The 57,671-nt window shown below is 34.6% G+C and carries 54 protein-coding genes and 1 riboswitch (2 of these 55 running past the window's edge); of the genes, 19 read left to right on the top strand and 35 right to left on the bottom strand.

Annotated elements, in window-relative coordinates:
- Positions 1 to 877 carry the 3' portion of a Gfo/Idh/MocA family protein gene (locus F5ESL0230_RS07610; protein WP_122022262.1) on the top strand. 92 nt of this gene lie to the left of the window's left edge, so only the last 877 of its 969 coding nucleotides appear in the window; its start codon lies off the left edge, out of view; the stop codon is at positions 875 to 877.
- A gap of 97 nt (positions 878 to 974) precedes the next feature.
- Here the strand turns inward: F5ESL0230_RS07610 and F5ESL0230_RS07615 are convergent, their stop codons facing one another.
- From F5ESL0230_RS07615 to F5ESL0230_RS07645, 7 genes are all read right to left on the bottom strand, one after another.
- On the bottom strand, positions 975 to 2,093 hold the full coding sequence (locus F5ESL0230_RS07615) for an SLAP domain-containing protein (RefSeq protein WP_122022263.1): 1,119 nt from the start codon (positions 2,091 to 2,093) through the stop codon (positions 975 to 977).
- 39 nt (positions 2,094 to 2,132) lie between these two features.
- Positions 2,133 to 3,359, bottom strand: a complete 1,227-nt coding sequence (locus tag F5ESL0230_RS07620; protein ID WP_122022264.1) for a glucosaminidase domain-containing protein — start codon at positions 3,357 to 3,359, stop codon at positions 2,133 to 2,135.
- A 107-nt stretch (positions 3,360 to 3,466) separates the two neighbouring features.
- A complete protein-coding gene (locus F5ESL0230_RS07625; RefSeq protein ID WP_158593076.1) occupies positions 3,467 to 3,976 on the bottom strand; it encodes a hypothetical protein in 510 nt (169 codons plus the stop codon).
- A 209-nt stretch (positions 3,977 to 4,185) separates the two neighbouring features.
- Positions 4,186 to 5,025: a hypothetical protein gene (locus tag F5ESL0230_RS07630; protein WP_122022266.1), complete on the bottom strand. Its 840-nt coding sequence runs from the start codon at positions 5,023 to 5,025 to the stop codon at positions 4,186 to 4,188.
- Positions 5,026 to 5,160: 135 nt separating this feature from the next.
- Positions 5,161 to 6,930 (bottom strand): SLAP domain-containing protein, encoded by a 1,770-nt coding sequence (locus F5ESL0230_RS07635; RefSeq protein WP_122022267.1) that lies wholly within the window; start codon positions 6,928 to 6,930, stop codon positions 5,161 to 5,163.
- 526 nt (positions 6,931 to 7,456) lie between these two features.
- Positions 7,457 to 7,720: a DUF2922 domain-containing protein gene (locus F5ESL0230_RS07640; protein ID WP_233551666.1), complete on the bottom strand. Its 264-nt coding sequence runs from the start codon at positions 7,718 to 7,720 to the stop codon at positions 7,457 to 7,459.
- 9 nt (positions 7,721 to 7,729) lie between these two features.
- Positions 7,730 to 7,951: a DUF1659 domain-containing protein gene (locus tag F5ESL0230_RS07645; protein ID WP_122022268.1), complete on the bottom strand. Its 222-nt coding sequence runs from the start codon at positions 7,949 to 7,951 to the stop codon at positions 7,730 to 7,732.
- 208 nt (positions 7,952 to 8,159) lie between these two features.
- On the opposite strand from F5ESL0230_RS07645, the gene F5ESL0230_RS07650 reads away from it, so the two are divergent.
- From F5ESL0230_RS07650 to F5ESL0230_RS07660, 3 genes are all read left to right on the top strand, one after another.
- Complete coding sequence (locus F5ESL0230_RS07650) at positions 8,160 to 9,065, top strand: hypothetical protein (protein WP_122022269.1); 906 nt, start codon at positions 8,160 to 8,162, stop codon at positions 9,063 to 9,065.
- A gap of 207 nt (positions 9,066 to 9,272) precedes the next feature.
- Positions 9,273 to 9,725, top strand: a complete 453-nt coding sequence (locus F5ESL0230_RS07655) for a hypothetical protein (RefSeq protein WP_199692504.1) — start codon at positions 9,273 to 9,275, stop codon at positions 9,723 to 9,725.
- Positions 9,726 to 9,842: 117 nt separating this feature from the next.
- Complete coding sequence (locus F5ESL0230_RS07660) at positions 9,843 to 11,879, top strand: KUP/HAK/KT family potassium transporter (RefSeq protein ID WP_122022270.1); 2,037 nt, start codon at positions 9,843 to 9,845, stop codon at positions 11,877 to 11,879.
- Positions 11,880 to 11,952: 73 nt separating this feature from the next.
- On the opposite strand, the gene F5ESL0230_RS07665 is transcribed toward F5ESL0230_RS07660, so the two are convergent.
- From F5ESL0230_RS07665 to F5ESL0230_RS07720, 13 genes are all read right to left on the bottom strand, one after another.
- Entirely contained in the window at positions 11,953 to 13,902 is a 1,950-nt protein-coding gene (locus tag F5ESL0230_RS07665; protein ID WP_122022271.1) for a M13 family metallopeptidase, read from the bottom strand.
- 89 nt (positions 13,903 to 13,991) lie between these two features.
- The gene (locus F5ESL0230_RS07670; protein ID WP_122022272.1) at positions 13,992 to 15,209 is read right to left on the bottom strand and encodes an MFS transporter; all 1,218 of its coding nucleotides are present in this window, start codon (positions 15,207 to 15,209) and stop codon (positions 13,992 to 13,994) included.
- A 165-nt stretch (positions 15,210 to 15,374) separates the two neighbouring features.
- Positions 15,375 to 16,649 (bottom strand): carboxylate--amine ligase, encoded by a 1,275-nt coding sequence (locus F5ESL0230_RS07675; RefSeq protein WP_122022273.1) that lies wholly within the window; start codon positions 16,647 to 16,649, stop codon positions 15,375 to 15,377.
- Between the two features lie 20 nt (positions 16,650 to 16,669).
- Positions 16,670 to 18,619: an asparagine synthase (glutamine-hydrolyzing) gene (gene asnB / locus F5ESL0230_RS07680; RefSeq protein ID WP_122022274.1), complete on the bottom strand. Its 1,950-nt coding sequence runs from the start codon at positions 18,617 to 18,619 to the stop codon at positions 16,670 to 16,672.
- 97 nt (positions 18,620 to 18,716) lie between these two features.
- Entirely contained in the window at positions 18,717 to 20,114 is a 1,398-nt protein-coding gene (locus F5ESL0230_RS07685; protein ID WP_122022275.1) for a metallophosphoesterase, read from the bottom strand.
- Positions 20,115 to 20,166: 52 nt separating this feature from the next.
- A complete protein-coding gene (locus F5ESL0230_RS07690) occupies positions 20,167 to 20,652 on the bottom strand; it encodes a hypothetical protein (protein ID WP_122022276.1) in 486 nt (161 codons plus the stop codon).
- 255 nt (positions 20,653 to 20,907) lie between these two features.
- Positions 20,908 to 21,720 carry a phosphonate ABC transporter, permease protein PhnE gene (phnE, locus tag F5ESL0230_RS07695; protein WP_122022277.1) on the bottom strand — a complete coding sequence of 271 codons (813 nt, stop codon included), beginning with the start codon at positions 21,718 to 21,720 and terminating at the stop codon, positions 20,908 to 20,910.
- Positions 21,720 to 22,523, bottom strand: a complete 804-nt coding sequence (gene phnE / locus F5ESL0230_RS07700; protein WP_090092583.1) for a phosphonate ABC transporter, permease protein PhnE — start codon at positions 22,521 to 22,523, stop codon at positions 21,720 to 21,722. The genes phnE (F5ESL0230_RS07695) and phnE (F5ESL0230_RS07700) overlap by 1 nt, the downstream gene beginning before the upstream one ends.
- A complete protein-coding gene (phnC, locus tag F5ESL0230_RS07705; protein ID WP_118896182.1) occupies positions 22,516 to 23,289 on the bottom strand; it encodes a phosphonate ABC transporter ATP-binding protein in 774 nt (257 codons plus the stop codon). The genes phnE (F5ESL0230_RS07700) and phnC overlap by 8 nt, the downstream gene beginning before the upstream one ends.
- 15 nt (positions 23,290 to 23,304) lie before the next feature.
- A complete protein-coding gene (phnD, locus tag F5ESL0230_RS07710) occupies positions 23,305 to 24,240 on the bottom strand; it encodes a phosphate/phosphite/phosphonate ABC transporter substrate-binding protein (protein ID WP_118896183.1) in 936 nt (311 codons plus the stop codon).
- Positions 24,241 to 24,268: 28 nt separating this feature from the next.
- On the bottom strand, positions 24,269 to 24,403 hold the full coding sequence (locus tag F5ESL0230_RS08650) for a hypothetical protein (protein WP_255409286.1): 135 nt from the start codon (positions 24,401 to 24,403) through the stop codon (positions 24,269 to 24,271).
- Positions 24,404 to 24,512: 109 nt separating this feature from the next.
- A complete protein-coding gene (locus F5ESL0230_RS07715) occupies positions 24,513 to 25,439 on the bottom strand; it encodes a phosphate/phosphite/phosphonate ABC transporter substrate-binding protein (protein WP_122022278.1) in 927 nt (308 codons plus the stop codon).
- 289 nt (positions 25,440 to 25,728) lie between these two features.
- The gene (locus F5ESL0230_RS07720) at positions 25,729 to 26,202 is read right to left on the bottom strand and encodes a universal stress protein (protein ID WP_199688778.1); all 474 of its coding nucleotides are present in this window, start codon (positions 26,200 to 26,202) and stop codon (positions 25,729 to 25,731) included.
- A 151-nt stretch (positions 26,203 to 26,353) separates the two neighbouring features.
- On the opposite strand from F5ESL0230_RS07720, the gene F5ESL0230_RS07725 reads away from it, so the two are divergent.
- Together F5ESL0230_RS07725 and F5ESL0230_RS07730 are read left to right on the top strand one after the other, a co-directional pair.
- The gene (locus tag F5ESL0230_RS07725; protein ID WP_122022280.1) at positions 26,354 to 27,154 is read left to right on the top strand and encodes a tyrosine-protein phosphatase; all 801 of its coding nucleotides are present in this window, start codon (positions 26,354 to 26,356) and stop codon (positions 27,152 to 27,154) included.
- Between the two features lie 18 nt (positions 27,155 to 27,172).
- A complete protein-coding gene (locus F5ESL0230_RS07730; protein WP_122022281.1) occupies positions 27,173 to 27,649 on the top strand; it encodes a nucleoside 2-deoxyribosyltransferase in 477 nt (158 codons plus the stop codon).
- Positions 27,650 to 27,703: 54 nt separating this feature from the next.
- Here the strand turns inward: F5ESL0230_RS07730 and nagA are convergent, their stop codons facing one another.
- Positions 27,704 to 28,858: an N-acetylglucosamine-6-phosphate deacetylase gene (nagA, locus tag F5ESL0230_RS07735; protein WP_122022282.1), complete on the bottom strand. Its 1,155-nt coding sequence runs from the start codon at positions 28,856 to 28,858 to the stop codon at positions 27,704 to 27,706.
- A 154-nt stretch (positions 28,859 to 29,012) separates the two neighbouring features.
- Between nagA and F5ESL0230_RS07740 the strand changes: the two genes are divergently transcribed.
- Entirely contained in the window at positions 29,013 to 32,000 is a 2,988-nt protein-coding gene (locus F5ESL0230_RS07740; protein ID WP_122022283.1) for a TIM-barrel domain-containing protein, read from the top strand.
- Positions 32,001 to 32,070: 70 nt separating this feature from the next.
- Here F5ESL0230_RS07740 and F5ESL0230_RS07745 read toward each other — a convergent pair whose 3' ends face one another.
- The 5 genes from F5ESL0230_RS07745 to F5ESL0230_RS07765 all read right to left on the bottom strand — a co-directional run bounded on the left by F5ESL0230_RS07745 (position 32,071) and on the right by F5ESL0230_RS07765 (position 36,924).
- A complete protein-coding gene (locus F5ESL0230_RS07745) occupies positions 32,071 to 32,553 on the bottom strand; it encodes a PTS glucose transporter subunit IIA (protein WP_122022284.1) in 483 nt (160 codons plus the stop codon).
- 1 nt (position 32,554) lies between these two features.
- Positions 32,555 to 32,911: a hypothetical protein gene (locus F5ESL0230_RS07750; RefSeq protein ID WP_143453044.1), complete on the bottom strand. Its 357-nt coding sequence runs from the start codon at positions 32,909 to 32,911 to the stop codon at positions 32,555 to 32,557.
- 133 nt (positions 32,912 to 33,044) lie between these two features.
- Entirely contained in the window at positions 33,045 to 33,836 is a 792-nt protein-coding gene (locus F5ESL0230_RS07755) for a MurR/RpiR family transcriptional regulator (protein WP_090092598.1), read from the bottom strand.
- 87 nt (positions 33,837 to 33,923) lie between these two features.
- Entirely contained in the window at positions 33,924 to 35,558 is a 1,635-nt protein-coding gene (locus tag F5ESL0230_RS07760; protein ID WP_122022286.1) for an alpha-glucoside-specific PTS transporter subunit IIBC, read from the bottom strand.
- Between the two features lie 22 nt (positions 35,559 to 35,580).
- Positions 35,581 to 36,924: a 6-phospho-alpha-glucosidase gene (locus tag F5ESL0230_RS07765; protein ID WP_122022287.1), complete on the bottom strand. Its 1,344-nt coding sequence runs from the start codon at positions 36,922 to 36,924 to the stop codon at positions 35,581 to 35,583.
- A gap of 177 nt (positions 36,925 to 37,101) precedes the next feature.
- Here F5ESL0230_RS07765 and F5ESL0230_RS08655 point away from each other — a divergent pair, with 177 nt between their 5' ends.
- Positions 37,102 to 37,233, top strand: coding sequence for a hypothetical protein (locus F5ESL0230_RS08655; protein WP_255409288.1), 132 nt, complete (start codon positions 37,102 to 37,104; stop codon positions 37,231 to 37,233).
- Between the two features lie 58 nt (positions 37,234 to 37,291).
- On the opposite strand, the gene F5ESL0230_RS07770 is transcribed toward F5ESL0230_RS08655, so the two are convergent.
- Positions 37,292 to 37,897 carry a hypothetical protein gene (locus tag F5ESL0230_RS07770; protein WP_122022288.1) on the bottom strand — a complete coding sequence of 202 codons (606 nt, stop codon included), beginning with the start codon at positions 37,895 to 37,897 and terminating at the stop codon, positions 37,292 to 37,294.
- A gap of 159 nt (positions 37,898 to 38,056) precedes the next feature.
- The gene (locus F5ESL0230_RS07775; protein WP_122022289.1) at positions 38,057 to 38,980 is read right to left on the bottom strand and encodes a cytochrome C5; all 924 of its coding nucleotides are present in this window, start codon (positions 38,978 to 38,980) and stop codon (positions 38,057 to 38,059) included.
- Positions 38,981 to 39,124: 144 nt separating this feature from the next.
- Here F5ESL0230_RS07775 and F5ESL0230_RS07780 point away from each other — a divergent pair, with 144 nt between their 5' ends.
- The gene (locus tag F5ESL0230_RS07780) at positions 39,125 to 40,360 is read left to right on the top strand and encodes an MFS transporter (protein ID WP_122022290.1); all 1,236 of its coding nucleotides are present in this window, start codon (positions 39,125 to 39,127) and stop codon (positions 40,358 to 40,360) included.
- A 204-nt stretch (positions 40,361 to 40,564) separates the two neighbouring features.
- Here F5ESL0230_RS07780 and F5ESL0230_RS07785 read toward each other — a convergent pair whose 3' ends face one another.
- The 4 genes from F5ESL0230_RS07785 to F5ESL0230_RS07800 all read right to left on the bottom strand — a co-directional run bounded on the left by F5ESL0230_RS07785 (position 40,565) and on the right by F5ESL0230_RS07800 (position 45,861).
- Positions 40,565 to 41,389: a histidine phosphatase family protein gene (locus F5ESL0230_RS07785; RefSeq protein ID WP_122022291.1), complete on the bottom strand. Its 825-nt coding sequence runs from the start codon at positions 41,387 to 41,389 to the stop codon at positions 40,565 to 40,567.
- A 26-nt stretch (positions 41,390 to 41,415) separates the two neighbouring features.
- A complete protein-coding gene (locus F5ESL0230_RS07790) occupies positions 41,416 to 42,864 on the bottom strand; it encodes a glycoside hydrolase family 1 protein (RefSeq protein ID WP_122022292.1) in 1,449 nt (482 codons plus the stop codon).
- Positions 42,865 to 42,892: 28 nt separating this feature from the next.
- Entirely contained in the window at positions 42,893 to 44,848 is a 1,956-nt protein-coding gene (locus tag F5ESL0230_RS07795; RefSeq protein ID WP_122022293.1) for a beta-glucoside-specific PTS transporter subunit IIABC, read from the bottom strand.
- Between the two features lie 140 nt (positions 44,849 to 44,988).
- Complete coding sequence (locus tag F5ESL0230_RS07800; RefSeq protein ID WP_090092606.1) at positions 44,989 to 45,861, bottom strand: PRD domain-containing protein; 873 nt, start codon at positions 45,859 to 45,861, stop codon at positions 44,989 to 44,991.
- Between the two features lie 263 nt (positions 45,862 to 46,124).
- Here F5ESL0230_RS07800 and F5ESL0230_RS07805 point away from each other — a divergent pair, with 263 nt between their 5' ends.
- Positions 46,125 to 47,069: a class A sortase gene (locus F5ESL0230_RS07805; protein WP_122022294.1), complete on the top strand. Its 945-nt coding sequence runs from the start codon at positions 46,125 to 46,127 to the stop codon at positions 47,067 to 47,069.
- Between the two features lie 54 nt (positions 47,070 to 47,123).
- Here F5ESL0230_RS07805 and F5ESL0230_RS07810 read toward each other — a convergent pair whose 3' ends face one another.
- Positions 47,124 to 47,897, bottom strand: a complete 774-nt coding sequence (locus F5ESL0230_RS07810) for a tyrosine-protein phosphatase (protein ID WP_122022295.1) — start codon at positions 47,895 to 47,897, stop codon at positions 47,124 to 47,126.
- Between the two features lie 15 nt (positions 47,898 to 47,912).
- Entirely contained in the window at positions 47,913 to 49,430 is a 1,518-nt protein-coding gene (gene glpK / locus F5ESL0230_RS07815; protein WP_122022296.1) for a glycerol kinase GlpK, read from the bottom strand.
- 143 nt (positions 49,431 to 49,573) lie between these two features.
- Between glpK and thiD the strand changes: the two genes are divergently transcribed.
- The 8 genes from thiD (at position 49,574) to F5ESL0230_RS07855 (ending at position 56,576) form a co-directional block, all read left to right on the top strand.
- A complete protein-coding gene (gene thiD, locus F5ESL0230_RS07820; RefSeq protein ID WP_369931604.1) occupies positions 49,574 to 50,386 on the top strand; it encodes a bifunctional hydroxymethylpyrimidine kinase/phosphomethylpyrimidine kinase in 813 nt (270 codons plus the stop codon).
- Positions 50,387 to 50,450: 64 nt separating this feature from the next.
- A complete protein-coding gene (locus tag F5ESL0230_RS07825; protein WP_122022298.1) occupies positions 50,451 to 51,122 on the top strand; it encodes a type 1 glutamine amidotransferase in 672 nt (223 codons plus the stop codon).
- Positions 51,123 to 51,224: 102 nt separating this feature from the next.
- On the top strand, positions 51,225 to 52,199 hold the full coding sequence (locus F5ESL0230_RS07830; protein ID WP_122022299.1) for a LacI family DNA-binding transcriptional regulator: 975 nt from the start codon (positions 51,225 to 51,227) through the stop codon (positions 52,197 to 52,199).
- Between the two features lie 84 nt (positions 52,200 to 52,283).
- On the top strand, positions 52,284 to 52,592 hold the full coding sequence (locus F5ESL0230_RS07835) for a PTS sugar transporter subunit IIB (RefSeq protein WP_122022300.1): 309 nt from the start codon (positions 52,284 to 52,286) through the stop codon (positions 52,590 to 52,592).
- A complete protein-coding gene (locus F5ESL0230_RS07840) occupies positions 52,592 to 53,851 on the top strand; it encodes a PTS sugar transporter subunit IIC (protein ID WP_122022301.1) in 1,260 nt (419 codons plus the stop codon). Before F5ESL0230_RS07835 ends, F5ESL0230_RS07840 begins: the two co-directional genes overlap by 1 nt.
- Entirely contained in the window at positions 53,851 to 54,945 is a 1,095-nt protein-coding gene (locus tag F5ESL0230_RS07845; protein ID WP_122022302.1) for a DUF871 domain-containing protein, read from the top strand. Before F5ESL0230_RS07840 ends, F5ESL0230_RS07845 begins: the two co-directional genes overlap by 1 nt.
- 18 nt (positions 54,946 to 54,963) lie before the next feature.
- Entirely contained in the window at positions 54,964 to 55,296 is a 333-nt protein-coding gene (locus tag F5ESL0230_RS07850; RefSeq protein WP_122022303.1) for a PTS lactose/cellobiose transporter subunit IIA, read from the top strand.
- A gap of 44 nt (positions 55,297 to 55,340) precedes the next feature.
- Positions 55,341 to 56,576, top strand: a complete 1,236-nt coding sequence (locus F5ESL0230_RS07855) for an alpha-L-fucosidase (RefSeq protein WP_122022304.1) — start codon at positions 55,341 to 55,343, stop codon at positions 56,574 to 56,576.
- 10 nt (positions 56,577 to 56,586) lie between these two features.
- On the opposite strand, the gene tenA is transcribed toward F5ESL0230_RS07855, so the two are convergent.
- Positions 56,587 to 57,246, bottom strand: a complete 660-nt coding sequence (gene tenA, locus F5ESL0230_RS07860) for a thiaminase II (protein WP_122022305.1) — start codon at positions 57,244 to 57,246, stop codon at positions 56,587 to 56,589.
- 91 nt (positions 57,247 to 57,337) lie between these two features.
- A riboswitch (TPP riboswitch) is annotated at positions 57,338 to 57,441 on the top strand.
- 71 nt (positions 57,442 to 57,512) lie between these two features.
- Between tenA and thiM the strand changes: the two genes are divergently transcribed.
- Positions 57,513 to 57,671, top strand: the 5' portion of a protein-coding gene (gene thiM / locus F5ESL0230_RS07865) for a hydroxyethylthiazole kinase (RefSeq protein WP_122022306.1). Its footprint extends 630 nt past the window's final position; the window shows 159 of its 789 coding nt (coding positions 1-159); its start codon is at positions 57,513 to 57,515; its stop codon lies off the right edge, out of view.

Raw genomic sequence — 57,671 nt, forward strand, 5'->3', positions numbered from 1 at the left:
AACCACTGAACGCAGCCAACACGTTGCCCAAAGTCTGGCCAAACAATATAACATTAAAGATGTCTTTACAAATAACGAACTTTTATGTAACGATAACAACGTTGACACTGTTTATGTGGCTGTACCAAATTCATTACACTACCAAGTAGTAAAACAAGCTATTTTAGCTGGTAAAAATGTAATTTGTGAAAAGCCTTATGTAGCAACAGTTGCCGAAGCTACTGAACTCAAGCAATTGGCTGACCAGCATAAGGTAATTATTTTAGAGGCAATTACAAATATTCATTTAAAAAATTATCAAGCAATCAAAAAAATAATAAATAAAATTGGACCCATTCACATTATTTGCCTCAATTATACTCAATATTCTAGTCGTTATGATGACTTTTTAGCCAATAAAATTGCGCCTGTTTTCGACCCCACTAAGGGCGGTGGAACCTTAATGGACCTAAATATATATAATATACACCTAGTAGTTGGTCTTTTTGGCAAACCGATTAGTGTGCAATATTATCCAGTTGTGCAAAAAGGTATTGATACTTCAGGTAGCTTAAATTTAGTTTACCCAGATAAGCAGGCCATTCTTATTGCAGCTAAAGACTGCTATACTACACCCCGTTCTTTTATTGAAGGAGAAAAAGGTTCTATTTATTTTGATGGATCAACAGGTGTTATTAACGACTTTACAGTTGAAATGCGTAATGGAGAAACTAACCGCTTACGTTTTAATCAATATTCACACCGTATGGCTAGCGAATTCAATAATTTCAGTAAAATTATTGATCAACATGATCAGCAAATGGCTAACAAATTATATGAGCATAGTACTGCTGTCATTGATGTTTTAGCTAAAGCTAAGGCATCAATTAAAAATTAATTTTTCTACATAAAAAAACAGTCCAAGGAAACAACCTACATCACTAAATAAAACGGTTTTAGCGATTAACTAAAAATTTCCTTTGAACTGTTTTTAATTACTTAAAATTAGTTACTTTCACAAATTGGTTAGCATTAATTGGATAATAAAATTTACCTGCAATATTAATAGGACTACCATAAACTTTGACTGCTTGATCACATTTAAGTTCCGGCTCATTCATAAGCACACCAGCTGTATCATAAATATAAGCATCCTGCTTCAAAGTTCGCTTTGTACCAATAATATTACTTGCATCAACATATTGATTATCATCAATTTTTAAGTATGGCTTACCATTTATAGTCTTAGACCCACTCAAGGTTACTTGCGTTCCAGCTAGCATTAATGGGGCACTAGTTAACTCACCGTTAGCATCGTAAATATAGGAATCGTGCATCAAAGTCTTCGTTCCTGTTGTTTCAGATTCATTTATGCTAGGATTATCAGTTCTATCATTTTTAGGATTAGGACTAGGTTCTGCTCCTTGCAAATTATAGTAATATTTCAGTAAGGCATAAAATTGATCCATTGAATAACCCCACCTAGCAAAGTAATCATCAGGATCAGTATGATTTGTTCCACCTAAAAAACGGGAGACTGCATGATGTGACCAAACTGTACCCTTGCCTGTATTGCAGGCGTTACTTGGTTTAATATTATAACGATGAAGTAGCTTAGCCGCATAAATTGCATCATTATTTACACTTTTAGCAAATTTAGCACGCGTGTTCTCTTGGCATAATTCAATTTGAATATAGCGATTGTTAGCAATTGCTCCTGCACCCCATACACCATAATTTGGCGTCATCATTTGGATTACCTGGCCGTGATCGACAAAGGCATGCACATATGAATACATGTTCTTCCACTCACGATTAAAATAAATTGCCTCATTATAAGCTGATGCACCAGGAGTGGCTGTTTCGTGAATAACAATTCCTTCTGGCTTACCCTTACGGTACTTAATTTTGTTACCATTAGCATAAAACTTATTATAGCGAATATTTTGTGTTTGCAACATTTTATATAAAAAAGTAACATTGCTATAACTATTTTGCTTAGCAATTGAATTTACGGTAGCAGCTTCAACTACTTGATTTTGATTTATTTTAAAAATAGGGATAACTAAACCTACTCCGATAGCAATAGTAGTTATTAGTTTCTTTATCTTCATCTAAAAGTTAGTTCCTCATTTCTTGCTGATAGGGGTTGGTTAATTAAGGCTAAAATCTGCGCGCTTAATGTATTGGTTGACCCCAATACGGTAATATTGCACACCATAAATAGAGACTGCTGCCCCATAAGTGGCCACAGATTTACCTTTTTTCATAATTTCTTGGTTATCACGATTACCATAATTATTATAAACATAGGTATCATGTTTTAAAATTCTCATTGTACCATCAATATTGCCACCGGCAAGGTAATGGTTTTGCCCAATACGGTAATATTTTTTATTATTAATAGTCTTGGTACCATAAGTAGCAATTACCTTGCCGTTACCACTAACCTTAATGGCTTTCATACCTTTAGCTTTGTTACCTTTAGCATCGTAAATGTAAGCTGTATGCATTAAAGTCTTGTTAACTTTCTTTTCATTCTTTGGTGCCTGCGCTGCCGGTGGTAAGGCACTACCCATTTCCAAAACTGAGTCATTTACCCAGCCTTTACCTGAAATATATAGGCGTTGTTTACCATTATAAAAAGTAATGGTCTTAGTAACTGTCACCGCATCACCCTTACTAATCGAATCAGTCTTAGTCGTTACACTGTGATCAGTTGGCCAAGCATAAGTTGCACCTGACTTTTTAACAACATAAGACTTGCTGGTACTAGACACTTGCGGATCATATTGGGTTAAATTGTAAGTTGTAATTCTATTATTTAAGATGGTGTTGTAGTTATTGGCAGTCGCATATGTTCCTGTCAAAGCTTTAGTTGCATCAGTATATGCAGTGGCATTTTCAAGCCAAGCACCCTGATAACGGTCAGGTTGCCAAGAAACACCTTGGCGCAACTTCTTACCATTATCATCAAATGAGTTTTGATAACTAGGATATTTTCTAAATTTAGCAACGATATAATAGCTCTTGCCGTTTTTATCTTCTTCTCGCGTTCTCGCTGCATACGTTTCACCTGGCCAGCTATCATCAGCTTTCATGCCAAATAAATTATTAGCGTTCACTGCTAACCCTGATTGTCCCCAATTAGATTCAACAATTGCTTGTGCAATCATAACTGATGGGTATAAACCATATTTTTTAGCAACTTTTTGTGCTTGTGAAGCTGCAGTATTTAAAAATGTTGCTTCATTACCTTGAGCTGCTGAAACTGGCTTAGTTTGCCAAATAGAATTGGCAATCAGGTTGTTGGTAACCGGTCCAACAGCAGTTGTTGCAAGTACTGCTGCCGAAATACCGGTGATTAGTTTCTTTTTCATAAATCATGTTTCCTCCTTAACTGACACTTTTATTGTATCGAGCAATCTTACTATAAACAATAGATTAGTTTTAATTGTAGTCAAAAAGTAATATTGAATACGTTATATTACAAATCGTAATCTAAAATCAAAATTTTCCGTAAATGGACTAATAGCTGACGTTTAACTCGTTGCAATTGTACTCGATTAATCTGATTCTTTTGTGCAATAGATGTAATTGATTGTCCATTAATTAAATGACTATAAAATAACATTCTTTCAGTATTGTTCAGCTTAGGAAGCTCTTGTACTAACGCCAAGTTGAGCTCAGGACTACTAAATTGTCTATTTGTTATTAATAATTTCAAAATATGTTCAAGATTTTGGTTACGCTTTTCTTTACGTAATAAATCGATTGTATGCCAAACTACTTTTCGAAAACTCAAGCGGTTCAATTCCCTTGTCAACTTTCCATGCAGTTCAATCATTCCAGCATAAGTGATAATTCCTTCTTGAAATAAATCTTCATAACCTTGATAAGTTCGGCTAACATGTACATATTTCAAAGCATCTCGGACTAATTTTTGATTATGCCAAGCCAGCAAAAATGCCTGCTCACTAATCTTCATTTGTGACATTCCTTTCAATATATTGTCACAAGCGCTTGTGCATCATCAGATTAGCAAGTTTAAATTAATTCTGAAAACCATAATTAACCTGAGCTAAAATGCCATTAGCTTAATTAACCTTATTTTCTAGTATTATTAATATTTTACGCGGGCTTTTAACTGTAGGCGACCAAAATCCGGTTAAAAAACAGCTAAACCGAATTGGTTTAGCTGTTACTTTAATATAACGTATCTGGTCGTTTGCTTAAATAATATACTGTCTTATTTGCCTCAATTAAATAAGGCATTTCAAATTCGTCAGCTAAATAGTGTACATACCTTAGTTGCCTTTTTTGATTAACAGCAGAAATAATACTCTTCAAGGAAAGATCACCTATTGCCTTATGCGGATGAAAATAATCAGATTGATCAATCAACGAGGGCCCACGTTTTTTGGATAAAGTAATCCCAAAATAAATAGCTGCATGCTGTGCTAATAATTTAGAAATTACATGATTAAAAAATAAAGCATTAGATATCTTTTCAAATAAATATTTACTATGCTTATTGAAAATAAAACTGTAACGATGCCCGTTATAGTTAATTGTTTTAAAAATAACGGTTGCTGAACTTAAAAACTCAAATTTACTAATTTGATGTAAGGCTATCCAGTCAACATTGCTACTATTATAGCTTTGGAGGGAAAAGTAGGTTAAATTCCCAGTTGCAATTACATTATGTCCTTTTAAATTAAGTTTATCGGCTAATTCTCGTTGAAATTCTAACCCACCAAGTAAGACTTTTTGTGCAAAAGCAGTGATTAGGGCACTACTACTTTGCTGACAAAGTACAATCCCTTCTTGACAATCAAAAATCACGCTTTTATAAATTCCTAAAAATGGTTGCTGATGAAATTCATAAATTGCAAGTGTATTGGCATTAAGCAAATAAGTGTTAGTCCTAATTAAATATTGCTCTACTGCCTTATCTTTTCCAACTCGTTCCTGTAATAACTGCTTTGACCAAACTTGATAGCGCGGGTTATGTGGTAAGTGACAAGTAGTATGCGTCTTATTCATGATAATACTCCTTTCTAGCACAATAAAATATACATTTATAGTAATACTATCATGAACAACTTTAACTTAAACACCAAAAAACGGAAACGATAATCGTTTCCGCTCTGGTAATTAATTATTTAATTGACTAATTAATTAAAAGTTAGCAACTTTAACGTATTGCTTAGCAGGTCCACCGATACGGTAGTATGACTTACCATTCTTGAACTTGTAAGGGTTACCGTAAGTAGTTACCTTCTCACCCTTACGCAATACACGACGGTCAGCACGCTTGGTGCTAGTCTTGTAAACGTAAGCATTGTGAGTCAAAGTACGTACAGTACCATCAATGTTGTCAGCCATTACGTATTGGTTGTCACCAATCTTGTAAACTAAGCTACCATCAGCAAGCTTAGTAGCTTTACCATAAACGTCAACGTTAGTGTAAGCTGCTAAAGTCTTGTCGCCAACACGCTTGTGGTTAGCATCGTAAATGTAAGCATTGTGCATAACCTTCTTAGTTACCTTGTCGCCAGGTTTAACTGAACCATCAACGTACTTAGTTTCTACGTAAAGGTCTGAATCGGCACTGTTAATGTGAGTGTATGACTTACCATTAACTACAATTGCATCACCAAAAGTAGCAATTTGGTCACCGTTCTTAACAACAGTCTTAGTGTCAGTTACAGTGTTACCAGTAATCTTGTAAACTGGAACATCTACATCTGATTGAACAGTCTTATAAGTAGCACCCTTAGTACCAACAGTTAACATGAAGGTTACCTTAGTAGTCTTCTTGTCAGCGTTAGTAGCAGAAACAGTAACTGGGTACTTACCAGCAACCTTAGTGTTTACCTTGCTGATATCAACAGTTGGTGTCATAGCAGCTGCACCAGTAGTGTTACTTACTTTTGCAGTAAAGGCATCTTCAATAGCCTTCTTGTCAACTACACCATTAACTGGTACATAGTTGAAGCTTGCGCTATCTGGAAGAGCATCAATTGTCTTATTACCAACATAACCAGTACCATTGTAGCTGATTAATGGGAATGAATCATCAGTAGCAGCTTGTGGATTAACAGTAACTACAAAAGTAGCAGTTTTACCATTAGTTGACTTCAAGTTCAAAGTAACTGGGAAAGCAGCTGCTGGCTTATCAAAACTACTATCAGCCTTTACAGTTACACCAGCATTCTTAAGTGCAGCGCGAACATCTGCCTCAACATCAGCAAATGAAGCAGTAGCAGCATTAGCATCAGTAGTGGTGTTAGCAGCTACATACTTAGCGTTAATTGCAGCTACTACAGCAGCTACATTCAATTGAGCACTAGTAAGATCAACTGAGCCAGCATCTACAGCCTTACCATCAGTCTTGTTTTCTCTAACGTAAGGTGCACCAGTCTTAGTTGCATCAGCAAGGTTGAAGCCGTCACTTACAATACCAAAACCAGCAATTGTACCAGTTGCATCAGCATTAACAGTGTAAGTAGTACCATTAGCTGTAATCTTGTATTCCTTATTAGCTGTTAAACCAGTAAGAGTAATAGTAGCAGCAGCATAGTAAGTAGCACCAGTAGCAAGTTGTGTAACTTCAGTACCGGAACCTACTTTACCTTTAGCTGGAGCTGTAGCATCAGCTGTAGCTGTGTAAACCTTAGCTTTTGAAACAGATACTGAAGCACCTGTTGGCAAAGTTGGGGTTGCAAGTGATGCAGTTACTTTAGAAGCTGGATCATTTGCTGCTAAACTAGCAACGTTAGTGATGTTTAACTTGATTGAAGCTTCAGCTGGAGCTGTATTAGTAGTTCCACCTTCAACCGGTACGTTAATATCAGCTGAAACAGTTGATACAACAGAAGTAGCAACTGGGGCTACGGCTAATAATGCAGCAGCAGCAGCGCTAACAATTCTTAAATTTTTCTTCATGTGGTCTTTCCTCCTTGTGTATATACAAAATAGTAATAGGCTATAGGTTCAGTCGTTTTGATCCTACATTGTTACAACACCCTTCGAGTCGAATTCATAAGTTTATAACTCTTATGAGGTAGCTCTCCAACTGAAGAACGCGCATGCGTACAGGCTGTCGAACCTGAAGCATAGCTATTACTTACCACATTCCATATTGTACCTAGCTTTAAACTAAAATGCAAGGTATGGGGTTATTTTACATACTTTTGTAATAAACGGTTTCATTTTTTTCAAAATGACTAAATTTTGCAATATTAATTAAGCCTATGAATTCAGTTTTTTTATCAAATTAAAGTTATAATCGTTATTTTATTTTACTTTTTATTTTACAAAATATTAACAAAATAATTTGAATATATCAAAAAAGTCACGCGTTTTATAGTTTGCGTGACTTTAACGGTGAAATAATTATAGTTTACGCCATAAATGGCGCAGTTTATAACTTATTTTTTGCAGTATCATCAGAATTTGCAGATCTACTTTCCTAATTTCTAGTATGGTCGAACAAACTAGTAACAGTTCGTTCAATATATGAAGCAGACTGAGGAATTTTATACAAATCAACTCCATCCTTACTAAAGCTGTCTGCTTGAGCAATTTGATTCATTGCCCTTTCAACAGTGACTGCAGTTAAATTTTCAATTGCATCCGGTAAAGCAACATTAGTCTTTTTACCAGCACCATTTAAGAATGTTAATTGCAAAATTTTACTTTTTACGGACATGATTTTTGCCTTTCTTCCTATCATTATTAATCTTTAGTCTTGCTCATTTAGCTTAATTGCTTGCTTTTGAATTAAAGTCGCACTGCCTAAGCTATTACCTTGCAAACTGGCAATGGCAGTGCCAAATTGGGCCAATCCCGTTGCTGTTGCTCCCTTTTTAACATGGGGAAAGATACGATTTTTGCCTTTTTTAGAATTACTGTTTTCATCGACAAACGTATATTCTATTGCTTGATCAATTAGTTCAAAATTCATTTTTATCAACCTTCCTTAATTAAAACTGTTTTAAGTAAGCAATCTGCGCGCTAGATCTCTTACACTATTAATAACGAATTAAAAAATCAAAATGTAACATTTTTTTAAAAATTGACTTTCTTTTATTAAAAACAGCCCTTAGGTAGTCAAATCAATCCAAACAAACTATAATTAATATTAATATTAGTAAGGAGGACAAATTCCTATTATGAAAAAAACTACGATTTGGACAATTGTAGCTGCAGTAGTTGTTGTCTTAGGAGGCAGTTTCTTTTTTGTTAAACAAAATTCAACTAATAATCAAGTTGAAGCTTCCTATAATCAAGCAATTACACATGGTAAAAAAGCAGTCGCAAATAAAAATTATGCTGAAGCTAGTAATAAGTTTAAGCAGGCACTAAATATTAAAAAGACCAAACAAGCAGCTGCTTATAAAAGTCAGGCTGATAACATGCTTGTTACAATTAAATATGCCCAAGATGGTAAATATAATCAGGCATTAAAAGCTATCAATCAAGTCATCACTAAAAGTAATGGTTACCCTGTTTTAACCAAACAGGGAGAAAAGTTGAAGTCTCTTGTTGAAGACGTAGAAGATGATTATAAACACGAAATTAAGCCAATTTTTGCAACCGCCTCTCAAGCTGAGGCTGATAAACAATATTTAAAAGCTATTGAACAATACCAAAAAGTTTTAAATTTACCTTACATTGGCGATAAATACTACCAAAAATATAAAAATATCGCTCAAGCAGGAATTAAAAAGGATAAAAAAGCTGCCACTAATGGTAAATCTGCTATTCAGGGTTATGCCGCTATCTCAGGTAATGGATCCAGTTCAAATAACCATGCTAAAAGCAATAATGCCCAAAATAGTATTGGCGCAACTGGCAATGCCGGCAAAACTGGTGAAGGCTCAATGGGCAATCACCAAGTTAACGGTAAAACTGTTGCCAAAAATCAAATCGCCCAATTACGCAAACGTGTTGGTAAGTTAGGTTACGATGCTATGTCATGGAGCCCACAGGACTTAATTGATCTTTACCGTAGCTCTAAGCGAGCTAATCCTAATCTAATTACTAAAAAGGATGTGCAAAAATATCTAAAGCCCTAATTTAACTCCAAAAAATCGCCCTTAACTTGGGCGTTTTTGGTTATCTTGTACTATTGCTAATGGAACTACTCGTTTTACTCATGCATATAGTAAGAAAGACTAACCCTATTAAGCAGCCATCATTAGAATAGTTGCTTTTACTAGCTAAAGTCGGTAAAATTACTATTGACTTTCACGTTTCCTATTTTTATTAAAGGAGTGTCCGCTTTGACTGAAAAAGAAAATAATATCAAAGATACAGATAACGAAAAAGAACAAGATAAAGAAAAAGAATTAAAAGAAGAAGAACTAAAAGTAGTTATGCCTGAAGCAACATGGACTACTATGCCACAGACTGAGTTTACTGAACAGCCTGACTATCTCCAAGTTTTTACTTACTTTTACATTGCTAAATTCAACCAACAAGATTTGGAAATCATGAATTTATATGATACCAATTCTAATATGGTTGACATTAACCATTACCTACTTGATAATATTCATTTTGAACAAAAAGAGCTTATGCGGCATGCTTTACAATACCATGCGCAAAATCTCCAAAACATTGTCGATGAAATTATTCGTCAAGATAATATCAAAGCAGCAGAGATGACTTCATATGACGATTGGAATAATTGGTATGAAAATCGTCGTGATAATATTTCTACTTCTTTGTCATAATTTACTTGTACTATAACTAAAAAAAGAACAAAATATATCCTTAGATGAGAATGTCAAGTTGACATTCTCTTTTACTTAAACAATTTTTATATTAATCTATTGGAGTATAGAATAACTATGGATCGCAAAAAGAAACAGATTTCAGTAGCAGGTCTGCTGATTACGATAGGAATTGTTTACGGTGATATTGGTACTAGTCCGCTATACGTTATGAAATCAATCGTAACTGGCAACGGCGGTATTGCCAATGTTAACCGTGAGCTAATTTTAGGTTCAATTTCTTTGATTTTTTGGACTGTTACCTTATTGACGACTGTCAAGTATGTCATGATTGCTCTCAACGCAACTAATCACGGCGAAGGAGGAATTTTTGCATTATATGCACTTGTTCGTAAAAGAGCTAAGTGGCTAGTAATGCCAGCATTAATTGGCGGTGCAGCATTACTGGCTGACGGCACCTTAACCCCTGCAGTAACAGTAACAACATCAATTGAAGGGCTAAAAAATATGCACTTTGGTTCAAGCATCCCTGTTCCTGATCAAAATTCTGTCATTATCATTACTATCGTAATTTTATTACTATTATTTTCAATTCAAGCTTTTGGTACTAGCATAATTGGTAAGGCATTTGGACCAATTATGTTAATCTGGTTTAGCTTCTTAGGCTTAATTGGCATCCACAATATGATGCAAGATTGGTCTATCCTAGAGGCACTAAATCCTCTTTTAGCTATCAAAGTTTTATTTAGTCCTACTAATAAAGTTGGTATCTTTATCTTAGGTTCAATCTTTTTGGCAACAACTGGCGCAGAGGCCTTATATTCTGATGTAGGTCATGTTGGTCGTGGTAATATTTTAGGTTCTTGGCCATATGTCTTTATTTGCTTAGCGCTAAACTATCTGGGACAAGGCGTTTGGATTTTGCAAAATCCAAACTACCATACAAACGGAACGGAGCTAAATCCCTTCTTTGAGGCGGTACCCGCTAATTTACGTTTATTTGCAATTATCTTAGCAACAATTGCTGCTATTATTGCTTCGCAAGCTTTAATTACCGGATCTTTTACCCTTGTGTCTGAAGCAAGTGGACTTAAATTCTTACCGAGAATGAAAATCAACTACCCTACAACTGAACACGGGCAGATTTATATCCCTGCTGTTAATAAAATGATTTGTGTAGTCACGATTGCAATTGTTATGTTCTTCCGTACCTCAGAGCATATGGAAGCTGCTTATGGTCTATCTATCACGGTTACCATGTTAATGACTACCTTGCTTCTATTTGAATATTTAGGTGCCAAAGACCATCCACTGATTTTACGTCTTTGTTTCCTTATCGTTTTTGGTTTCATCGAAGGTATGTTTTTAATTTCTAGTTTAACTAAGTTCACCCATGGTGGTTATGTTACAGTCTTAATTGCTGGCTTCATTGGAATTATTATGTTTATCTGGTTCTTCGGTAATAAGGTTCGGGACAAACATGAAGGAGCGAACACTTATGTTCGTTTAGATAAATATACTGATATGCTGACTGATCTTAGTCACGATGATGATTATCCAGTCTATGCTACTAACTTAGTCTACATGGCTAAAGTGAAGTACAATAAATTTATTAAACGTGAAATTTTATATTCAATTTTGGATAAAAGGCCAAAAAGAGCGGGAGCCTATTGGTTTGTTTCCGTAAACATTACTAATGAACCATATACAGCAAAATATGCCGTAAATACTTATGACACCAAGAATGTAATTAACGTTCAATTGTATTTAGGTTTTAAAAAGCAAACTAGTGTAAATGTTTATTTACGCCAAGTGGTTCATGATCTAATTAAAGATGGAACAATTGAATCGCAACCACAAGAATATACAACCTCACCTGGTCGAGAGGTAGGTGACTTTTCATTCGTCATTGTCAAAGATGCCGTCAGCCCACTAACTAAATTAAAAGGCTTTGAAAAATGGATTGTTACGGCTCGCGTTTGGTTACAAAATTTGTCCTCTAATCCTGCATCTTGGTTTGGCTTGGAATATACTGATACTGTAGTCGAAAGCGTACCATTAATCTTAGGTCGACCAAGTAGGGATTTACATATTAAACGAGTCGCCTCATGTGATTATTCTCATTTAAAAAATGAAGATGAAGTAATTCAATAGTTAATAATCCTGCATATAAAAAAACACTGATCAAAAATTTTTGATCAGTGTTTTTTGTTACGTTGTTTGCCAATTACCAAATATCTACGCGTTTATCGGGATCTAGCCACATGCCATCTTCAGGTGTTACCGCAAAAACTTTATAAAAGTCATCTTGGCATTGAATTTGTACATTAGCCCGTAACGGACCAGGTGCATGCACGTCGACGGCTGTTTGCGTCTTGATTGATTCAGTTAATTGCTTATTTGCCCAAATACGAGCAAAATTCTCAAATAGTTTCTTTAAATCATCATTTTCATTCTTAGCAGCTTCAACAGCAGCGGTCAAGCCTCCTTGATCAGCAATATTTTCCGAAACAATTTGCTTACCGTTCAATTTCACTGGTCCATATTCAATACCATCAAACAAATCAATTTCTTCTTGTGTTCGCTTTTTGAATTCAGCATAGTCTGCTTCGGTCCACCAATTAGTCATATTACCTAATTCATCAAATTGAGCACCATTATTATCAAAAGCATGTGAAACTTCATGAGCAATAACCGTCCCAATGCCACCAAAATTAGTTGCTCTATCCTGCTTTAAATCATAAAATGGTGCTTGCAAAATGGCTGCTGGAAAAGTCAAATCATTTCTTTGGGGATCATAACAGGCATTAACCAAATTACCCGGCATTGCCCAAACCGTACGATCAACCTTTTGATGTAGTTGCTCAATATTGTACTTTTGTTCTGCAACAGCAAAGGCGCGCTCATTAGAATAAAGGCTACCGCCTTGACTGGCTGGAATCACTTTCAGCCGATTGTAAATTTCTTCTATCTTATCTGGGTACCCAATCTTAAGCTCTAAAGCCTCAAGTTTAATGATTGCCTTTTTCTTAGTTTCAGCAGACAGCCAGCTATTTTGCTGTAAACGATCTTTATAGACATCCAACATCCGCTGAATCATATCTTCAACATCTTTTTTCGCATCAGCGCCAAAGTATTCTTTACCATAATACACACCAACTACTTCACTAAAACTTCCATCAGCGATATGGTAAGCTTGTTTATTGCCCTCAGCCAATTTAGGTTGACCAGATAGGGCTTGACTAAATGGAAAAGCAGCTTCACGAAACTCTTGCGACAAGTCAGAGGCAGCACCATTAATAAAGTTAACAATCATCCAGCCTTTTATTTCAGCGAAGTTATCCTTATTAATAATTTCATTAATATGGTCAAGATAACGTGGCTCTTCGACAATAATCCGCTCGGGTTCTTCACCAATTACTTCTTTAAGATAATGTTGAATCTTAAATTCACTAAATTTATCTTCAAAATCAGCAATCGCCATTGGGTTGTAGGTAGCTGGATAATCAGCCCATTCTTCAGCAGACTTGACTACTTTAGCCAACTTAGCATCAAATTCAATAGCAGCTGCCGCATATTTTTGAGCTTCATCTTCAGCAATACCAGCCATTTGAAGTAACTTAACTGATTGCTGTTGTAAAATTGCCAATAACTTGGGAGCATCTGCGGTTTGATAAGTGGTAGTATCTGGTAAAAATGTACCTGGACCAGCAAAGTATAATACATTAACTTTGGTATTTTTCATGTCAGGCTCCACATCAAAACCAAATGGTAGCGATGCAAAGGTAGTCAAGTCAGGAGCAGTTAAATTAAAATCAGAAAAATCCTTGATACCGGTCAAAATATTCAAATCGGCTTTGATTGGCTCAGCACCTTCTCTGTTACGCTTATCAAAATCACTAGCTAATTGATATAATTTGACTGCCTCTGCTAAATTAGGGATAGCAGGAATTTCTTTTTTGCCAGTAGCAAAGTCTGCAAAATCTTGCATTAAATGTTTCTCAACATTAACATCAATACCATCAAAAGATGCCATTCGCGAGCGATCACTCGGAATCTTTGTCTTTTCAATCCATTCCGAATTAACTGCCAAATAAATATTGTCTTGCGGTCGAGTACCTACTTTAGGCTCAATTACATCACCGCTACCGCCACGAACTGCAAAATTTTTTCTCATGCTAACACTCCTTTTAAATTAAAATTAAAATTTGAATAAATTAATATTGTCATTTTAATTATACAGCTTATCAACAAATATTTAACACATTATTTATATAACTTAATATATTTCCTTAACTTAGCATACAATGGTAAAAGTAATAGTACCATTAAAAATATCCCACCAGCAGCAATAATAAAAAAGGGAATATATCCTGCACGATCAATTATCATTCCCCCAAATAAGGGACCAAAGGCTTGGCCAATTCCCCGCGCTACATTAATCACGCCCTGATACTTTCCCTTACTGCTAAGCGGAGATAACTCATTAACATATGCTGGAACTGCGGGAAACGCCGTTGCTTCACCTAAGGTTAGGACCACCATTGATAAGGCAAAATGAACAAAATCACGGGCAAAAATAAGTGTAGCAAAAGAAATAGCAAACATTAATGTACCAAAAATAATTTGTTGAAATAGGTTTTTAAATAAATAGGGATAACGAGCTAAAATTACTTGTACAATTACGATAATTGCCCCATTAAGCGTCCATAGCAAACTATATAAATGAAATGGTATACCTAATGACACCATGTACACTGAAAGGTTCGATTCCCAATTCATATACATTAACCAAGTGACTGCCAAAGACAATAAAAAACCACACATTAACATCGTATTGTACTTAGGCATTGGTTCAAATTTATTTTTTTCCCCAACTTTTACACTTGTATGCCTTTGCCGGTGAAAATTACTAATTGGTCGATAGTGAATTGCTGCGTTAATACAACCAATTATAAATAAAGATGCCGCTAATAAAAATAAGAATTCAATTGAAAAATCGTACAAATAACCCACTAAAAGCGTACCTGTGACAGTACCTACATTTTGGGCAAAATAAATCAAATTGAACACATATTTTCCTGGATATTTACGCAAACTTGTCGCAATTGAATTAATTAGGGTCCCATCCCAGCCACTAGCAAATCCTGTCAAAACAAGCCAAAACCAATATTCAGGCCAACCATGAAATAAAGCCATCAAAATTAAAATTAAAGCATCAATTCCCAAACCAATTACAATTAGTGGATATGGGTTATATCTATCATAAAGCCAACCTGCGACAATTGATCCTAAGACATTACTGGCACAATTACAAAATAATACAATACCAATTACTGACAAACTAATATGCAATTGTTTATTCAAATAGACTGAAGTTAACGGCCAAACAAAGCTTGACCCAATCCAGGTTACTAATTCGCCTAGTAATAGCCAACGCAATTTGACTTCTGTTTCATTATTTGATCCATGTGAGAGTTTCATTTATTCCGTCCTTCCCAATTAGCATTCCATTTACCAGTTTAACAAGAAGCGTGCAAAAAAACACCCCGACTAATAATCTAAATATTATAAAAATCAAGTTATTGCCTTTGAGACATTATAAAATCATTAAAAAGCTCATCTCTTAAGTGAGATGAGCTTTTAAAATTATTGTTTCTTCTGCTGAATAAAGAACTGTCCTTTATTCACTTGATAATACTTTTGATAACGCCCTATATAATTATGGAACATATATTTAAGTAGTAGCCAACGCTTAAAATTACGATCTTTTTCATAAAAAACCGTAGTACCATAACGTCCTTCATGAATTAATTCTTCAGCTAGACGTTTAGCATTATTATTAGTAGCATACTGCTTAAATACTTTTACCGGAATTCCTAACCATAAAGTATGTTGCGACTTAAGTTTATTACCATAAACTGGCTCTTTTTCCTGCAAACTATCGGTAACATAGTCATCAACGTACCATTTAGCCAAATTATAACCATTTAAAGTAACGTAAAAGCTTGATCGACCTTGCCGCAAATTAATTTCGAAAAACTTATACTTACCATCTCGATTATCATATTTAATATCAAAATTAGCCATCCCGACATAATTTAATTTTTCTAAAAATGATTCAACTTGTTCATATAGTTTTTCATCATATTCAGGCAAAATCGCCATATAATTACCAATTGCCTGCGGAGTAGGATCCTCTAGCAATGGGTGACCTAAGCACATCATTTTAACATGATGATTTTTATCAACATAGGCATTTAAAACACGCATATTAGAATCATCACCCGGAATAAAGTCCTGTAAAATTAAATCTGCTTTGTAGCCATTGCTATAAATTTTACTAATAATATCTTTTAATTCAGCTTCATTATGAATTGTAAAAGCTTTTTTACGTCCTTCAAAATGAACATCAAGCCAAGATACGGGATCTTCTGGCTTTAATTCGATTGGATAATCGAATGGAAGCTTTAAATAATTTTCTGCTTGATAATCAGCTACGGTCACAATCTTAGTCTTAGGATAAGGAAGCCCATATTCTTCGGCAATTTGATAAAAGCCCTCTTTTGAAATTAATTTTTTCAACAGATCATAATCAATATAAGGAACAATGAAAGTTGCTTCAAGTTCTTCCTTGTGTTTAGCTAATAGTTCGGCATAGCCATCACCACAAGCAATTAAGATCACCGGCTCTTGATGATCTTGGTAGATTTTCATCTGGTCACGCATAACTTCAATAAAAGTTGGATCTTCACTAAACCCTTGATGTAGTTCAACGCTTACAATTTTGGAGTAACGAGTTGGCGCCAATTGACTATCAGCTAGTGCTTTAACTTTAATACCATATTCTTCATTGAATGAACGAGCCATACCATAAACGTTAATATCACTACCTAGTAGAATTGGTGTAAAATCCTGTTTCATTTTTTAAAATTTGCTCCTAATTAGACTAACTTGCCTTGTTCAATTAAGTTAGCTACTTCCGGTTGTACATGCTGATAGCGGTTGACTGTCTCATCATAATCAACAAAGAACAATTTGTACCAAACAAGGAAAGTATAAATTGTCCAAATTTGTCGCCGATGCGAACCATCACCCTTGTAATTATCATCAAGTAGCTGCAAAATTTTATCCTGTTCAAAAATATCCTGAACAAAAGCTTCACTAAATAGTTCACGTACCTGTTTATAAAAACGAGGTTCTTGCAGCCATTGTTTAATTGGAGTTGGAAAACCTAGTTTAGGACGTTTAGCCCATTCAGCTGGTAATACCTTTTCAGAAGCCTTCCGCAAGGCATACTTAGTATCGTGCTTATTAACAAGATATTCTGTGGGGATTGAATTAGCCCGTTGCGCTATTTTTTTATCCAAATAAGGTACCCTTAATTCCAAAGAGTGCGCCATGGAAATCTTATCAGCCTTCTGCTCAATGTCATTAAGCATAAAATGATGCAAATCAATATACTGCATCTGACGAACATTATCAAGGTCTTTAACCTTTTTAAAGTCTGTTTGATAGATACCATTAACAGTTAATTTATTACGATAAGATGGTTTCAAAATACTATTAGCATCTTGAGAAGTAAATATCGTTGGATAATCCAAATCATAAATAACCGATTGACCAACATAAAATTCACTTGGTTCCGCTAAGTTAGTATAAAGATGAACTTTCCCTGGAAAATTGGGCATTTTTTTAATTTTATGGGCTAACTTAACTTTAGTCTTCTTAGGTAATTTTTTGCATTGATTTGTAAATGCTTTGATCACATTGTTATGTGTGTGCATACCATAATTAACATAACCTGCAAACAGTTCATCTGCACCTTCACCTGATAATGCTACCGTAACATGCTTACGTGCCATCTTACACAAGTACCATAAAGGGATAATGGATGGATTAGCATCAGGCTCATCCATATGATATTGCATCTCAGCAAAGTCATGCATTGCTTCATCAGCATTTACCTTATCTGAGAAAAATTGCCAACCTTTAATATCAGCTAGTGCCTTAGCCTTAGATGATTCATCATAAGTAGCATCATCAAAAGAAATCGAAAAAACATCATCCGGATTTAAAATACTAGTAATATAGCTGGAATCGACTCCCTCTGACAAAAAGGCACCTACTGGAACATCAGCATTATGATAGAGCTCAACTGTTTCACGTAAATCTTCATCAATCTTATTAACAGTTTCTTCAAAGCTTAAATTATTCGCTTTATATTCCGCATCCCAATATTGATGCATCTTCATTTTGCCAGCTTTATACTCAAACCAATGTCCAGCCGGGAAACGATGAATCCCTTTAAAAAAGGTTTCAGCCAAATCATTGTATTGATTCATCAAATATGGCTTAACTGCTTCAGTATTTAAACGCCGTTTAAAACCTGGAAATTGCAAAAAGCTCTTAATTTCGGAGCCCATAAGTAGCTGACCATTGTCATCACTATAATATAATGGTTTAATGCCAAAAAAGTCACGTGCACCATACATTGTTTGTGTATTATCATCCCAAATAATAAAGGCAAACATGCCTCGTATGCGCTTAAGTAACTCAGCCATTCCCCATTCCTCATAGCCATGAAGTAAAACTTCAGTATCAGCCTTAGTAGTAAAGGTATGACCCTTTTCAATCAATTCTTCTCTTAACGGCTTGAAATTATAAATTTCACCATTAAAAACAATTGCCCGCGTCTTATCTTCATTAAAAATCGGTTGACTTCCACCACGCAAATCAATAATTGATAATCGTCTAAAGCCAAGCGCCACTTTATCATTAGTGTAAAGTCCATCTGAGTCTGGACCACGGTGCTTAATTGCTGCCATCATTTTGCCAATTGCAGCTTGTTTATCGTTTATTTCTGGATTATAAAACGCGACAATTCCGCACATAGTTTATCTTCCCTTATTTCAGTAATTTATTTTTTAGTCTAGTCGCTCTATTATATGCTAAAAATCACATATTTACCAAACTACTTGTGAATTTTTACTAAATATAAAAAAATCGTCTCTTACTTGCAGCACCATAGCCAAATACTTGAATTAAGTGTCGATGTAAATCAATATTCACAACATAACCCGCAAATTCTGTTTGATGATCAATCTGTCGTTTCCAATTTTTATTATACTTAGTAGTTAAAACATGGTTAGGACCCATCAAAGCCGAACAATTAAATAAAATATATTGAATACCATTAATTCGATATTGGTCTTCACGGTGCCGATGTCCACAAAAATAGGCGATAATTCGGGCATTTTTGACATTAGTGAAATCAAAATCATTAGCTAAGCGAAATTCCGCAGGAATACCATAGCTAGAATGCATTCGTCCTTTTTCACCTTGATTAAAGGCTACTAATAATTCATGAAGAGAACGTCCATTATATTTCAAAGCATTAGAAGCTTTACGATTAATTGGATTAGCATGGCTCATAAAAATAATATTTTTATTCGAAGACTGCTCCAAAATTTCAATAATTTCTTCAATTTGATCTTCTCTAACACCTAAGGTAATTTTGGCATCATATTTTTTACGGCCTTGCTCATCCAAATAATAGGGTAAGTCTGAAGTATTAACCGCAATAAAGCGAACATTATCTATATCATAGTAACAAACCCCATGCTGGCGCGAAATATAGTTAATCTCATCTTGTGCGTACATCTGCGGCCACATAATATGTTCGAATTCATTTTCTGGAAACGATGCTTTTAAGTCATGATGCTCATCATATTTATCATTTTCATCATGATTTCCTTTAATCATTATATATGGAATGCAGTTTGACTTAAAAGCATCACGTAATTTAATAAGTTCCCTCTCACCTAAAAATCCGGTATCTGACCCATCAATCCAGTCTCCTAGGTGAACTTTTAAATCTAATAAACCTAAATTATCTAAATAGGAAAACTCACTAACATGGGTTAGCCCATTCCAACCATAAAAATCGATACTGTTGGCATCTTTATAATGGGTATCAGTAATCACACTGACATTTACCGAGTTTTCTCCTTGGCGGACATGCTTTTTTACTCGTTCAACAAATTGTTCTAAATATTCTTCAACCACGTAGCGGCGACCGGTATTCCGATTAGCAAAGGCACGATAGCAGCCTAATTCTTGATTAAAATCACGGACATATTCCGGTTCTAACTTAGTTGTACTTTCTAAACTAAGTGCTTGATGTAAAACACCTTCATCATCTTTATAAACCGTTAATTTATATGGCTGATTATGCGGCGTATATTGTTCCTCATCAACCCGGTATTCTCCTACGGTTAAGTAATCCTGCATCGGATCAAGTGAGACATTTTTATTTTGCGATAGTTTCTGCTCTCTTACACTACTAATCCGATTAACTAATCCTTTAGCATATCTAAAAAATTCCATTATTCTGCCTCAAGCTAAAGAAAAAGCTGGGCATTAGCCACAGCCTTCATTTTTATTTATTATTTGCCAATGCGTATGCTGCTAACCCAATTGACAAAACTGCATCTTTAGACAATACTGTTTGTAATTCTTGAGCTGCTACTGCTTGAACGGCACCAATTACCTTCAAACTATAGCTAACAACATGAAAATCGACTACATTATTATAAAAATCATCTTCGAAAGGATTTTCATGATTATAAGTCAGATTAATCTCATGTTGATCCACAAAACCATCTACATGATTAGTTAAGATGCGATCATGCAGGTCAGTCAAGTTTGCTGATAAATTAATCAAAGTTAATTTATGATCACTCTCGGTTTCATAATACTGTTCTTGTGTCATTGCAAAGTATTCTTTGACTGGCTTATGCAGTACTTGCAAGCTGTCAATTACACGATAAACAGCCTCGGCATCAAAATCTATTTCTTGGTTTAAAATACTTTCTTGGTTCATGGCCAAATCATCGGCCAAAGTCACTATAGCTAACTTTTCCATGATATCCTCCTAAAGTTCATTCTATATTATACCAAAAAAACTACTATTGCACTTTTTCGAAATAAATTTTTACTCTGTTAACAAAGAATTAATAATTAGAATAATGTTTTTAATTAAAACGGACTACAATTTGTTTATTTTTATCTAAAAATATAAATTTTATTAATTTCATCGACAGCACAGCAAAAACTAACGGTAAATATGACATCCCGATAATAAAAAAAGTAATGCAGCTTTACCTGCACTACTTTTTATTTATACTAATTTTTTACGAATCCAACCAGAAATTGCATCAATAACAATTACCATGACAATAATACCGAGTAAAATAATTCCCACTCGATTCCATTGCCGATACTGTAAAGCAATTATTAAAGGATAGCCAATACCACCAGCGCCAACAAGACCAAGAATTGAAGCTGATCTAATTGAAACATCAAACCGGTATAAGGTATTAGAAATCAGGGCAGGCATTAAGTTAGGTAGGATTGAAAACATGATTATATTCATTTTTGATCCACCAGCCGCAGTTACCGCCTCATTGGGACCATCATCTAAATTTTCAATTGCTTCTGAAAACAATTTAGCTAACATTCCCACCGAGTGAAAACCTAAGGCTAAAACACCAGCTGCTGAACCGGGGCCAACCGCTTTAATAAACATTAAAGCCAAAACTATTTCAGGGAATGACCGAATAATTGCTAAAACAATCTTACCTAAACGTGATATGTACCATTTTTTATGCTTTGTATGTGCTGCCCAAAAAGCAAATGGTAAGGAAATAATTGCTGAGATAAAGGTCCCTAAGAATGCAATACAAACAGTTTCCCATAATTGAGAAACTAAATCTTCACCGGTTCCATTATAAATGTAGGACCAATCAGGATTAAAAATACCTGTAAATATTGCACCAGCAATTTGGCCAGCAGTTTCCTTAATACCACCAAAATCAATCCCTGTACAAGACCAAATAATTAAGAAAACTGTAATTATTGCTATAGCCCAATGTAAGATGCGTTTTTTCCATTCAATTGGCTTAGGAGGCAATTTTTTCATAGTAGTATCCATTAGTTCATCAACGCCTCCCGTGATTTAGATGAAATGTAATCAATTAGTACCACAACCAAAATAATTACAATAATAATTGTCCCGGTTTTTGCATAGTCAAAGACTTGAAGTGTTTGTTGCAAATACAAACCAATCCCACCAGCACCGATATAACCAAGGACTGTTGAAGCCCGCACATTGATTTCAAAGGCATATAGGCAATATGAAATGAAGTAAGTGATAACTTGAGGTAAAACTGCAAAAACAATAATTTGCAATTTATTAGCACCTACAGCAGTTAAGGCTTCAATGGGACCTGGGTCAATTGTTTCAATGGCTTCATAAAATAATTTAACCACTATTCCAAACGTACAAATCGCCAATGCCAAGATACCTGCTACCGGACCAATACCCACAATTGCCACAAAAATTGCTCCCAGGAGTAAGTCAGGTATCGTTCTAATAATATTCATAATTACCCTTAGAATACCAGTTACTGTTTTATTCTTAACAATATTACGTGCAATTAATAATGCATAGATAAAGGCTAAGACTGAACCAATTACAGTTCCCAAAACAGCCATCTTAATCGTCTCCAGCAGAAGCGGAATCACTGCGCCAAGATATGCCCAATTCGGATGAAGCATTTGTAAGAAAATATCAGCAAATTGCCCAAAGTTACTAAAAAAAGCACCTAAACTTGTTTTAGTAACACCAGTTGAAATAAACAAACCGCCAATAAAAATAATCACCCAAATTAAGTTCCAGAATTTGAATTTTTTCTTAGGCAATGTCATTAATTTTTCTGGATCAGTGCTATTCATCTTTTTCACCACCACTGTATATTTGGTCAAAGGTGGACTCTGGCGTTTCACTCATTTTGCCATCATAAATGATTTCACCAGCACGTACGCCGATTACTCGCTTACCAAATTCTTTCGCCAATTGCACGCTATGTAAATTAATAATAACTGTCATACCATGCTTTTCATTGAGCATCTTTAAATCTTGCATTACCCGCCGTGAAGTTTGGGGATCAAGTGACGCTGTAGGCTCATCAGCTAAAATAATATCAGGATTCTGAGTTAAAACCCGAGCAATGGCTACACGTTGCTGCTGACCTCCTGAAAGTTCATCAGCTCGGCTATATACTTTATCAGCCAAATCAACCTGTTGCAGAGCATCATATGCCCTTTGTTTATCCTCTTTAGTAAATAGATTTAGGGTACTCTTCCAAGTTGGATAATATGCTACCCGCCCAGTTAAAACATTACGTAAGACACTCGAGCGCTTAACTAAATTAAAGCTTTGAAAAATCATTCCAATATTACGGCGCAACATTCTAAGCTCTTTACCTTTAGCCTTAGTAATTGATTCACCGGCAATTAAAATATCACCGGCACTAATGTCGATTAAGCGGTTGATTGAACGCAGCAAAGTTGATTTTCCTGCACCAGATAAGCCAACAATAACGACAAATTCACCCTTATTAATAGTTAAATTGATATCTTTTAAACCAACAATATCTTTACCATAAATTTTATTTACATTTTTTAATTCAATTATTGGTTTAACTGCAGAATCTGCCATTATATACTTCCTTTTTTATTTTTTAGTTGATTCGATAATCTCTTCATATTTACGAACTGTATTAAAATCGCTGTCTTTACTATTGACATACCCTTCGTGCGTATAAATACTTTCGATAATCTTCTTACCTTTCTTTGATTTACCAATATCAATAAAGGCATTAGCTAACTTTTTCCGAAATGCTTTAGGCATACTTGGAACAACCGAAATTGTGTCATTAGGAATTGGCTTGGTAAAGTAAATTGGCACAACTTGTTTCATAATATTAGGATTATCATCTTTAACGATTGTCCGTGCATCTTCGAAAACAAAAGCTGCATCCGTATCACCGTTTAAAACATTTAAAACAGATTGATCTTGACCTGTAACAGTTACTAATTTGCAACTCTTTCTTACATCGAGCCCTTTTTCCTTTAATTCAGCAATTGGGTATACGTAACCAGCTGAAGAGGTCGGACTTTGAATTGAAATTGATTTCCCTTTTAAATCTTTCCAAGTTTTAATCTTAGAACCCTTTTTAACTAAAATTTCTGCACGATAATAGTTAACTAACTCTTTAGTTGGCCGACCATCAGGTTGCTTAACGCCATATCTTTGAGCTTGCAGTAGAACATCTGCTGCCTTTTGCTTATGTGCTAAAACATATCCATTTGGTGGTAAAAAGCCCACATCAACTTTTTTAGACTTCATTGCTTCAACTACCGTGTTATAGTCCGTTGACATTGAAACATGGACTGGAATGCCTAAGCGGTCAGATAGCATTTTTTCTAGCGGCTTGGCCCTTGATTCTAGTTTAGTTGCCGCTTGACTTGGTACAAACTGAACATTTAAAGATTTAGGTGCAGCATTATCTGTACTCTTACTTTTACTTGAGTTACCTGAACAAGCAGTCGCCATCACAGCTACCAGCATCACCGCAAAACCAGCAAGTATTTTTTTAAATTTATTCATCATGCCCTCCCAGACATAAAAAAAGACTTTAGCTAAGAACACAAACGTGAATCATACTAAGTCTTTTACCAACAATATTATTTAAAAAGCGAACAATAACATCATTTTTAAAGAAACAAAAAAGCTTAACTGCAAAATCTCTAATGGATACTTCATTTTGCATCAGCCTTTGCCCCCTTCTCGATGCTTCGGTAATTATTCTATCAAATGATAACAGAAATACTTTATTTAGCAAAGTAAAATATATAAAAATAGCTCATATAAATTAAAAATTATTTTTTGATTGTGTCCATAATTTTATTATATTGTCTAATGGTATCATAGTCACTATCTTTAGCGTAAACATAGCCTTCATGACTATAGACGCTCTCTATAATTTTCTTACCTGCTTTAGACTTACCAATAGCAATAAACGCTTTAGCTAATTTTTTCCGGAAATTTTTAGGCATACTGGAAATAACTGAAATCGTATCGTTGGGAATTGGTTTGGTGAAGTAAATAGGCACAACTTTAGTCATAATATCAGGTTCATCATGTTTAACAATATTGCGCGCATCCTCAAAAACGAATGCCGCATCCGTATCACCATTTAAAACATTCAATACCCCTTGGTCAGCGCCTTTAACAGAAACAACTTTACAGCTCTTAGTGATATCTAACCCCTTTTGTTTTAATTCAGCGACGGGGAAAACATAACCTGAGTCTGAGGTAATGTCCTGAACAGAAATTGATTTACCTTTAAGATCTTTCCAGGTTTTAATAGCAGAATCTTTTTTAACTAAAATTTCACCACGATAAAAGTTGACTAACTTTTTAGTTGTCACTCCACCGGGTTGCTTTATACCATAGCGAACTGCTTGTAAGAGCAAATCAGCTGCTTTTTGCTTATGTGCCATGATATAAGCATCAGAAGGCAAAAAACCCACATCAACTTTCTTAGACTTCATTGCCTCAACTAGCCCGCTGTAATCAGTTGACATTGAAACATGGACTGGAATACCTAACCGCTTAGAAAGTAGTTTTTCCATTGGCTTTGCCCGCGCTTCTAATTTATTAGCAGCAGAACTAGGAACAAATTGGACATTAAGTGACTTGGGTTCATTACTACTTGAAGACGTCTTTTTATTTGCACACGCCGTTAAACTAACTGCAAATAATAAGGCCATCATCGTTACAAGAAATTGTTTGACTTTTTTCATTTCTATAATACTCCTATATTCCATGTACAAACTGAAACTTTTTGATTAAAATAGCAAATTCAGTTAATCAATTTCAGTTAAATTACGTTCAATACATTTAAATATTATCATTAATATTCGCAAATTTATAGGATAATATTATTAATTTTTTTCTGTACGTTTACGCTATCGCTAAATACGAACATTTAGTTTATGATTTTCGTAAATAAAAAACATACGATTTACTCGTATGTTCCAATTAATTATTGTTTTTATTTTGCTTTAACTATAGTTCGGATTGCTCTTTAAATTACTTAATTGGCTTATTGTTAATATCTGTTCTAACAATTAAGACATCTGCTAATGCATGTTGATTGACGTATTCAGTTACTGAGCCCATCAACATTCTTTCAACAGCGTTTAAACCAGTTGAACTCATAATAATTAAATCGTCATGATGATCTTGAATAAAGTCATAAGAAATAATGGCCTTGGGACTACCATAACGAATGTGATAATCAAGATTGTCAAAACCAAGGCTATCATGAGCCCAATCTTTTAAACTTTTTAAATATTTTTCTGCATCTTGAGTCATTTGATAAATAGTATCACCTGTAATTACAGTATCTTGGATTTCGCCCAAAAATTGTCTAGTATCAATTACATTTAACAGATCAAGATGAGCATCTTCAGTCATTGCTATTTTTACTGCCTTGTCAAAAGCACGTTCGGCTGCTTCAGAACCATCAACCGGCACTAAAATCTGTTCTTTTTTCATAGTCATAATTCACCCTTTATAATGTACAATCGTTAATTTCCTATATTTTAACATATTTTGGGCTTAGCAATTTTTTTGGAATTTCTTAGAATTGTTTGTACTTTAGTTTATTGCTAAAATGATATTGGAACTCAAAGTGTAAAAGGTGGAGAATTTAATGACTAAAAATTTAACAAATCAACTTATCCCAATCAAGAATGGCCGTAATTTTCGCGAACTTGGCGGCTATAAAACCATAGATGGTAAAACCATCAAAAAGCATAAACTACTTAGAACAGCTAATTGGGCGACACTAGATAAGGCTGACCTTCAATTTCTACAAGATTATGGTGCTAAATATATCGTTGATTTTAGAAGTAAAGACGAAGTAAACCAAGAACCTGATCGTGTTCCTGAAGGGGTAACATACAAGTTCGACCCGGTTTTCAGTGAAGATTTAACTAACTCTTCTAAGGGAATTGATGAAATTATTAGTCAAGAAAATGATGATCCTAAAGCCGGCTTTAACCACATGTTTATTGCCTACGATGATATGATTAAAAGTGAATCAGCTCAAAAGGCATATCGTAAGTTTTTTGACATCTTATTGGCTAACACAGAATCCGATAAAAGTGTACTATTTCACTGTACTGCTGGTAAAGACCGGACTGGCTTAGCGGCAATTTTAATTTTATCTGCTTTGAATGTGCCGCTTGAAACCATTAGAGCAGACTATTTATTTACCAACACTGCCACTGAAGATTTCGTTAATAACTTTTTGCAAAAGGCCAAAGACAAGGGTGCCAATGATGTAGCAATTAGTAATTTAAAAGACTTACAAACTGTTTGCCCAGAGTATTTTGATTACGTTATCAATACTATAAATAAAAATTATGGTAGTCTAGAAAACTATTTGCATGATATTATGAGACTAACTGATGATAAAATTGCTCAATTACGCAAAATTTATCTAGATTAAAATGATAAGGAGAGAAAAATGGGTAAAACAAAGACTGTTTATTTTGGCGCAGGCTGGTTTAACGAAAAACAAAATAAGGCATATCAAGAAGCAATGTCAGCTTTAGCACAAAATCCAACAATTGACCTTGAAAACAGTTATGTTCCATTAGACCACCAATATAAAGGTATTAACGTGGCAGAGCATCCCGAATACTTACATGATCGAGAATGGGCAAATGCTACTTATCGGGGTGACTTAACTGGTATTAAAGCAAATGACGTCATGATTGGCGTTTATCTTCCTGATGAAGAAGATGTAGGCCTGGGCATGGAACTGGGCTATGCGATGTCCCAAGGTAAGTATATTGTTTTAGTAATTCCTGATGAAGATTTTGGCAAATCAATTAACTTGATGAGCTGGGGGGTGTGTGATAATGCCATCAAAATTAGCGAGTTAAAAAATTTTGATTTTAACAAACCAACTTTCAATTTTTATGATGGTGGTGTCTACTAAACTAAAACAAAAACCGTTTCACAAGATGTGAAGCGGTTTTTTTATGTCTCAATTTTAAGCCTGATACCGTGACTCTCCTTCTAAGTAAGTTTCACTCAAAGTCATATCTTGATTTAATACTAAAAAATCAGCCGCCTTGTCAGGAGCAATTGAACCACACTTATCTAAAACATGGGCACTTTTAGCAGGTACATAAGCAGCCATCATTACTGCTTCTTCTGGTGTGGCCACATTCCAATCAACAACATTCTTTAAAGCAGTATTAAGTTGCAAAATACTACCAGCTAGGTTATCACCTGTTTTAAGGCGGGCCATCCCAGCTTTAACATAAACTGGTAATTCGCCAAGCATATAATCTCCATCTGGCATCATTCCAGCTTCCATACAATCTGTTATCAAACAAATGTGTTCTGGTCCCTTAGCCTTAATCAAGGCACGGACCATTTCCTTATTCACATGGTGCCCATCACAGATTAATTCGGCAGTTACATTATTTAAGGCCATTGCTGCATTAGAAATGGAAGTATCATGATGAGCCGGATCAGGCATGCCATTAAAAGTATGAGTAAACATTGAAGCCCCTGCCTCAATACCAGCCTTGGCTTGGGTATAATCGGCACTAGAGTGTCCTAAAGCAACAACTACTCCTTCTTTAACAACTGCCCGAATAAATTCTTTGGCACCCTTTCTTTCTGGTGCAAGTGAAATTTTATTTAGTAAGCCTTGCGAATCCTCACGCCACTGCTTAAATTGATCAATATCCGGATCAAGCAAATACTTAGGATTCTCTGCCCCAGCATGCTCGGCAGTAAAATATGGTCCTTCAAAATGGAGCCCTTGAATTTTAGCACCAGTTTCTTCACCTTTATGCTCACCAAACATTCGGCAAATTTCAGTTAAAGTTGTTGCGCTAGCAGTATATGTGGTCGGCAACCAACTAGTTACACCTGATTGTAAAAAACCTTCTGACAGCCGATTAACCCCGGCCCAGTCGCTACGCATTATATCTTCATTAAGAGAGCCATGAACATGTGTGTCAACTAAACCTGGAGCAATCCACTTGCCACTGTAGTCAATAATTTTACCTTGAGGTTTTTCATTTTCAGAATAGTAAAAGCCAAATTTACCATTATCTTGAATTTCTAAATAACCACCATCTTCAGTTACATTTTCAAGAAAAAATTTATCTGCATGGATATAATAAGTCATTATTTTACCTTTCTTTACAAAATTCAGCTTAATATTTTCATCTTCATTTTAGCTTAATAAATTTACCTTTACCAGTTCAATCACAAATACTACAGAAAGTTTCTATTTTTTAGTTATAATAGTAGTAAGAATAGTTAACAGGAAAGCAATAATTATGATACAAAAAACAAGCAAACATCAATTAGGAGCGTTAACTGGTGCTAACAGATGTGAAAACTTTTACGAATTACACTTTGCTACCGGAGAAGTAGCACATTTTTACATTTTAGCAGATGGTATTTTTCGCTTTTTACTTGATCCAGAACAAAACTTCAATGAAAACCGTACAACTTATATTCAATTAAATAATTTTGACGAAAGTGCATTTAAACTTTCACGTGTCCATGCAACCAACGATTCATTAATTATTCATGCAGGTAATTATCAAATTATTTTTGGGCAAAATCCTGTATTAATGAGCATCTTTGATGAAAAACTACATCGCATTCGTATGGCCCAGGCCAAACCACTAGAACTATCAAATGAAGCTACAAGTGAAGCTCTCATTCAGAAAAAAAATGAATTTTATTTTGGTGGCGGCTTACAAAATGGCTATTTTAGTCATAAAGGACGCAAAATTATGATTAAGCATGATCAAATTACTGGAAAAGGCGGCATTCCGCTACAGGTACCATTTTTTTGGTCAAATGCTGGTTACGGTGAGATCCGTAATACTGCCCAAGAAGGTATATATGATTTTGGACAGCAAAATCCCGAACTAACATTGATCAAACATCAAGACGTGATTTTTGATAGTTTTTATATAATGGGCGAAACACCCCACTCTATCTTAAAAAAATACTATTCTTTAACTGGCCAACCCCAGCTATTGCCTAAATATGCGTTGGGCTTGGGACATATTGGCAATTTTATTACCACTCTTTGGCAACCAAGTCAGGCCAAGGAACGCAATGCCAGTCGTTTTGACAATAGTTATTATACTCGTACTAATGACCCCACTGTTGCTTCTGGTAAAGCTTCGCTTAATGGTGAGGAAGACTATCAATTTTCTGCTCGTGGTCTTATTGATCGTTATAAAGCAATGAACTTCAACTTAGCCTGGCTTATCCCCAACCATGGTGTATCAGCTGTTGATTACCAAAGATTTAATTTTTTCAATGATTATGCTATCGACCAAGGAGTTCAACCAGGATTTTGGTATGAGGGCCAGCCTACTTTACCATCTAAAAGTAGCTTTAGCTATGCACGTAATGAAACTGCAATCGGTACCGACCAGGAGCAATTGCAAAGTATTTTACAACCTAAACGTCCATTAATACTGCGGGATGGCGGTTTTATGGGGATGCAAAATAAAGCAGCCTTAATTTTTGGTGATGTTGGTGGAAATTGGGAAAACATCACCACCCAAGTTGCGGGAATGATTGGAGCCAATTTATCAGGTCAACCTTTAGTAGGAGCAGCAATTGACGGTGCTCAAGGTGGCGGAAATGCTCAAATTTATGTTCGTGATTTTCAATGGAAAACCTTTACGCCCTTCTTATTTAATATCGATGATCAAAGTAATTATAGTAAAACACCATTTTCCTATAATAATAAAATAACCAATATAAATCGTGCATATCTAGCATTACATCAACAGTTACAAAGCTATTTATACACGCTAAATGCTCAAGCTCGAACTGGAAATCCTATTATGCAACCATTATTTATGGCATTTCCTGACGAACGAATAAATTATACTGAGCAATTCAACAGCGAATTTATGTTAGGTAATAATTTTTTAATTGCGCCTATCACAAACGGACGCGAAGATGCTAATTGCGATTCACGTAAAGATAATTTATATTTACCCGGCAAACATATAATGTGGATTGATCTACTTACTGGAAAAAAATATGCTGGTAACCGCGTCTATAATAACCTGTCATTTCCCCTATGGCATTTGCCAGTATTTGTGCGTGGGGGGAGTATTTTTGACTTTGGTCACCGTAATTTCTTCTTTTATCCCCAAGGAGAAAGCGAAACTGTCATTTATAATGATGATGATTTAACTGCTTTTAGCGAGCATCATTACGAAACACATATTAAAAGCATAGTTAAAGGTGAAAAGCTGACCATTACAATTGATCCAATTAAAGGCGACTACTCCGCACTAAAAACTGACCAAGAAACCCAATTAACCATAATGTGTGATTCGTATTCTGATCAAGTTACAGTAAAGATCAATGATCAAGTTATACAAATACAGCAATACGGTACAATTGATGCCTTTAATCATGCACGCGAAGGAATCTTTTATAATACTAATTATGCCTTACCAGAATTTGCTCCATATCTGCAACAAGGACAAACTGCTTTTCAAATTAAACTAGCAAATCGGAATATAACCGATGCCAAAATTGAAATTACCATTAATAATTTTTCTTATAATAGCAAAGTCATGGTACCTGCTGTTACTAATGGGCTTCTCCCATCTCCCAAATTACCGTCAGTTGATTCAAATAAAATTTCAGCCCATTCATTTGAACTTACTTGGTCTCGCCCTGGCAATGTTGAAGTTGAAATTAATCATCTTATTTATGAAGGAATTTCCGGTAAAAGTTTCACTTTTCATGAATTGACCCCCAATAATCGTTATATTATCCGTATGCGCTATGTAGCTGGAAATAAGGTATCCGAGTGGTCTGATCTTTTTGGAGTAATTACTAAACACGAAGCAATCGAAAACGCAATTGCTGATATTCTAGTCACTAGCAATTGTGAAAGTAACTCTCATCACCCACTAACTTACTTAACTGATTTAAAATTAGCTAGCGAATGGCAGACTAACCAAATTAGCGTGCAGGATAACCCACTCAAATTAACTTTCACTTTTGATAAAGTAGAAAATTTGAGCCGGATGGTTTTTGTGCCACGCAATATTGATCACAAAGCAAATCCAGTTGATGTTTCCATTTTAGTATCACCAGATGGCAAGAACTTCACCAGTTACATCGATCATTTACAATGGAAAGCAGATAGCAAAAATAAAGTAGTAGGCTTACGTGACGTAACTGCTAAAGCAATAAAACTTGTTATTTATCAATCATCTGGTTCACTAGTTGCTGCACGTGAAATTTTCTTTTATCGCGCTAAAAAATAAATTATTTACATTTAAATAATCAAAAACTGCAAAATATTAATAATATTTTGCAGTTTTTGATTATGATTTTTTAATTATTAAATTCTATTACTTGAATTTCTTGGCCATGTTTCACTGCGCCTGCGTCAACTTCTGAAACAGAATTAATAATGTCCATATTGGTGTAGACAACTATTATAGTGCTATCGTATTGCTTGGTCTTGATCATCTCTAAATCCATCTTCACTAAAAGATCACCTTTTTTAACTAGATTACCTTCATGGACAAATACTTCAAATGGTTCGCCTGCCAAAGCAACAGTCTCTAGTCCTAAATGAATTAAGATTTCTAAACCGTTTGCTACCGTAATACCTATAGCATGCATAGTTGGAAAAATAGTTGTAATAGTCCCTGCAACTGGAGAATATATTTTTCCGTTGTTAGGCTTAATAGCATATCCATCACCTAACATTTTGGTTGAAAAAGCATCATCTTCTACAGCTGTAATTGGAATTAAATCCCCATCACAAACCGCCTCAACAATAAATTTATTTTTTTTAAATAAGTTAAACATTTTAATACCTACTATTTTTTATATCTAAGCAAATAAATAGCACGAAACAAAGGCTAAAAGCTATTAAACAAATTACCGATATATTTTTAATAAGTTTATTCTCTGCTTGATATTTCTCTTTGAAACTACTTATGCGTAACAGACCAAAAATCGCTAAAATCAAACATAAAATATTGCCAACCATTAATTGACTAACAGCTTGACATAACATGAAAAAATGATAGTTTTTAGGATTTGCTATAAGTTCATCTTTTTTCAACCATAAATAATAGCCTAATAAAAAATCTGTAATTGCGATAATTATTTCAATACTAATAATTGGAAATTTAGCTAAAATCACTGGCATATTCTGTTTCATAATAGTTAATTCAAAGAATAAGAAACTTCCGAAACATAGTGGTATTAAAAGTAATGCATCGATATACAAAGTTAAGATTCTTTTTGCATTTAAATTGCTTTTATTTAAAAATATTAAAATATAATTATTTATATTAGATATCATTATTTTCACTTTTTCTATTTTGCCAGATACCAAAATTATTAACTAATAAGTCAATTAATAAATATGCGAGTATAAATGATACATTATTATCTGTACTAAAATTAACAGTTGGATAATAAAAATTATAATTAGCAAGCGAAGCTAATTTATTTTTCTTCAAGTCCGTAAATGACACATAACGCAATTTATTATTAACTAACTCGAATTTCCCTAATTCATCATTTATTTCTTTATTATCACCTGTATAAGAAATAATAAAAAGCATATCACCCTTTTTAGCTATCTTACCTACTCCTTGTAATTCACTCACAGCAGCAGGTAAAACAATGGAAGAAATCCCAAAAATTAATAATTCATGCGAAAGAAAATTTGATAGCATTTGTTGAATCCAACCAGTTGAATATATATATATGTTTTTAGCATTACTCAAATCTGTATAAAAATTTTTTAGGTCAAGCGATTGAAAATATTTCAATAAATTTGCCGTTTCTTTTGTTAAATCTGGACCAAAATTATTCGATATATCTATATTGCTCAATTTTTGTTTATTTTCTATATAAACCTCATTTAGATAAAACTTTAGTTCACTATATCCACTTAATCCTAAATGTTTGCATAATCGAAAAATAGCGGATTTCGAAACAAATAATTTTTCTGCAAGTTCCGAAAGACTTAATGTTTTACATATTTTGGCATTATCTAGAACAAATTGAATTATTCTAATTTCGGAATCATTTAATTTGCTACTATTTTGATAAACTAAAGATTTTAATATTGACATTAGTAAATATACGCTCCATATAAAGTAGTTACTTACATTTTATAACTTGCTTTTTATTTATTAAAGCGCTCTATTGCATTAAATATGCTAATTGTGACTACTATTGTCTTGATTTTTCTTTCGCAATTCTTGCATCGCTTCAAGTACTTGAGCAACATCAAGACCAACAATAACTTGAATTGCCTTACCATGATGAACTACACTGATTGCTTTGGCAGCCTTAAACTGAGCATCAGTTCCTAATTTTTCTGGATCCTTAACGGAAACTCTTAACCTAGTTGCACATGAACTCAACTCTTTAATATTTTCATCCCCACCAAGTAAGTCAAGAAATGCTATTGCTCTATCAATGTAAGGATTACTCTCTGTTTTATTATTATCAAAATTTTGTGATTGTAAATTTTTTCTATTTTGATATTCCTTCTTATTTAGTAGTTGAACTTCTTGATCATCATCTTCACGACCAGGAGTAATATAATTAAATTTTTTAATCATGAATTTGAAAATAAAGAAAGTAATAATTGCAAAAATAATACCAACTATAAATTGAATTAAAAATGTTTGCCAGTGATGGTTCCATAAGGGAATCCAATTTTCAGCAGCCATATCAATTGCACCGCCAGAAAAATTACCAACAACTCCCAAACTAAACATTACTGTATTCATAGTTGCAGCAATAATTGAGTAAATTATCCATAATATTGGAGCTGCAAATAAATAAGTAAAATCAATTGGCTCAGTAATTCCAGCAAAAAATGATGTCAAAGCAGCAGGAATAAGTAATGCTGAGGTTTGTTTTTTCTTACTCTTCTTTGCTGTTGCATAAAACGCTAAACAAATGATTGGAGCAAGAAAAACTTTTTCATTGCCATACAATTGGAAACCCATTGCTGGTGCTAATTGTTTCAAAGGATGAGTACTTAAAGCAAATTGTGATAAATGTTGTAACCAGTATGGTTGCAGTCCACCAGCAACCACTGCCGGACCGTATTGAAATGGAATATACACCAAGTGATGTAGTCCGGTTGGAATTAAAACTCTATTTAAAAAATTGTAAATCCATACTCCAATAACGCCACTCTTCACAATAAATTGCTGTATTCCACCAATTCCTAACTGAACCTTAGGCCAACCCCAACAGGTTAATACGGCTACTGGTATCATGATAAAAAAGCCTAAAATATAAACATATGTCGATCCTTGAAATGTCCCTAACCACTCAGGTAATTTTTTATCAAAATAACGATTGTGAAGCCATATTACAATTCCCGCAACAATTAAAGCTCCAATTATACTGGTATCCAATGTTTTAATTCCCGCTATTTCAGTTAATCCATAATTAGTTGAATTTTCAACAAGTTGAACTTTAGCAAAATTAGGAATACCAAAATTTTTACCCCAGTGAGTTAAAATTGCGCCAATAAAATAATTATAGGTCATGTAAGTGATTACAGATTCCATTGCCGCTCTGCCTTTTGACTTGTTAGCCAGCCCAATTGGGAGTCCAACAACAAAAAGTAGTGCTTCTTGCTTAAAAACTGTCCAGCCGCCTGCTGAAATTGTATCCCAAATAGAATTCCAAGTAGTTCCAGGATTAGCTAGTGATCCTAAGACTTGTTGATTTGTAAATAAACTACCTAGCGCAACAACAATTCCTGCAAAAGAGAATAGAAGCACAGGTACAAACATTGCGGCACCAAATTTTTGAAACTTTTGCATCATAAGTAACTATCCTCCCTAGCAATTACTTAAGTTCTGGCCAATATGGCTTATTAACGGGGATCATATCATCAAGAATCTTTTTTGCCACCAATGCATCAGGAACTGTTTTATTAAGTGCAAAAGCTTGCCACATCTTGGTATATGACTTTTGTTCATAGGCATCAACAACTAGTTTTTCACATGTTTGTTGTTCCATAATCATTCCACGCTCAAATACTCCAGCTTCACCAGTTGCCATTGCTTGAACACCATCAGAACCAAACCAACAAGGCACCTCAACAATTGAATCAGGATCAATATTAGAAATAGCACCATTGTTAGCAATATTAGCAAAAAATTTCTCATGGGTGTTATAAGCTATAGCATGACAAATATCAACAATATAATTTGAATGCTCAACACTTGCTTCCCATAAATTACCTTTTGCTGTACCAGCTTTAACAATTCTTGCACATTCTTCAAAAACCAATTTTTCACGATATTCTCGAATTTCATCAGTTCGTGTATGATTTGGATCTGCATTGGAAACTTCATATTGTGGATAATAGTAATATTGCAAATATGTATTTGGTAATGCTTCAGGATCAAGGGCAAAACAGTCCTTAGCTTTCTTAAAAGTTTCAGCCCAACTTTCCTCTGTATCTTTATCAAATTCACCCCCAATCCAGTAACCATTTTTTGAAAGATGTTCTTTTAATAGTGGAGTCAAATCTTTACCTGTATTTTTATCTCTAACTTCTTTCCACCAACCAAAATGATTAAGTCCGTAGTAATTAACATCAAGATCATGGTAATCATTTAATCCACAAATTTGTGCCATTCTAGTCATAATTGCTACTGGCATATCACAAATGTTAATGACTCTTGAATTTGGTCTAAATCTACGACAAGCCTCTGCAACAATAGCAATTGTATTAGAATAATTAATCATCCAAGCATTAGGTGAATATTTTTCCATCCAATCAATAATCTGTATAATTGCAGGAATTGATCTCAAACCATATGCCATTCCACCGGGTCCTGTTGTTTCTTGACCATTAACTCCATATTTTAATGGTATTTTTTCGTCATGGTCTCTCATTTCATATTTACCTACTCTGATTGACCCCATTACAAAATCAACATCAGTAAATGCCTCTTCTGGATCAGTAGTATATGAAAACTCAATTTCTGGTGCACGCTCTTTCATAATAATTGCACACGCGTCACCAATTTTCTTTTGTCTGTCTGCATCATTATCATAAAACTTCAGTTTTCTTAATGGAAACCTATCCTCATTAGCAATTAAACTTAATACAAAGCCAGGTGTGAAGGTACTTCCTCCACCAGCAATCACAACCGAATAACGTTTATCATTTTTAGACATTTGTTTTCTCCTTTAGTTCATATATCCATATGGAGCGGTATTATTTTTGTAGCTAGCTTACAAGTTTATTTATAACATTTTTTCTACTTTTTGTATGCGCTTTCTTTAAAAGAAGACACGTATTTCATAACTTGAATTATTTGTTTCATTTTAAGAAATATTTTTCAAAATTCTTAATTGGTACTATACTTAACTACAGCTAAGCAAAAGCCATATCTCAAAAAAGATATGGTTTTCCCTTTTATTTATCAATCATCTGGTTCACTAGTTGCTGCACGTGAAATTTTCTTTTATCGCGCTAAAAAATAATATACTAAAAAGTCTAAGTTCTCGAATTTGAGAACTTAGACCTTTTATTTAAGAATTATTATTGTGGTAACTTGTCTAAATTAAAATAAGTCATATCAGTGAATTTTTGCTTACCATATTTTTGAGCTAATTCTAACGTTGTAAAGTACTGATTGACTACTTTACCTGTATAATCTGCTTCAAAGACAACTTTAACGGTTTGCCCATCTATGTTTTCTTCATGCATGGTATAAGCTGTGGCCATCTTGGGAGCATGGTCATCCACTGGTCCAATCACGGTCCACTTTAATCCCCGCATCTTGCGTGTTTTTTCAATTCTCATCACTTTTTCATAATACTTGTCGAACTTACCTGTCATTTGCCAAGGATATTTATTCGTTCCCTTAACTTTGCCAACAACATAGACAACGGCGTAAAGCTTTTTGCCATTAGTCCCAGGTCTTGAAAAAGAATGCTTAGTGATCTTCATTGGTGACATATTTGAAACTTGGGTATACCATGTCCCGCGTAAATTTTGCGGTAAGGTATAGCGTTTGCCAAGGCCGTATTTATTACCTTCTACGGCCGCTTGAATAGTTTGTTCAGGGTGCACAGCAACCGTAGCTACTCCTGCTAAGGACAGCCCCAAGGTCGTAATTAAAGTAATTATTTTTGCTTTTTTCATTTACTTTTCTCCTTTTCTGTAAGCATGACGGTTTCAGTATATGCTACAAATTATACTTCTTAAGATTCTTATTAGCAAACGCTTACAATAAGTATATTTAATTAATACTTAATTGTTTTAAAAAAATAAAACCGCATTCCATAGTGGAAACGGTTTATATCAGTCAAATTTATCTTGTTTAATTATCCGATAAATAGAAATCATTAAAACTAAAATTGAACATAACATTGCAATATATGCCATAGGTCCTATACTGATAGCCGCCATCGCCTGCTCATGCGCTAATCTATTTTCCATCGCATAAGCCACAATCCATTTACGCATTAAATAAGGGGTTAGTAATAAATCCACCGTAGCAATCAATGACGCAACTAAAGTGGCATTACGAGCATGTGGTTCACGAAAAAATTGAGCCAATACACAGAATGCTGGTGCCAACATTAAAAGTAAAACCCATATAATAATTAAACGACCTGCATTACTATTCATCATTTGCGCACTATTAGTGGCATAGCGGTACTTCCCCCATAATTGTCCCCCAGTTAAAGTATTAAGTAAACTTAAGAAATATGACCCTTGTTGTCCATAAATACCCGCACGATTTGATAAAATTCCTTGAATTACTTGTAACCCATCAGTTGAGCCTGCAGTTGAAAAATTAACCGTTACAACTTTTTTCATATAAGTTGCTAAAAACATAATAATTGAGCCACCAAATTGTAGCGAACGTAGCATACTTAATTTTCGTTGCGCTTTTAATTTAAATTCTAAACTCAATACTTGATTGGGATGATGGCTACGCGCAATCACCAACACACCTACTATCACCAATAATAGTAATAAAACTAATAGTAACCATAATTTAGCCATTATAAAGAAAATCGCTAATACTATAACTGTGACTGCTAAATAAGGCCGATCAGAAAATATTTCCCAAAAATTCAATTTGAGATGACGATAGTTAGTACGCGCTTTTTCAGTTTGAGATGTGCGCACCGTTGGGGAAGAACTACCGGCTTTTTCATTATTTGTCATGTATTTTTTACGGTACTCATTTCTAGTAATATGTGACTGCTTACCCATAGAACAATCTTCCTTTCAAAAGTACTATCCTAACACGTTTTAAGTATAATTTTTATGGTTTAGTAAATTCTTATTAAATTTATTGTGCTAGAATAAAAAAGACGATAATTTTTAATAAATTTAAAAAAGAAAGATGAGGGAATTTTGACACAATCGACTAAATTACCAGCTAATTGGCACAAAGCTTTTTATACCTTGTGGTTAGGCTGCTTTATTACCGGCATGGGCTATTCAATGACAATGCCTTTTATCTCATTATTTATTGCTGACTTAGGTCACTACACGAAATTACAAGTTAGCCTTTATTCCGGACTAGCTTTTGCAATGACTTTTATTGCCCAGGCAATAGTTTCACCTTATTGGGGAAATTTAGCTGATCGTAAGGGCCGCAAATTAATGTGTATGCGGGCATCTGGGGTAATGGCTTTAACAATCTCAGCAACCGGTTTTGCACCTAACGCGATCTACATTATTGTAATGCGTTTTATTCAGGGCGCTTTTTCAGGTTATATTAACAATGCAACTGCTTTAATTGCTGGAGAAACCCCACACCAAAAAAGTGGTTGGGTTATGAGCCAGATGATGACCGCTGGAACCGCTGGTAACTTAGTAGGACCCCTTTTAGGTGGTGTTCTCTCAAACTTTTTTGGTAACTGGCTTGGAGGTGCTTGGGGCTATCGAATTCCTTTCTTTATTACAGGATTTTTGATGGTACTAGTTTTCTTAGGATCAACTTTTTTAGTTAAAGAAGATTTTACTCCCGTTTCGCGAGCAGAAATGAAACCAATGAGCGAAATTATGCATACTCTACCGCATGTAAAATTAATTGTTGCTATGTTTGTCACCACTTTACTAGTCCAAGCTGCTAATATGTCAATTGATCCCATCGTTTCGCTTTATGTTAAATCAATGATGCCTAACAGTAAAAATATCGCTTTTGTCGCTGGAATTGTTGCTGCAACTCCTGGTCTTGGTACTCTATTAGCTGCATCTAAAATTGGCCACAAAATGGATGAAATTGGTCCACTTAAGATTTTACGTATTGGGTTAATTGTTGGTGCTATTCTTTTTATTCCTATGGCACTTACACATTCACCTTGGATTTTAGCTGGTTTACGCTTCTTGCTTGGAATCGCCAGTGCAGCCATGCTACCAGCCGCTCAGACAGTTTTAACCTTAAACACACCTGCTGAAAGTTTTGGCCGTATCTTTAGTTATAATCAGTCTTTCCAAGCAGTTGGTTCTGTTTTCGGTTCACTAATGGGTTCTGCAATTTCTGGTGTGTTCAATTATGCAACCGTCTTTTGGACGACCGGACTGATGCTAGCAATTAACTTCGTCTTAATTATCCTATTTAGTCTTAAAAGCAACAATAAATAATATCAACTTAGTGATTAGAAGTTTTGCACTTAAATCCTTATATTGCGCTGAAACCTCTAATAATTAAAAACTTAACTGAATTTCAATTTATTTTATATGTGATTATTAAGATTGATACAAATAATTACTTACTAAAATTATTCAATAAAAAAAAGCGTGATTTTAAATATCACGCTTTTTATTGATAAATAATTAGAGTTAGTATTACTTACTTGCTGCTTTACCAGCATCAAAGTATTTCAAACTGCCGATTTCACCAGCAAGCTTAAACTTGCCATCCTTATAAACTAATTTAGTAACCGCATCATTGGCCATTCCAGTTCCTTGATATTCTGGATAGTTTTGTGTCGATAAGAACAAGTTAATGGACATACCTGAACTAACTACCAAGACATTGCCACCTTTTTTCTGTTGCTTCTTAGCAATCATGGTCAAAACTTCAGTCATACGTTTTTCAACCGTCTCTGAGCTTTCTGCGCGATATTGCGCTGGAAGATTAGTATTCAACTTGTTTTGTTGATCTAAACCATAATAACCATCTTGCATCTTGTTTTGCAACATTTTACCGGTTTTTGCTTGAAAATCTTCAAGGCTAGTATAACCTAAATATTCTGCAATTTCCGGTACATTTTTAGCAATATCTGGTCGACCTTCGTAACTGCCATAATTACACTCACGCAAACGTGAATCTACTTTCAGTTGCACTTTTTTGTTACCAGAATATTTCAAGGCCCCTTTAGCCGTTTTTTCTTGCCGAGATAAGTCGCCCGAATAAGCAGCACTAAACTTAATACCTTTTAAGCCCTTCCCTAGATATTCTGCACCCTTAATGCCGTTTTCAGTTAACGTAAAGTCGCTCCAACCTTGCGCTAAATGCATCACATTAGCAGTAGTTTCTCCATGACGAGTTAAATAAATTGTTACTGGCTTATTGCTTTTACCTTTAGCGCTAACTGGATGTACACTAAATGAAAATGCACTGACTACACTAATTAATAGTACTAAAAAATGGGACAATTTATGTTTCATTTTCTTACTCCTAAATTATAAATTTATTAGCTTAAATCTGCTCCATTAGTGGAGATAACTTGCTTATACCAATCGAATGACTTCTTCTTGAAACGGTTAAACGTTCCTTGACCTTGATCATCTTCATCAACATAGATAAAGCCATAACGCTTGGACATTTCACCTGTTGAAGCACTGACTAAGTCAATACAGCCCCAAGGGGTATAACCCATTACATCAGCACCATCAGCAATTGCTTCAGAAATAGCTTCGATGTGTTCACGCAAATAATCAATGCGGTAATCATCAGCTACATAATGATTTTCATCAGGTTTATCGACTGCTCCTAAACCATTTTCCACAATAAATAATGGCTTTTCATAACGATCAGATAATTGGTTAAGCGCAATTCTTAAACCAGCTGGGTCAATCTGCCAACCCCAGTCGCTTGACTCTAAGAATGGATTCTTAACACCACCCATTAAGTTGCCGTTAGCCGTTTCTTGATTTTCATGTGTTACATCAACAACAGATGACATGTAGTAGCTAAAGCCAATATAATCAACTGGATATTTGGCTAATAATTCTAGTTCCTCGTCAGTGTAGTCAATATCAGATAATTGAACCCCTTGACGGGCTAGCAAACTCTTCGTATATGCTGGGTAATGGCCACGTACTTGCACATCAGCACAGAAGAAATTATTAGCTTGATTAGTTTGCAAAGTAGCCAATTGGTTCTTAGGATTTGAATCGTAGCTATAAGTTGTCGCATAAAGAATCATGCAACCTATTTTCATTTCTGGATCCAATTCATGACCAATTTTAACTGCTTTTGAGCTAGCAACAAATTGATTGTGCCAGGCTTGATAAACGTTCTTCTTATCTAAGGCACCATTACTTACAGTTAAGCCCTGACTCATGATTGGAAAATGAGCTGCACTGTTGATTTCATTAAAAGTCATCCAATATTTAACTTTATCCTGATAACGAGTTAAAACAGTTCGAGCAAAGTTTTCAAAGAAACCAATTAACTTCTTATTCTTCCAGCCACCATATTCTTTAATTAAATGTAGCGGCATTTCATAATGCGAAATAGTAATAACTGGTTCAATATGATTCTTTAAACATTCATCAATTACGGCATCATAAAACTTCAAACCTGCTTCGTTAGGTGTTTCTTCATCCCCATTAGGAAAAATTCGGGACCAGGCAATTGAAAAACGGTAGCACTTAAAGCCCATTTCACCAAACAATTCAATATCTTCTTTAAAATGATGGTAATGATCTATACCAATGTGGTTAGGATAGACTTGCTTTGCATCAATTGAAAAGTCAAAATCTGGTGAAGCGATTATCTTCATTCGATCCTTACCACCAGGTAAAACATCAGCTACGGATAGACCTTTACCGTCTTCTTGATAAGCACCTTCTAATTGGTTAGCTGCAGTAGCACCGCCCCATAAAAAGTCTTTAGGAAAATTATTTGTAGTCATCATATACTTCTTTTACTTCTTTCTTTACTAATTATTTCAAATCTAGTAGTTGATCGCCAAAGGTCACATTACCACTAGTTAGAACTGTAACATCTTGATAGCTATTTGAATTAGTAACAACAATTGGTGTTGTTACCGGATAGCCAGCCTTCTTAATTGCCGCCATATCAAATTCAATCAAAGGTTCACCTGCCTTAACAGCTTGATCCTTCTTAACTAATATTTTAAAACCTTTTCCATCTAATTCAACCGTATCCATTCCAATATGAATCATTACCTCAGCGCCTTTTGCTGATTTAAGACCAATTGCATGTCCGGTTGGGAACACCATTGCTACTTCACAATCAAATGGTGCACAAACTTTACCTTCCTTAGGCTCAATAGCGACTCCTTTACCCATTGAACCACTAGCAAAAACTTCATCCTTAACTTCATTTAACGGCACAATTGTACCTGCTAAAGGCGCAACTAAAGTTTCAGCTTGGTTCATCGCTGTAGCGCTAGTTTTGACAACTGGTTCAGTTTGAGCTGCTGAAGCTGCTAAATCAGTATTGTTTGCAGCTTGACCATCACTTGGAGCATCAACACTATTTTTTCCAAAGAGCATTTGTAATAAGAACCCTAAGACAGTTGCCACAGCCATAGCAATCATTAAGCCGTAAACTGTCCCATCAACACCATTTTTACCAATTGCACCTGGAATTGAGAAGATGCCCATTCCAGCCATGATATAGAGCTTTGTACCAAACATACCAATTAGTCCACCGCCAATACCAGAGGCAATACAACTGATAATAAATGGCTTTTTACGTGGAAGTGTTAGTCCATAAATAGCTGGTTCAGTTACCCCAAAAATACCAGATACAAAAGCTGGAATAGCGATACTACGAGTTTTTTCATTCTTAGTTTGGAAAATCATTGCTAAAACAACACCAGTTTGCGCAAATGAAGCTGCCAGCGATAGACCAACAATTGGATCAAAGCCCATAGCGGCAATGTTAGTCATCATCACCGCAACAAAGCCCCAGTGCACACCAAAGATTACAAAGACTTGCCAGAAAGCACCCATTAAAATACCAGCTAAAATTGGACTAAAGTTGTAAATAGCACTAATAACTGCAGCAATTGCATTACCTGCCCACGTAGCCACTGGTCCAATGACTAAAAAAGTAACCGGTACAGTAATCAAAAGAACAACAAATGGTACTAAGAAAGTTTTAACCACATCAGGAATAATCTTACGCGCAATTTTTTGTACTTTTGAAGCAAACCAAATTGCTAAAATTATTGGGATAACTGATGAAGTATAATTCATCGAAATAACAGGAATTCCAAGGAAAGTCATGTGGACTGGAGCTTGCAAAATTGTGCCCTTGAAAACCGTAAAGAGTGCTGTTTTACTACCAGCCATAGCTACGATAGTTGGGTAACACAAAGCAGCTCCTATTGTCGCTCCTAGATACTCATTAATCCCAAACTTTTTAGCTGCAGAAATACCTAAAATGATTGGCAAGAAGTAGAATAAACTGTCACCAATGGCATTCAAGATCATGTAAGTCCCAGAATTGGCTGTTACTAAGCCAAAAGACAAAAACATTGCATTGAAACCCTTAATCATTCCGGCTGCACAAAGTGGTCCTAAAATAGGGTTAAAGATACCAGAAATCAAATCAATAAAACGATCAGCGATGCTCATGTTACTGTTATCAACATAATCATCACTAACTGCACCGCCATCGCTAAAGCCACCGACTTTAATTAAAGTATCATAAACATCGGCAACATTATTACCAATAACTACCTGGTATTGCCCCCCAGATTTAACTAATGAAAGTACTCCATCAGTCGCTTTCATCTTTTCGTCATTTGCCTTTTTCTCATCTTTCAATTTGAAACGCAAACGTGTCGTACAATGCACCACGCTAGCGACATTATCTTTACCACCAACATTGGCGATAATTTCTCGACTTAATTCTTCGTAAGCCATCTGATCCTCCTAATAAAAACAACAAAATAAAAACCCGCAAACCTAAAGAAGACCCCTTGCATCATTGCAATAGACTTTTCTTTACGTTCTCGGGTTAATGCCTGTAAACAGTAACACACCGTACAAACTAATATTTAAAATTACTCTGATTCCTTAGCTTTACTGTCTCCTTGTCGATGCGTTACCCGCCAAACATGGAGTGTTAAATAAACTTCATCATCAGGTTGTAATTTCCAACCGGCCTGTTTAAGTAAATAAGTGCCAATTTTCAAAACTGTTTCGTATGACTTTTTGTACTTTACCTTCATCAATTCTAATAGAGACTGATCTAATTCACTACCATTATCTTCATCATTAATTTGATAAAGGTGACGCACCATAAACGAACGTAAATGGGTCATAAAGCGATTAAAATTGAAAGACTCCGTATCTAATTGCATACCATATTGATACTCAATTATTTCAACTACGCCACTAATTAGTTTAGTAATTTTGACAGTATCTTGGAGTCTCGTCTGCTTAGAACTGGCATTAATAAAGTGATAAGCAAGATAGGCTACTTCTGATTTAGGAAAAGAAGAGTTAGTTTTTTGTTCAATTAAAGCTAAAGCCTCTTTTGCAACAGTATATTCTTTAGGAAAAAGTTTCCTTATTTCCCAGCTGAGCGTATCCGGACCCAAAGTAAAGCCTTCGTCTGTCCTTTTAAGCATAAAATCAATGTGATCAGCTAAAACTAAATATTGGTAATCAGAAAATTTTACTTTTAATTTGATTGATACTAAATTGATAACATCAGTAGTTAGTGCCAAAGTCCGCGAATCGATATCTTTAACACTATCAATCATTTTAATGTTCTTTTCAACAGCAACAAAACGTCGCGTTATTTTTTGTTCATCAACAAAATCGCCCGGCTTTTTGCCAAAACCAATTCCATTACCAATTACTACCCAATCAACATCAAATTCATCTGACACTAAAGCAGCATTGTTGTTAAAATTTTTAATAAATTTCACTCAGCTTACTCCTACTTCAATAAAAAAACCTATGAGCAGCATGAAAAACTTGTTGTTCATAGGTTAATGCCTGATCGAATCAGTAACACACTTATTTACTTAAAAGATTATACATCATTGTTAAAGCGATTTCAACAATTATTTGTTATTTAAAGTTTTGATTTTTGGCATTGCAATTACTTATAGTCTTGTAGTTTGTCAAAGTATCTATTTTAATATAAAGTACATGCAAAGAAATTTATTTTTTAAAAAAGGATAATTATATGACTAAAAAAAAGCAAAATTATTCAGCTAAAAATAAACTATGGGCCTCCATCCGCTTATTAGTTAGTGGGCTACTATTTTATTCAGGAGTTGCTCTAATCTTTTTTGGTTCTGGTTTAGGAAACTCATACTTGGTTCAATTAAATGCTGAACAGGCCAGTTCCAAGCTAACAGCTAAAAAAGCAGATCAAAATAAACAACATAAAACAACTTATGATGCTAGTAAGACTGAATCAATTACTACTAAGCGTTTACTTACTTCTAGACACAAAAAAGCATATGCCATTGGCCAAATTGCAATACCGGCCGTTAACATCCATACCCCTTTATTTGCAGGCTATGGTAGTCATAATCAAAATTTAGCTTATGGCGTAGTAACTTGTCTACCTGAGCGAATTATGGGGGGACAGAATAATTACGTTCTGGCTGGGCACTATATGGGAACTTATGGTGGAGCTGTTTTAGACAACTTACACCTCGCTAAAGCGGGCGACATAGTCTACGTGACCGACTTACATCATATTTATGCTTATCGTATTCAAAACATATCTTTTACTATTAAACCAACCCAAGTCGAAGTAGAAAATAATGTACAAAAAAAGCGACTACTTACCCTAATTACTTGTTCTGATTTCAATACTTCTAAATATGGTTATGGTGCTCACCGTACAGTGGCTCAAGGAGAACTAATCGGCAAAGCAAAGGCGACTAGCAAGAATCTATTGGCAGCAGAACTTACCGGCAAGCAGGAATCTAAGCAAACAAGAAAAATAACCCTAGTAACTGATAAAGGTCATAAAACAATTGCCCCTCAAAAACAAACTAGCTTAATTACACAGCCTAGTTTTTTTCAAAATACTAGGACATTAAGCACAATTATTATTTGCTTAACAATTCTGTTCTTATTAATCATAATTGCAGCGCTAAGCAAGATTTGGTTTTAATTGCAGTATACTTCACTAATTTATATTAGAAGTTTTTTTATATTAAAACTAACTCTATACTAAATACATTTTTCGTAACTGCTGGTAATCCATGATACTAAAGCCTAATTCTTTTTTGAAAAAGGTAGCAAAGTCACCCCAGCCCTGACGAATGGTTTCGGTAATGCCTTTAATTGCAATTCCTTCCCCCTTAGTTACATTCATCTTAGCGACCATTTGGGAAATCTCATCATTACTGGGCAGCTGACGCGAAACCGCGAAATCGTAAAGCTGGTTAGTTAACAGATAATCGCGGGCAATTGTGTCATCCGCAATTCCCAAAGCCATTAACACTAAGACTGACACCATACCGGTTCGATCTTTACCAGCACTGCAATGATATACTAAGGCTTCCTCTTCGGGTAAGGTTAAAAGTTCAGCAAATACTTTAGCAAACATCGTCTGACTATGTGCATTAAGTAAAGTTTGCTGGTAAATTCGACCCATAAAATTGTTATTTAGACTGGGTAGTTGACCCAAAAACTGAGAATTATAATGTTCCTTTGATTTATCGGCCCCGACTTCAGCATATACAGGGATATCAATCAACTTGACATTTGCCCATAAAATATCTGGCGCAGTATTTTTTTCGTATTGCGAACGCAAATCACAATCAGTAGTAATCCACAATTGGGCTAATTTTTTTTGATCACTTGCGCTTAAAGAGCTGAGCGAATCTGAGCGATAAATTTTATTCCATTTAACTGTTTGTCCATTTTCATTTTGATAGCCACCAATATCTCTAAAATTTAGTGGTCCATCTAATTTAATGATTCGTTTGTGTGCCAACTTACTCACTCTTTCCTACTTGTTCAATGCTTCTTCACCATGAGCAAAAACTTGCGTAGCTTTAACCGCCCTTTTCCATCCTTGATACAAGCGGTTGCGTTCTTCCTCTACCATTTGGCATTCAAAAGTTTTGCCCACAACAAATATATCTTTTAATTCATCAAGATCTTTCCAATATCCTACTGCCAGCCCTGCTAAAAAGGCTGCGCCTAAAGCAGTTGTTTCTAATGTTTGAGCGCGTTCAATTTTAATTCCTAATAAATCAGCTTGAAATTGTAAAAGATAATCATTATTTGATGCGCCTCCATCTACACGTAAAGTTGGAATTTTGATTCCTGAATCTCTCTGCATTGTATCAACTACATCTCTAGTTTGATAGGCTAATGACTGCAGTGTGGCCTTAATAAAATCATTACGATTTGTTCCACGTGTAACCCCAAAAACTGCCCCACGGGCTGCCGAATCCCAATATGGAGCACCTAAGCCAGTAAATGCTGGCACAACATAAACTTCATTTTCAGATTTGGATAACTTAGCTGCTGTTTCAGATTCAGCTGCTGTTTTAACCAATTTCATTGAATCGCGCAACCATTGAATAGCACTCCCTGAAACGAAAATAGAGCCTTCAAGAGCATAGTTAATTTGACCATTAAGTCCATAAGCAATAGTCGTCAATAAATTATTATCCGATTCAGTCGGTTCTTCACCAGTATTCATTACAATGAATGAACCAGTTCCATAAGTGTTTTTTACCATTCCTTTTTTCAAAGCCAATTGACCAAAAAGAGCCGCCTGCTGGTCACCAGCAATACCACAAATTGGTACTTTGCCACCAAAAAAAGTATACGAATTAGTGTAACCATATATTTCAGAATTAGATTTAACCTCTGGCAACATTTTTTTAGGAATATTTAACAATTCAAGTATATCTTCATCCCATTTTAAATCATGGATATTAAATAACATTGTTCTGGAAGCATTCGTATAGTCGGTCACATGAACTGCACCGTCCGTTAATTTCCACAACAACCAACTGTCAATCGTCCCAAAAAGCAAGTCACCCTGTTCCGCTTTTTGCTGTGCACCTGCAACATTATCTAAAATCCAACGAATTTTGGTAGCACTAAAATACGGATCAATAATTAGACCGGTTTTTTTATGGATTAATTTGCTATACCCAGCATTTTTCAATTTTTCAGCCAACTTAGTTGTCTGACGAGATTGCCACACAATTGCATTATAAATTGGTTTACCAGTCTTTTTATCCCAAATTACCGTTGTTTCTCTTTGATTAGTAATGCCAATACCTTTAATCTGTTCTGGACGAATTCCTGAATTAATAATCGCATTAGCAATTGTAGTTTGAACTGCATGCCAGATTTCCTCTGCTTTGTGCTCAACCCAACCTGGTTGTGGAAAATATTGCGGAAATTCCTTTTGTGAAGAAGCAACTTTTCGACCTTGATGGTCAATAATCATTGCCCGCGTTGAGGTTGTTCCTTCATCAATTGCCATAATGTAATTTTTCGCCATAAATTGTCCTTTCTATAAGAAAGCGGTTCATCATAATTTTACTACCCCACCTTGCTTTTACAAGAAATAATTATAGCATTGTCCTTATTTTTTAAGTTATACTGTGAACATAAAACTTTTATTTAAAAGAGGATTACATAATAATGAAAAAAGAAATTATTACTCTGACAATTGCAGGAAATGATAGTGATGGTAGTGCTGGAATGACTGCAGATTTACATTCATTTTATGCCCGAAAAGTATATGGTATGGGGCTTTTAACTGCCGCTGTTGCTGGAAACACCACGGGAATCTATGCCCAAGAAGTAATGCCCATTTCATTTATTCAAAAGCAATTTGATGTTCTAAATGATGACTTTGCAATTTCAGCTCTTAAAACTGGAATGCTGGCTAATAAAGAAATTATTACTTGCGTTGCAGCTAACTTGCGTAAATATGATATGGGTAAGATTGTCATTGATCCTGTTATTATGACTAAACATGGCAATACCCTGCTTGACGATGACGCTTACCAAGCTTTCTTAGATGAACTACTACCACTTGCTGATATCATTACACCTAATTTTTATGAACAACAAAAATTAACAGGGCTTTCTTTGGATTCAAAAGAAGAAGTGCTGATGGGGGCAAAAATGTTACAAGCAATGGGAGCGAAGAATGTTTTAATGAAGGGGCGCCACGATAGTCCTTACCAAACCCAAGTAACCGATCTACTGCTGGCTGCTGACGGTCAGGTTTATGAATTTACTAAACCGTTTATTAATACTGAACGAATTAACGGCACAGGCGATACCCTATCAGCAGTTATTGCTGCTGAACTTGCCAAAAAAATGTCAATTATTGACAGTGTTAAAATTGCTAAAGATTTTACTTATGAAGCAATCGCTCATCCAATTGAAGTTGGCTCAAAATATGGTCCAATTAATCATTTCGCTGCCCAAGAAGATATTGAATAATTATCTTTTGCTCACGCTTTACCTTTAGGATATACTTTAACCAAAGAATAGAGGTAGAGATAAAATGGCAGATAAATCAATTAAAATTGCATACTTATACGAAGACCTAATGAATACCTATGGTGATTCTGGTGATGTCAAAATTATTCGCTATTTACTAAAAAAACAAAATTATACAACTCAAATAGATAATATTTCTTTAAACGATAACTTTGACGCTTTTGACTATGACTTTGTTTTTTTTGGTGGTGGCCAAGATTTTGAACAAACTGTAGTTGCCAAAGACTTACCACGTCATAAAGATACTTTAACCAACTATATCAATAGTGACGGCCCAATGTTAGGTGTTTGTGGGGGCTATCAATTAGTTGGTACTTATTACAAAACTAATTCTGGCATTACAATTAAAGGACTAGATATCTTACCCTTCCACACCGTTTTTAAGTCAGATAAGCGAATGATTGGTGATACTAGGTATCTGAGCGACTGGGGTGAAGTTAGTGCCTTTGAAAACCATTCAGGACAAACATATTTTGATGATAAAGAAAAACTGCATCCTTTAGGCAAAATGATTGAAGGTTATGGTAATAACCCCCAAGATAAAGTCGAAGGGCTACGTTATCATAACTTTATTGGTACTTATTCTCATGGACCATTATTAAAAAACCTTAATGTCGCCCAAGCAATTGTTGATATGATTTTGGCTCGGCATGAAAAACGACTTGCGGCTCAATAAGTTAAAATAAAGTTTAATTTTAAAAAATTCTGTATATTAAAATAATACCTGCATTTAAATATTCGGGTATTTTTATTATGTATCTCCAAAGAAGGATTTATAATGTCTACAATAAAAGATGTTGCAGCTTTAGCAGGAGTCTCAATTGGGTCTGTTTCAAATTACTTAAATGGCAAACAGCAGCGAGAGAGCACTTCTAAACGAATAAAGAAAGCAATGAAGCAATTAAATTATCATCAAAACATCATTGCTAGTGGCCTTAAAAAAAATAAAACAATGTCAATTGGTATTGTAATAAATCAGTTAACTGATTTTTTCTCAATGTCGATTGTTTCTGCAATCGAAACTTATGTTGAAAAATTTGGTTATAGTATTATTGTTTGTGACTATCATGATGATAAAGAACGTTTTGAGCAAAAAATAGATTTTCTACTCAACCGCTCTATTGATGCAATAATAGTTTTTCATCAAGACCACTCTACTCCCATGCTTCAAAAGGTTGTTGAAAATAATATTCCAATTGTTGCTATTGATGCTCCAATTCAAGGAATTAATTCCGATGTAGTTGTAGTTAATAATTATGATTCTTCTAAGACTGGCGTAAACTACCTGATTAACAAGGGTTATAAGAATATTGGTATCATTGCTGGATCACCCAAAAATTATATTTCACAAAAAAGGCAAAGAGGATACGAGAGTGCGTTAAAACAAAATGGTATAACAATTAAATCTGAATATATTTGGCAAGGAGATTATACAATTCAGTCAGGCTACGAAGGCTTTACTCAACTAATAAACACGGTTAACTTAGACGCAATATTTATTATTAATTACTATATGTCTTTAGGAGCTATGAAAGCTTATCTCAAAATTAAGAAGCAACCAAAAATTGAATTCCTAGTCTATGATCATTTTTTTGTTAATGACATCTTTTATCCAGATGTAAATTCAATCGAACAACCAGTTGAAAAAATAGGGGTAACAGCGGGTAAGTTATTAATAAACCGTCTAGAAAGCCTGACTACTAATAAGGACTATCAAATAGTTTATTGTAACAATTTTTTTAAACACACTTAGAAAGCGCTTGCTTTTATAGAAGCAAGCGCTTATAATTTGATTGTAATTTGAAACGATTCATTTTATTTAAAAGGAGGAAAAATTATGAATATTTTATTAGCTTGTGGTGGCGGAATGAGCTCATCACTTCTTGCAACTACTTTAACCAAAGAGGCAGCTAAACACAATCAAAAATGGAATGTTCAAGAAACTAGTATTGACAAAGTTACTGATAACTTAAATAGTACAGATTATCAATTTATACTACTGGCTCCACAAGTATCTTTTAAAAAGAAGGATTTTGAAGCAGAGGCAGAGCGCCATCATACCAAATTCATTCTAATTCCTATGACCATGTATAACCCTGCGAGAGTAGGTAAATTATATGATTTAATTGCTAAGGAGACAGAATAATGAATTTTGATTCTATTTCAGAAAAAATGGGAAGTATAGCAAATAATCGTTATTTGACTGCTATTAGAGACGGTATGTCCGTCATCATTCCTGTTTCAATCATTGGTTCATTTTTTACAATACTACTTAACTTACCTATTGATTCCTGGAAAACTTTCATTCAACCATATTCCTCAATTTTGTCAGTACCAATGTACTACTCAATTAATTTGATGGCTATTTATTGTGTTTTTTCTATTACAGCACATTTATCTAAATACTATAAAATTGATCCAATCTCTACTGGAGTACTGGCTGAAATGTCCTTTTTCATCCTAGCAATTCAACCTCTTGTTTTGGATAAGCCTAAGGGTGGAATAGCTCCAGGTACTTATGTATCAATTGCAAACATGGGCGCACAAGGGTTATTTACTGCTATACTTTGCGCAATTTTTACTGTTGAAATTGTCCGCTTTTTTAATGAAAAAAATTTAGTGATTACCATGCCAGATGGTGTACCAGCAGCTGTGGGAAAATCCTTTAGTGCATTATTCCCAGGCATTGTAATCATAGTTATTTCATTTGTTCTCAAAGAAATCTTTAAATTAGATATCAATGGCATTTTGACTTGGATCTTTTCCCCAATTGGCTATTTTGGTCGGGATACTTTCTTATCAGCCATTGTTCCGGTTCTTTTGATAACTTTAATTTGGCTTTTTGGTGTACACGGAATGGTTATCGCTACACCGATTCTTTATCCATATTGGTATGCGAACCTTAATGCTAACGTAACTGCAGTTGCTCATAACCAGGCGCCAGTACACTTTATGACTGAACAATTTTTCCAGTGGTTTGTCTGGGTTGGCGGAGCAGGGGCAACACTGTCATTAGCCATACTCTTACTTTTATTTGGTAAATCAAAATTTAGTAAAACAATGGGGGCAGTGACCATTGTTCCTTCAATTTTTAATATTAATGAGCCCCTAATATTTGGCATCCCTATTATTATGAATCCCTATTTTGCAATTCCATTTGTTTTAGCACCTACAGCAATGGCAGCTGTAACCTATGTAGCAATGAAACTTCACTTAGTTGCTTATACTACTGCAGTTGCACCATGGACTTTACCTGGACCAATCGGTGCATGGATGGCTACAGGATTTGACTGGCGGGCAATCGTTCTGTGTATTATTAATATTTTAATTTCACTAGTCATCTATTATCCCTTCTTTAAAATGTTTGACAATAATCAATTAAAATTAGAACAAGGAGAAAATTAATGAAGGGAATCTCGGTTTACCCAAATAAAAGTAACGTTGATGATTGCATTCATTATATTGATCGCGCTGCTACTTTAGGATACAAGCGTATTTTTACTAGTCTACTAGAATTGACTGGTGATTGCAGTGAAATTCTAAATCGATTTAAAATAGTTTTATCTCATGCTAAAAAACAGAAAATGTGGGTTAGCTTAGATGTTAATCCAGGGCTATTCGACCAATTAAATGTCAGCTACAATGACCTTTCTTTTTTTAAAGAATTAGGTGCTGATATAGTTCGACTAGATTCAAACTTTGATGGCATGCCTGAATCAGTCATGACTTACAATCCCGAAAAGCTAACAATAGAAGTAAATATTAGTAATGACACAGGTAATTTAGCAAATATTATAAGTTATAGCCCTGTTAAAAAAAGAATTATTGGCTGTCATAATTTTTACCCACAACGTTATACCGGATTGGACACGAAATATTTCTTACATACAACTAAAAAATATCATGATTTAGGAATACGCACAGCTGCTTTTATTTCCTCACCAACAGCTGAAATTGGTCCTCATCCCTACAATGCTGGATTACCAACTTTGGAAATTCATAGAGACTTACCAATTGAACAACAGGCACAGTACTTAATTAATACTCAATTAATTGATGATATTATTATAGGTAATTCATTTGCAAGTGATGCTGAATTAGAAAAAATAGCAAAATTAGATTCAAATATTCCCCAATTTTTTATTAAATTTAGTTCAACAGCAACTGAATTGGAAAAAGAAATTGTGTTAAATAACCTACATTTTAATCGTGGGGATATTAACAGTTATGCCATACGTTCTACTTTTGTCAAACTAAAATATAACCAATATGATTTACCAATTAATAATCCAGTCGATAAGTTGCGGCGCGGTATGATTACGATTGGAAATAATGACTTTAAACAGTACAAAGGCGAATTAAATATTGTAAAACAAGAAATGAATAATCAGGATCATTTAAAAAATGTAGTTGCACATATATTAACTCGTGACTTACAATTTATCGACTTTATCAAACCATGGGATAAATTTAAATTTGTTGATATTGACAGTTATTAAAGAATCAGGAAGTAATTTATGGAAAATTTAGAAGAAATTAGTTTTGAAATTATTAGTCACTCGGGACAGGCAAAATCTAATATTATGGAAGCAATTACTAAATCGCGACATAGCGATGAAAATCCACAACCTTTATTAGATTTAGCTAAAAATGAGTTAAAACAGGCTCAAGAAGCTCACTTTAAAGTTTTATCGTCTTTTGCTAAAACAGGTGAAAACAAAATAGATCCTTTATACATGCATGCAGAAGACCAAATGATTACGGCTGAAAGTTTCCTTGATTTTGCAACAGAATTAATTAAAACCAATTTAGAATTAATCAAACTAAAACAGGAACTTGTAAATAAGTAAACTATCCTGCAGTTTAATAATTTAAGTTGACTAAAGGAAAAATAATGCATATAGAAACCAAAATTAAAAATTTTGAAAAAATGGGAATTGGGTTATTTATTCATTGGGGACTATATTCGAAATTCTCTCAAGGTGAATGGTCTCAAAATATCCTAAAAATCAAAAATTATCAATCTGCATTTCAAGAATTTAAACCAATTGAAAAAAATATTACAGATTTAGTTAAATTAGCAAAAAAAGCTGGTTTTAAATATATTGTACTGACAGCTAAACATCATGATGGTTTCTACTTATTCGATACAAAAGGTATTAATTCTTTTGATTGTGTCCACACCCCATTTAAAAAAGATATTATTAAAATTTTTACTGATGAATGCCATAAACAAGGTATAGCACCATTTATTTATTACGCTACATATGACTGGAATAATACTAAATATCATGAAAACTTCAGTGAGTATTTAATAGAATTACGTAAATTAATCAGGCTGATTTGTACTAACTATGGACAAATCGGTGGTTTCTGGTTTGATGGTAATTGGAATAAACCACAAGCAAATTGGCAAGAAGAAACATTATATCAAGAAATCAGAGAATTACAGCCACAGGCAATTATTATCAATAATACCGGACTAGAAAGGCAAGGGCAAAGTGAAGGAAAAAAAGTTGATGTCATAACTTTTGAACGCGGTAATCCAAAAATAGTTCACCATGTTCAAGATAATCGTTATTTAGCGGCAGAAACATCATTAACTCTAAATAAACACTGGGGAAATGCTAAAAATGATCTCAACTATATCTCAGCTAAGCAATTAATTGAACAAATATGCCATACACGCAAAGTTGGCGCAAATTTATTAATTAATGTTGGACCAGAATTTGATGGTTCATTGAATGTTCATTGCCAATCATTACTTGAAATTGTAAGTCATTGGATGAAAATAAATCACGAAGCAATTTACGGTACTGCTAATTATGAATACCCAACATATCCTTCAACATCAAACATTCATGATTTTATCAAAGGTCGTTATCTCTTCGTTGATAATCTTGGTAATATTGGTAATAGTAATGTTATTTTAGGCGGTGAAAAAGCTCGTCAACTTGTTTTTAATAATTGGCCAAATAATCAAAAAATTAGTCATATTGTTTGGTTAGATAATAATAAAAAATTAAGCTTTAAACAAAACTATACTCAAAAATCACTAGAGATTTCAGCTGATGGATTTGAATATGGAACTAATTTAATTGAACGAGTTGCCAAAATTTATTATAAATAATGCACATATTTTATTTCCACTGCTCTTTTGCGTAAGCCATTTGCCAAAACTGTAATTCGTAGTAGCTACTGCGAATAAAAGCTGTTTGCATCATTTGACGATCAGTTGCGGTGGCTTGACTAGCCAAAATATTTATTAATTGCAAAATATGTGTCACATTGACCTTATACCAGTCACTATCATAAGTATCTATCCATGTTTGATAGAGTGCTACGGGTGAGCCAACTTCAGCTAATTTTTGCCCAATTTCTTGATACAACCAATAACAAGGAACAATTGCAGCGATTGCTGGGGCAAAGCCATCACGTTCGAGTGTCAGATACATATGATTGACATAATTATACGCCGTAGGCGCAACCGCTGTTTGTCTAATTTCCATTGGAGTAATTTTTAATTCCGTAAAAAAATCACTGCGGACAGACCATTCGCAAGCCTTAAGATCTGCTTCACTCTGCAATAAAAATTGTTTGATTTGCGGATTACCTGCTTGTTCAGCTAATAGATGATGGAACTTACTAAATTCAACTAAATAATATCGATCCTGCAGTAAATAAAACCGAAATTTTGTTAACGGTAGTTGGCCACTTTGTAATTCTGTAATGAAAGGATGCACCAGACTTTTTTGCCATATATTTTGTGCTACTTTATGCAATTGCTGCGTGAAACTCATTAATTTGCCTCTTTTCTACTTTATTAATTTTATTCTTATTTTATGCCTATTTTTAATTGTATTAAACAGAAAAAATCATTATAATAGAAAGCGATAACACGAGGGGAGCCCCCATCGCGGCTGAGATGGAACTACGTTCTAGACCCTTTGAACCTGTAAGCTAATTCTTGCGTAGGAACGTGTCAATAACCGTTAAGCTTTGACACATGATAGTGTCAAAGCTTTTTATTTACGCAAGTAGGCTAGTGCAATTGTTGGAGGTTGAAATGAAGTTAAATATTCTCAATGAATTACGAGAAAAAAATCCGGTTGTTTTAAATGCTGCTAATTTTGTCACCGTTCAAGATGTTGCTAATAGTTTAAATGCTATTGGTGCTTCACCAATTATGAGTAAGGAAATTGCCGAAGCCGAAGAAATGGTTAAG

The organism is Lactobacillus sp. ESL0230, assembly GCF_003692805.1.
GTDB lineage: Bacteria > Bacillota > Bacilli > Lactobacillales > Lactobacillaceae > Lactobacillus > Lactobacillus bombicola.

Coding starts and splice junctions, on each gene's coding strand:
- F5ESL0230_RS07615 (WP_122022263.1), bottom strand. CDS start 2,093: ATGAAGATAAAGAAACTAATAACTACTATTGCTATCGGAGTAGGTTTA.
- F5ESL0230_RS07620 (WP_122022264.1), bottom strand. CDS start 3,359: ATGAAAAAGAAACTAATCACCGGTATTTCGGCAGCAGTACTTGCAACA.
- F5ESL0230_RS07625 (WP_158593076.1), bottom strand. CDS start 3,976: ATGTCACAAATGAAGATTAGTGAGCAGGCATTTTTGCTGGCTTGGCAT.
- F5ESL0230_RS07630 (WP_122022266.1), bottom strand. CDS start 5,025: ATGAATAAGACGCATACTACTTGTCACTTACCACATAACCCGCGCTAT.
- F5ESL0230_RS07635 (WP_122022267.1), bottom strand. CDS start 6,930: ATGAAGAAAAATTTAAGAATTGTTAGCGCTGCTGCTGCTGCATTATTA.
- F5ESL0230_RS07640 (WP_233551666.1), bottom strand. CDS start 7,720: ATGATAGGAAGAAAGGCAAAAATCATGTCCGTAAAAAGTAAAATTTTG.
- F5ESL0230_RS07645 (WP_122022268.1), bottom strand. CDS start 7,951: ATGAATTTTGAACTAATTGATCAAGCAATAGAATATACGTTTGTCGAT.
- F5ESL0230_RS07650 (WP_122022269.1), top strand. CDS start 8,160: ATGAAAAAAACTACGATTTGGACAATTGTAGCTGCAGTAGTTGTTGTC.
- F5ESL0230_RS07660 (WP_122022270.1), top strand. CDS start 9,843: ATGGATCGCAAAAAGAAACAGATTTCAGTAGCAGGTCTGCTGATTACG.
- F5ESL0230_RS07665 (WP_122022271.1), bottom strand. CDS start 13,902: ATGAGAAAAAATTTTGCAGTTCGTGGCGGTAGCGGTGATGTAATTGAG.
- F5ESL0230_RS07670 (WP_122022272.1), bottom strand. CDS start 15,209: ATGAAACTCTCACATGGATCAAATAATGAAACAGAAGTCAAATTGCGT.
- F5ESL0230_RS07675 (WP_122022273.1), bottom strand. CDS start 16,649: ATGAAACAGGATTTTACACCAATTCTACTAGGTAGTGATATTAACGTT.
- asnB (WP_122022274.1), bottom strand. CDS start 18,619: ATGTGCGGAATTGTCGCGTTTTATAATCCAGAAATAAACGATAAACAA.
- F5ESL0230_RS07685 (WP_122022275.1), bottom strand. CDS start 20,114: ATGGAATTTTTTAGATATGCTAAAGGATTAGTTAATCGGATTAGTAGT.
- F5ESL0230_RS07690 (WP_122022276.1), bottom strand. CDS start 20,652: ATGGAAAAGTTAGCTATAGTGACTTTGGCCGATGATTTGGCCATGAAC.
- phnE (WP_122022277.1), bottom strand. CDS start 21,720: ATGGATACTACTATGAAAAAATTGCCTCCTAAGCCAATTGAATGGAAA.
- phnE (WP_090092583.1), bottom strand. CDS start 22,523: ATGAATAGCACTGATCCAGAAAAATTAATGACATTGCCTAAGAAAAAA.
- phnC (WP_118896182.1), bottom strand. CDS start 23,289: ATGGCAGATTCTGCAGTTAAACCAATAATTGAATTAAAAAATGTAAAT.
- phnD (WP_118896183.1), bottom strand. CDS start 24,240: ATGAATAAATTTAAAAAAATACTTGCTGGTTTTGCGGTGATGCTGGTA.
- F5ESL0230_RS08650 (WP_255409286.1), bottom strand. CDS start 24,403: ATGCAAAATGAAGTATCCATTAGAGATTTTGCAGTTAAGCTTTTTTGT.
- F5ESL0230_RS07715 (WP_122022278.1), bottom strand. CDS start 25,439: ATGAAAAAAGTCAAACAATTTCTTGTAACGATGATGGCCTTATTATTT.
- F5ESL0230_RS07720 (WP_199688778.1), bottom strand. CDS start 26,202: ATGACTATGAAAAAAGAACAGATTTTAGTGCCGGTTGATGGTTCTGAA.
- F5ESL0230_RS07725 (WP_122022280.1), top strand. CDS start 26,354: ATGACTAAAAATTTAACAAATCAACTTATCCCAATCAAGAATGGCCGT.
- F5ESL0230_RS07730 (WP_122022281.1), top strand. CDS start 27,173: ATGGGTAAAACAAAGACTGTTTATTTTGGCGCAGGCTGGTTTAACGAA.
- nagA (WP_122022282.1), bottom strand. CDS start 28,858: ATGACTTATTATATCCATGCAGATAAATTTTTTCTTGAAAATGTAACT.
- F5ESL0230_RS07740 (WP_122022283.1), top strand. CDS start 29,013: ATGATACAAAAAACAAGCAAACATCAATTAGGAGCGTTAACTGGTGCT.
- F5ESL0230_RS07745 (WP_122022284.1), bottom strand. CDS start 32,553: ATGTTTAACTTATTTAAAAAAAATAAATTTATTGTTGAGGCGGTTTGT.
- F5ESL0230_RS07750 (WP_143453044.1), bottom strand. CDS start 32,911: ATGAAACAGAATATGCCAGTGATTTTAGCTAAATTTCCAATTATTAGT.
- F5ESL0230_RS07755 (WP_090092598.1), bottom strand. CDS start 33,836: ATGTCAATATTAAAATCTTTAGTTTATCAAAATAGTAGCAAATTAAAT.
- F5ESL0230_RS07760 (WP_122022286.1), bottom strand. CDS start 35,558: ATGATGCAAAAGTTTCAAAAATTTGGTGCCGCAATGTTTGTACCTGTG.
- F5ESL0230_RS07765 (WP_122022287.1), bottom strand. CDS start 36,924: ATGTCTAAAAATGATAAACGTTATTCGGTTGTGATTGCTGGTGGAGGA.
- F5ESL0230_RS07770 (WP_122022288.1), bottom strand. CDS start 37,897: ATGAAAAAAGCAAAAATAATTACTTTAATTACGACCTTGGGGCTGTCC.
- F5ESL0230_RS07775 (WP_122022289.1), bottom strand. CDS start 38,980: ATGGGTAAGCAGTCACATATTACTAGAAATGAGTACCGTAAAAAATAC.
- F5ESL0230_RS07785 (WP_122022291.1), bottom strand. CDS start 41,389: ATGAAACATAAATTGTCCCATTTTTTAGTACTATTAATTAGTGTAGTC.
- F5ESL0230_RS07790 (WP_122022292.1), bottom strand. CDS start 42,864: ATGATGACTACAAATAATTTTCCTAAAGACTTTTTATGGGGCGGTGCT.
- F5ESL0230_RS07795 (WP_122022293.1), bottom strand. CDS start 44,848: ATGGCTTACGAAGAATTAAGTCGAGAAATTATCGCCAATGTTGGTGGT.
- F5ESL0230_RS07805 (WP_122022294.1), top strand. CDS start 46,125: ATGACTAAAAAAAAGCAAAATTATTCAGCTAAAAATAAACTATGGGCC.
- glpK (WP_122022296.1), bottom strand. CDS start 49,430: ATGGCGAAAAATTACATTATGGCAATTGATGAAGGAACAACCTCAACG.
- thiD (WP_369931604.1), top strand. CDS start 49,574: ATGAAAAAAGAAATTATTACTCTGACAATTGCAGGAAATGATAGTGAT.
- F5ESL0230_RS07825 (WP_122022298.1), top strand. CDS start 50,451: ATGGCAGATAAATCAATTAAAATTGCATACTTATACGAAGACCTAATG.
- F5ESL0230_RS07830 (WP_122022299.1), top strand. CDS start 51,225: ATGTCTACAATAAAAGATGTTGCAGCTTTAGCAGGAGTCTCAATTGGG.
- F5ESL0230_RS07835 (WP_122022300.1), top strand. CDS start 52,284: ATGAATATTTTATTAGCTTGTGGTGGCGGAATGAGCTCATCACTTCTT.
- F5ESL0230_RS07840 (WP_122022301.1), top strand. CDS start 52,592: ATGAATTTTGATTCTATTTCAGAAAAAATGGGAAGTATAGCAAATAAT.
- F5ESL0230_RS07845 (WP_122022302.1), top strand. CDS start 53,851: ATGAAGGGAATCTCGGTTTACCCAAATAAAAGTAACGTTGATGATTGC.
- F5ESL0230_RS07850 (WP_122022303.1), top strand. CDS start 54,964: ATGGAAAATTTAGAAGAAATTAGTTTTGAAATTATTAGTCACTCGGGA.
- F5ESL0230_RS07855 (WP_122022304.1), top strand. CDS start 55,341: ATGCATATAGAAACCAAAATTAAAAATTTTGAAAAAATGGGAATTGGG.
- tenA (WP_122022305.1), bottom strand. CDS start 57,246: ATGAGTTTCACGCAGCAATTGCATAAAGTAGCACAAAATATATGGCAA.